Genomic DNA, 57,671 nt, shown 5'->3' with positions numbered 1-57,671 from the left:
TGCTCGATCGGCAGGCCGGCGTTCAGGGTCAGGTGCACCTGGGCCCGATGACTCCCCGCCGGCACATCGCCGGGAGTGACGGTGTAGGGACTGATGGCGTCGGCATCCGGCACCTCGGTGGTGGGCACCGCCCAGCCCTGTTGCCAGGCGACCGGTTTGGGATCATCCACCAGCGGTTCGCCCGGCATGTAACGGGGCGTCAGGGTGGTGGGCAGGCGCAGGCTGAATTCGCCATCCCGGTAGGTCACCCGCTGCTGGTAGCGCAGTTCCACGGTGACCGTTTCGCCCGGCGGGATATTGGCCACGCGCGTGGTGAACAGGTTGGGCCGTTGCTGTTCCACCTGGGCGGCCTGCTTGCCTTCGGACTTGGCCTTTTCGTAGGTCTTGCGGGCGTCCTCCCGGGTCTTGATCTCGCCCACGATGACCCGCTCACCGATATGCAGGCGCATGGCGTACACGCTGGCCTTCTCCGGCAGGGGGAAGACATAGGTACCCTCGCGCCAGTCGTCGCTGGTGTTGCGGAAGGTCTGTTTGAGGCGGGTATCGGCCAGTAATGCGCTGACGTTGACGCGGTAATCGGTGTTCAGCGCCAGCGCCGTTTCGATTTGCCCTGACGGCGTCATCAGGCGCAGTTCGCCGGTACCGGGCGACTCACTCGCCCGCGCAGCCGCCGATTGCAGGACGAAAAACAACGCCACCGCCAGCCACAGACTGATGCCTTCCATCACCCGCAATAAACGGGGCCGGGAGGTCGTTTTCGAGCGCAGGCCACAGGGCCGAGACAGGGTCAGGTTTTGCACAGCATGTCCTCTTTGCCATTCGATTTTTGGCTATTACACCGTCCGGGAAAGGCAAAGCCGTGGGAGAACCTGTCGGGATTGCGGGTCAATCGTGATCAATTGTGGCAAATGGACCGTCAATGCTTGCGAGGGGCCCCCGGCATGTTTAAATAGCCGTCAGTCTTTAGGGAAGCTGTGAGCCGGATGTATGAAACGCCATATCGTGCTAGTCGAGGACGAACCCGCGATCCGGGAAAATTACCGGGACGCCCTGCAACGACGGGGGTACGAGGTGACGGTCTACGCCGGCCGCCCGGAAGCCCTGGAGGGTCTGAAAGGCCCGCTGCCCGACCTGGCCATCATCGACGTGGGCCTGGGTGAAGAAATCGAGGGCGGTTTCGACCTCTGCCAGGCCCTGCGCCAGCGTTCGGCGCTGCTGCCCATCATTTTCCTGACCGCCCGCGACAGCGACGCGGACTCGGTTGCCGGCCTGCGCCTGGGCGCGGACGACTACGTCACCAAGGACATGAGCCTGGACCATCTGTTCGCCCGTATCGCCGCCTTGCTGCGTCGGGCGGACGCCTGGTCCCAGAGCAGCCAGCAGGCCGATGAGAAACTGCAACGGGGCCGCCTGGCGCTGAATGTCGATCGCATGACCGCGGAATGGGACGGCCAGGCCGTGGAGCTGACCGTCACCGAATTCTGGATGCTGCACTCGCTGGTCCAGCACCCGGGCCACGTTCGCAGCCGCACCCAACTGATGGAGGCGGCCAACACCGTCCTCGACGACAACACGGTGACCTCCCACATCAAACGCATCCGGCGCAAATTCCAGCAGACCGATCCGGCGTTCGACGCCGTGCAGACGGCCTACGGCTTCGGCTACCGCTGGAACGCCCATGAATCCTGAGTCTGCATGGTCCGCCTGACCCTCAAACGCCAGCTGCTGATCGCCTGCCTGCTGGTGTTGCTGATTCCCTGGGCGGGCCTGCAGTTCGTGCTGGAGCTCGACTCGGCGCTGCGTGCCCAGGCCACCGAGCAGCTGGCCCGGCAGTCCGCCCGGCTGCAGCACCTGATCGAGAACGACCGCGCCAGCCTCAACGTCCTGCCCGCCCCGGACCAACGGCTGCTGTACGCCCAACCGTTGACCCGGCACCTGTTCATCGACGGTTACGGCGACGACTGGCCCAGTTGGGACGAGGACACGGATTCCGCCTACGCCAGCCCGATCTCGGCAGACGATCCGGTGCAGTGGCGCGCGGCCGTGGACGGCCAGTCCCTGTATCTGCTGATCCGCGTACGCCAGGCGCCGGGCCGCTATTTCGATCCGGGTGATCCCGAGGCGCCACACGCTCACCTGCGCCTCTACCTCAACGACAACGGCCACGCCATCACCCGGGAAATCCGCACGCCGGCGCCCGGCCCGGTGGTGGGCGCCGCACCCGGTGGCGGCCCCGGCGACTACCGGGTCACCGGCGTCTGGCAGGCCACGGCGCAGGGTTATCAGGTGGAGCTGCGAATGCCCCGCCCCGCCCTGAACAGCGAAATCGGCTTCGAAGTCTGGCACCCGGACCCGAGCCTGAGCGGCGGCTACCGCCTCCTTGGGCATATGGGTTACGACGCCGGCCACCACCTGCCCCACCTGCTGTATCCGCTGACCGTTCTGGGCGGCGAGATCCAGCCATTGCTGGGCTCGGGCCAGCGGGTGCTCTTGCTGCACGACAAGGGCTGGGTCCTGGTGGACAGCCACGGACCGCTGCAGGAAGACACTACGGATTTCGACAGCCTGGGGCCGGGGCAGATCGTCGAACAGATCGCCCTCAATGGCCTGCGCGCCCTGCTGCGTCGCTTCCAACCCGATCCGGCACCGCTTCCGGAGGCGTCGCCACGTTACGCGGTGCCCACCATCCCCGAGCAGGGACTGGTGCGTCACGGTGACGAAGAGTCTGCACTGGTGTATCGACGCACCCTGACGACACCGTCCGGCGCGCCGGTCACGCTGGTGCTCGAACAATCGCTGAAGGACATCCTGGCCCTGTCCGGCGATACGCTGGGCCGGGTGATCGTCCGCAGCGTGCTGTTCGTGGGTCTGCTGGTGCTGACGCTGCTTGGCTACGCCAGTTGGCTGTCCTGGCGGATCACGCGGCTGCAACGCAGCGTGGCGGCGACGGTGGACGCCGATGGACGCCTGCTCAAGCGGATTCCGGAGAGCCGTGCCGGCGATGAACTGGGAGAACTGTCCCGCCAGTTCAGCCGGCTGATCGACAACCTGCACGGCTATACGGACTATCTCGAGAGTTTTGCCCGTCGCCTGTCCCACGAGCTGAAAACACCGGTGGCGGTGGTGCGCTCGTCGCTGGAAAACCTGCGCCACGATAACCCGGAGGTGGCCAACTCGCCCTACATCGACCGGGCTAACCAGGCCACCGACCGCCTCAGCCAGATCCTGCAGGGCATGAGCGAGGCCGCGCGGCTGGAAAAGAGTTTCGAGCAGGCCGAGCGGGAATCCTTCGACCTGGCCGACGTGGCCGCCCAGGCCACCGCGGCCTACCAGAGCCTGGATCCGGACCACACGATTCGTTACGAGGGACCGACATCGGGCTGTCCGTTTGAGGGCTCACCGGAACTGCTGGTCCAGTTGCTGGACAAGCTGGTGGACAATGCCCGGGATTTCACCCCGACCGGCGGCCTGATCGAAGTGCGGCTGGAGGATCGGGACGCGGTCTGGCACCTGCAGGTGTTCAATGCGGGAGCGCCGCTGCCCGCTCACCTGACCAGCGAAATCTTCAGCCCGTTTGTCTCCCTGCGCGAAGGCCAACAGGATGGCCACCTGGGCCAGGGGCTGCAGATCGTGCGGCTGATTACCGACTACCACGGCGGGCACATCAGCGCCCGCAACGTCAGCGATCCCGACGGTGTGGTGTTCGACCTGCTCCTGCCGCGTCACCGGCCCCATCCACCCCAGAGCTGACGGGCAGCCATCGGTCCTTTCTGGTAGGCTGATGCGTTAAGAGAACAACCAACGCCCACGGATCGGGCAGGAGAACGCAGGATGCGCACGTCCCTACTGATACTCATGCTCGGCATGGGTGTCTGTCCGGCGGTGTCCGCCGCCATCTATCAATGTCAGGGTCCCAACGGCCAGGTGATCTTTTCCGACTCGGCTTGCTCGAAGCATGCAAAAGAGGTCGAGGTCCATCCGGTGACCACCGGCGGTCGACTGGATACCGGCACCGACGTCGACGTCTGGCAACCCGCCCACCACGCCAGCCGCAAGACATCAACCGATGGCTGCGATCTCGGTTACATCCAGTCAACGCAGCTGCGCACCTGGCGAGCGCGGCGGCAAGTCAAGACGGGCATGAGCGCTCAACAACTCAATTACGTGCTGGGGGATCCAGACCACAAGGAAGGCCAGTGGTGGGTCTACGAGCGCCGCGGCAAGGAAACCGGGCGCTACAGGGTGCGCGGTGGCTGCCTGGTGAGCTGGCGCTGAACCGATCGCTCAGGCCGGCTGGCGGGCCAGGTAGACGGTGTTCGACGATTCGCCGTTCTGGAACGGATTGAAGAAGCTGACGACCTTCGCCTCGACACCCGTGAAGACGGCCCCCAGATCCGCCATGAAGGCGTCTGCCGGCGGCTCATTGGACCAGACCGCGAAAATGCCACCCGGCTTGAGCTGCCGGCTCATCAGGCGCAGGCTGTCCGGCTGGTAGAAGCTGGCGTTGCCCTCGTCCAGGAAATCGCTCGGGGAATGGTCGATGTCCAGCAGGATGGCGTCGAACTGGCGCCCGGGTTGCGACGGATCAAACCCACCCTCGACGGCCAGGTCGAAGAAACTGCCGTTCACGAAGCGGCAGCGATCGTCCCGGTTGAACACGGCGCCCAGCGGGACTTTTTCCTGCTGGTGCCAGCGGATGACCGGTTCCAGCATTTCCACCACCAGCAGCTCACCCACGCGCTTGTCGCGCAGCGCGGCGTCGGCGGTATAACCCAGCCCCAGACCGCCCACAACCACTGCAAAGTCATCGCCGGTCAACGCACCCAGGCCCAGGTCCGCCAGCGCCATTTCGGCGTCCACGAACATGCTGGACATGAGGAATTCCTCGCCCAGTTTCACTTCGTAGATATCGCGGTCGCCCAACGCCGGAATGCGTCGCCGCCGGAGTGTGATCTCGCCGATGTCGGACGGCTGGCTATCAATCTCTTCGAAGAGTACGCCCATCTCGATGTCCCCGTTAAATAGCCGTACAGACTATCATTCGTAGACCAGGAAAGCCCTTCGGCCGGCCTTGCTTGTCGTCGAATCGATGAAAGTTCATGCTGGACGGTTTCGAAGGCAACGCCCGCGCGGGGCCCATCAGGACAAGGAGAGCGTCTTTGATTGACTGGCTCAACCAACACAGTGGCGTATTACAGGTCATCACCAGCGTCTGCACGCTGGCCATCTGGCTGTTCTACGCGCAACTCCTCTACACAACCTACCGGCGGGATACCCGGCCGCGCCTGCTGATCAACAAGGGCGTGGGCAAGGACGACCTGGATTCCCCCTGCCTGATCTGCAACATGAGCAAGGAGCCCATCTTCATCCAGTGCCTGGTGGTGGAGCTGGAAACGTCGGAAGGGGTTTTCTGCACCACCGCCACCGACCCGGACGAAAGCCTGGACGATGACGAGAACCGCAAACCCGTCCGCGAACGCACGCGGCAGGGGCCGCTGCACAGTGGCGCCTGTATCGAGGTGAAGAGTTTCCGGGAGTTGATCGAGCGGGCTGCGGTTGCCGGCGGTGTCCAGGTGGATGACGGCTTACCCCGGGACCGGGAGGTGGACTTCCTGTCACTGCGGCTGACCATCATCTCCATCTACGGACCGGAAGACCACCCGTTCGGTGCGGCACGGACCTTCAGCCTGGACTGCAGCGATGTGCAATGCCCACAGATCCAGCCGATGTCACTGGATACCGAGCGCCTGACCTCGCGCAAGGACAAGCGACAGGTCGAGCAGTGGCTTTGGGAGTATATCTAGGAAGATGCTCTGAGCGAGCTGGCGTTCTGTCACGCCAGCTCGCAGGGACTCAACCGCGACGGGCGCGACGCAGTCCCAGGCCCAGCAGACCCAGCCCCAACAGGGCGACGGAGGACGGCTCGGGGACGGACGCCGCATCGTCCGGGTTGGAAGCGCTGTCGACGCCGTCCAGCCAAAGGCTCCAGTTCGGCCCCATGCCCTCGTGACTGGCGGGCTGATCCCATTCGGCCAGGGGAATCGGATCCAGGCCGTCGTATGCGAACCCGTCGGACAGCATGTTGCCTTGCGCCGCGTTGTTAAAGGTGGCGATGGTAAAGATGTAATTCCCCGCCGCCAGGCTGCTCAGTGAAAACCCTGAGTCATAACGGGTCTGGGTCGACGGGTTGATGCCACTGTTGTCGTCGTTTTCATCAATCAGTGATCCGTCTGCATTCCAGAGGGCCGTGATCGGATCAAAGTTGGTCCCATCCTGATACGAATCCGTCCAGATACGCACGTTGTCCGCGTCGTTATCCAGGGTGAAGTAGGTGTAGACGACATCGTTGTGGTACTCGATGTTACCGGTGAAGTGAATCGTTGCGGCGCCGGCATTCGCCGCCATCAGGCATCCAGCCAACAACACTGCTCCCGTCTTCATAACAACTCCTTATCGTTAGAATCCTGTCCATATCCATGGGCCCATCCGGGCCGACGCCGACAGCAGCAATATGCGATCCACAAACGGAATTCATGCCCTAAATCAGTCGCTTTAGGTGAAAAAATCACTGGTTATTCAGAAGCATGAACAAGGTGTGTGAATTTTTTCGACACATATTCATGATGATCAACCTCCTCCCATCGTCGCCTTCCCGGTAACACCGCTTTGGCCTATGGTCATCACAGGACCGTCATAAAACCCGTTGAGGAACATTGCCTTGCACCCGTCACTTGGCCGTCTCGATTTGCACCCGCTGCGCGATGAGCTCTACAACGAGCTGCATTCACGGCCGTTCCAGGTGTTGTCCTGTCCGGCCCGGGTAACTCATATCGCGCTGTTAACCACACCGGGCCAGCGTCGCGAACAGTTCCGACACCTGCAGCACCTGCACCGCCTGTTGGGGTTCGAGGCGCCCGTCCATGAAGTCAGCTGCTACGAGAAGGACTTCGGCACCCTGCGCATCCGGCGGGAAATGCACCTTGAATTTGCCTCCTACACCTTCACCAGTCGGGCCGATCCCGAGGCCGATCCGTTTACGTCGACCGGCATCACCCATCTGCCCAAAGGCTGGCTGGAACAATTACAGGGAACCGTTGTTGCGGCGTTTCACCTGGACGTGCAGCAGGTGGCCGGCGGCCCGGACGTCGACCTGGCGCGGGTGCGGCCCTGGTTTGAAGAGCTGCGCCTGGTGGGCAGCAGCCCGCAGGAAGGTGCGGCCCGGATCTGGGGGACGTTCCGGCTGCACAGCGATGGCTTCGGCCGTTTCATGATCCTCAACCACCACATGTCCGACAGCCAGTTGGGGCGGCTGACCCAACGGGTCATGGAAATCGAGACTTATCGGCTGATGGCGCTTCTGGCGCTGCCCCTGGCCCGGGACATATCGCCCGGCCTGGCGGATATGGATCAGACCCTGGCGGCCATCACCCAGACACTGGCCGACAACGCGGACGTGGACGAACCGGCGATTCTGGCCCGACTGACCGACATCGCCGCCCGCATCGAGGCCTTCCGCGCCCGCTCCACGTTCCGGTTTACGGCAACACGGGCCTATCACCAGTTGGTGCTGTCCCGACTCGCAGCCCTGCGGGAAGACGAGTTGAGCGGCCACCTGACCCTCACCGAATTCATGACGCGGCGCCTGACCCCGGCGGTGGAAACCTGCCAGTCCGTGGGCGACCGGTTGGAGGATCTGTCTCGTCGTGTCGATCGGGCGTCGGAGATGATGCGGACCCGGGTCGAGCTGGCCATCCAGAGCCAGAACCAGGAACTGCTGAGCTCCATGGACCGGCGTTCGAAAATCCAGTTGATGATGCAGCACACGGTGGAAGGGCTGTCGGTGGTGGCAATCAGCTACTACCTGATCGGCCTGTTGAAGCTGGGCCTGGATGCGGCCCACGACAACGGCTGGACGTTCAACAAATCGCTGGTGCTGGGAATCGCCATACCGGTTGTACTGGGCGGTGTCTTCCTGGGGGTTCGACGGATCCATCACCGTTTCCTGAAGATGGCCCGTCAGCAGTGATCAGTCATCCAGGCAGCGCTCGACCTGCTCCAGGTCCAGATTCGCGCCGGTCAGCACCAGCACGGTATCGCCGTCGACCGACGGCAGACGATGCTCGATCAACGCCGCCAGGCCAACGGCGGCCCCCGGCTCCACCATCAGGTGGCCGCAGGAGAGCAGGTATCGCGTCGCCTGCCGGATCGACGCCTCGCTGACCGTCAGGATGTCATCCACCACTCGCCGGCTCACGGCGTAGGTGTTTTCGCCCACCACCGCCGGCGCCAGGCTGGCCGCCCAGGTGTCGACCTGATCCAGTGCGGCGGCGGCATCCTGGCAATCCCAGGCATGGCGCATGGTCGGCGCACCCGCCGGCTCCACACCGATCAACTCAAGCTCTGGCCGGGCCGCTTTCAACGCCAAACCCAGCCCGGAAATCAGGCCGCCGCCACCAATCGGGCACAGCACACGCCGCATGTCCGGGCACTGACGCAGCAGCTCCAGACCCACGGTGCCCTGCCCGGCCATCACACGCGGATCGTTATAGGGGTGGACCAGCGTCAGCCCGGACTCGTCGCGCAGGCGATGGCAATGAGACACCGCCTCCTGGATCGTGCCCTGGACAATCACCGTCGCCCCCAGCGATTCCGTACCGCGGACTTTCAGCGGGCTGGAGCCTTCGGGCATCACCACCGTCACAGGTACCTCACGCTTCGCCGCGGCCCAGGCCAGTGCGAGAGCGTGGTTGCCGGCGGAGACCGTCACCAGCCCCCGTCGCAACTCTTCCGGTTCGGCCGTTAGAACCCAGTTGAGGGCGCCGCGAGCCTTGAAGCTGCCGGTTCGCTGCAGGGTTTCCAGTTTGAGGTGGAGCGGCACGCCCATCATGGCGTCCAGGTCGGGCACCCGGAGCAGGGGCGTTTCGGACAGGTAAGGCCGGATACGGGCCTCGGCATCGTGGATGGCCTGCGCATCCGGTATCGGGGTCTGAGTCATGTGGGCCCTCCGGAATCGTGCACACCTCCAGAGTGAACGCTCGGCAGGCGGGTATCAAGCCGCCGCTTCCGCCTTCACGCGGTCGGCCGGCGGGACGGTCAGCATCAGCAGGAAACCGATCAGCAGGAAAGCCAGGATCGTCGCCATACCCCAGCGTTGACTGCCCGTTGCAGCGGTCACCGCGCCTACCAGCAGCGGCCCGGCGAACGCCGTCGCCTTGCCGGAGAAGGCAAACAGGCCAAACATTTCCGTCTGCAGATGTTCCGGCGCGATGCGCGCCAGGAACGAGCGGCTGGCGGATTGCAGCGGCCCCACAAAAATCCCCAGAATCATCCCCCAGGTCCAGAAGCCGGCCACGGACTCCACCACCAGGATCGCCAGCGCGCTGGCCCCCAGGCCCACCAGGGACAGCAGCACGGTGTTGCGCCCGCCAATGGCATCGTCGACCCAGGCAAAGCCCACGGCGCCCAGCCCGGCCGTGATGTTCAGGGCGATGGCGAACTGCAGCACCTGGGTCTGCTCCATCCCGAAGGTGCCCGCGGCATAGACGCCGCCAAACGTGAAGACCGTCGCCAGGCCGTCGGTATAGATCATGCGCGCGATCAGAAAGCGCAGGATGTGCCGGTACTGGCGCACGTGCCGGATGGACTCGGCAATCTGGCGCAGCCCCCCGCGCACGGCCTGACCCGCCGGTATTCCGGTCGGCGGACGATCCGGTGTGAGGAAGAAAATGGGCAGTGAAAACACCAGATACCAGATCGCGACCAACACGAACGTAGCCCGGACCGGCTCCGCCTGCGCTGCATCCAGCCCCAGCCAGGCCCCTTCCGGCTCGATGAAGGCGTAAAGGGCCACCACCAGACTGAGCACGCCGCCCACATAACCCAGGCCCCAGCCCCAACCGGACCAGCGCCCGACATGATCCGGCGGCGCCAGTTCGGGCAGCATGGCGTTGTAGAAGATAAAGGCAAACTCGGCGCCGAGGACACCCAGGCCCACCCAGATCGCCGCCGGCCAGAACTGATCGGCACTCGGAGTGATGAACCAGAGCATACCGCTGGCGAACACACACAGCAGGGTAAACGTCACCAGCCAGGGTTTGAGACGGCCGGACTGGTCCGCTATGGCCCCGAGAATCGGCGCCAGGACCGCTATAAACAGGCCGGAAATCCCTATGATGTTGCCCCATGCCTCGGTGCCGGCCACATCGTCCTGAACCACGGACTGACTGAAATAACGGGCAAACACGAAGGTGAGGATAATGGTAAAGAAGGCGCTGTTGGCCCAATCGTAGAAGGCCCAGGACCAGAGGGCGCGCCGACTCCCGGCGGTGGGTACTGCAGTCGGACTGGCTTCGGATGGCATCGCAATTCCCTGGCGGTGCGTCGATTATCAAAAGGTTTTCAGGAGATTAGCACTGGCCGATACCCCCGGCCAGTTACCGTCTGGTTACGGCGTGATCACGGCCTTTCACTTTGGCTGGCGTCGGCTAAATTTAAAATGCGGTATTAGGCCAGATGGGACACTTGGCTTCGCGGTCACTCGGCTGCCTGGTGGACGCCCCGTCGCGGATACCCGCCCGTTGCAGCCGGTTTGCGGACTGTCAGAACAGTCCAGCGACTGCTACGGGAGCAATACCATGAGCAAACTTTCCGAAATCGAGGGCATCGGCGAGACCTACGCCGGCAAGCTGGAACGGGTCGATATCCATTCCCTGGCCGATCTGCTGAAGACCTGCGGCGATCCCAAGGGGCGCCGGGCCACCGCCGAGCAAACCGGCATCAGCGAAAAACTTATCCTGGGCTGGGTGAACCGGGCGGACCTGGCGCGGATCAACGGCATCAGCACCCAGTATGCCGACCTTCTCGAATACGCCGGTGTCGATACCGTCCCGGAACTGGCCCAGCGAAAGGCCGACAACCTGCACGCCAAAATGGCCGAGGTGAACGAAGAACGGAATCTGGTCCGCCAACTGCCCGGAATGAGTCAGGTGGAAGACTGGATTAAACAGGCCAAGGCGCTACCGCGGGCCGTCCACCACTGAACACGTGTCGAGCCGGAGTCTGGAGCTGTTGGACTACCGGGCCCCGGCTTCCTTTTGACTGACCGTTTCCACCGCCTTGCTGCCGTCGTAAGCGAGACAATGCCCGTACTCCTCCCAGGCCGGCTCGTGATTGGGGCTGTCCACAAAGGTATCGCCCCGGGAGACGTTTGGAGGCGATGGGAAATCCAGACAGTTCGCCGCCTTGTCCACCGCCACCTGGTAGCCGAAGCGGTTGTGCTCGAAGCGGTTATCCACAAACGTGTTGTCCCGGCTGAAACTGTTGTCCCAGCACAGCACCGGATCGCGATCGCGAACCGAACAGGTCAGGAACACCCCGGCCCCGGCATTGGTCCGGATCATGTTCTTCTCAAACCGGTTGTGCTCGGCATCCGCCAGATAGAGGCCATGGGAGCCGTTGTTGGCAATCACATTGTTGCGGATCTCACTGCCTTCCATGAATTCCACAGTAATCCCGGCCGCCGTGTTGTTCTCGATGGTGTTGCCGATAATCCGCGTCGGACCGGCCCGGTTGAGGGAGATGCCGTCCCATTCCGCACCACTGACGTGATTGTTTTCCATCAGCACGTCCTTGCTGTGGTATTCCGTCAGCAGGCAGGCGCTGCGGCAGTCATTCAGCTCGAGGTTACGCAGCGTGATCTGCTCACCGCGACGGACAATCAGGCCACTGTTGCTCAGGTATGGCAGGTCCGGCCGGAATTCACTGTCGCTGTGGCCGCCGCCGTGAATGCCCAGGCCTTCGACGATTACCTGACGAATCGGGCGCTGGGGTTCCTGGTGATGGGCATCGCCCAGGACCAGCACTGGACTGGAGACCCCGGAGGCCATCTGCAGGATCGTCTTGTCGGGGCCGGCCCCGCGAAGCGTCAGGTTGTTGCGCTCCAGGACCACCATGTCCTGCAGGTGAAACGTGCCCGCATCGAGACAGACGATTTGGTGACTGCCGTTTTCCGGCAAACCGTCCAGGGCGACCTGGAGATCCTCGCCCGTCGTCACTCTGCGGCTGCACGCATTCCGGCTGTCGGCCCAGGCCATTGAATTCAAGACGAACAGGCCCAGCAGGATCAAAACAAACCGTTGGCCTGTCTTTCTGATTGCGCCAGCATCCGCCATCGCGGCACACTCCTTTGATTGCTGATCGGGATTCCCCGGCTCCGACACGATCGAAACCGGGCAAGAGGCTGATACTCTGTCGGATTTTCGATCAACGCGCCATTAACGAATCGTCAAGGAGTGGTCATGCTGCCGGACCTCAGCGCCGAGTGGGCCGATCTCACGCCCAAGGATGCGATTGCTTTGCAGCGGTCGTTGCGTGCCCGAGTCAACACGGACGACGACCTCCCCGAGGTCCGGACCGTGGCGGGTGTGGATGTGGGGTTCGAGGACCATGGCCAGACGGCACGGGCAGCCATCGTCGTGCTGGATCGGGAAGACCTGACGCCGGTCGATTACGCACTGGCCCGGTTGCCGACGCGGTTTCCCTACGTGCCGGGCCTGCTCTCCTTCCGGGAGTGCCCGGTCATTCTGGACGCGTTAAGGCAGTTGAAGACCATGCCCGATCTGCTGCTCTGCGACGGCCAGGGCATCGCCCATCCCCGACGGCTCGGCATCGCCACCCACATCGGCCTGCTCACCGGATTACCCAGCATCGGCGTCGGCAAGAGCCGCCTGACCGGCACCCACGGCCCCGTGCCCGACACCAAAGGCGAATGGACGCCACTGGTTGATGGCGACGAAACCATCGGCGCGGTCCTGCGCACTCGCTCGGGTGTGAAGCCGCTCTTCATCTCACCCGGCCACCGCATCAGCCTGCCCACCGCCATCGACCACGTCATGGCCTGCATTACCCGATACCGGCTCCCGGAAACCACCCGCTGGGCGGATGGCCTGGCCTCCAACCGCGGCCAGCAATGGCTTAAAACCCTGGAAGGGCTCAAATAAAGCAACACGCAGGATGCCGGTGAACCCAGCGAACCGCATCGGGCCCCGTCTCCTATTCCGCCACCGGCTCCTCATCCCGAACCCGCATAAAACTCGCGAACCGAGGCAACCCGGTCGACGTCAGCCCATAATATTTGTAGGTCACCGTCGCCCCGATCGCCGGAGGATCCGCACGCTGCTCATCACTGAACCCGCTACCCAGCTTGAACCGGCGGCCATCGGAACGCTCCACCACCAGCGCCCCCAGCATGCCCTCGTATTTCCCCTGCCCCGGCGAATAGCCCACCACCGTGGCCTCGGCATCCTGATACCGCTTCACCTTCAGCAAATCGTCCGAGCGACCGGCTTCATACAGGGCGCCGCCCCGATGTAGCATCAGCCCTTCACCGCCCTCATCAACCACCTCGTCCAGACGCGCCATCAACGCCTCCCGCGTGGTTGCCGGCGTCTGTTCGATCATAACGAGGTAGGGTGACGGCGAAGGCTTGAGCATCGACCGCATGCGAGCCACCCGCTCCGAAAACGGGCGATCACGCCCGGGCAGATCAAAAATCTCGTAATGCACCTGCCGCCACTCGCTGTCCACCGGCTCGAGCTTGCGCACCACCCCGGACAGCTCGGAAAACGTCCCGCGTCCCATCCACAATTCGCCATCCAGAGGTACCTCCGGAAAATCCCGGGTAAACCAGGTCGGCGGATGAAACGCATGGCCCTGACGCGAAATCAGGTGCTCACCGTCCCAATAGGCCCGCACACCGTCGAGTTTTTCGCTGACCCAGTAGCCTTTGAGGGCATCGCCCTTTTCGTAGACCTGGGCCAGGGTGAGTTGTGGTTTTTCGGCGTGGAGTTCAGACGCGGGGAATAGCAGGGCGAGGCTGCACAGGAATGGCAGCCAGCGCTGGTACAGCGGGGTGGGCATTTCACAGTCCTTGTGGTGAATTAAGGGTTTGCTTGCATTTCAGCTTCCCTTCCCTGGGAAACCACTCAACGATGAACCGTGTACCGGCTAGTAGCTCGCGTAAACCGTCTTCTCGGCCATAATGTTCGGCCGGCTCAGGATGCGCAGTGCGTGGACTCGATAGTGCATCTCGCGCTCACAGGCCTTGAAGGTGTCGTCGTCCATATCGCGCCAGTAGCGTTCCGGGCGGTTGGTTTGCCGGTCGTGCTCGGCCGTGACCGGGTCCAGGTGGCGGTGGGCTTCCCAGATCGGGATATCGGGCAAGGGCTGGGTCACGTCCATGTAGTTTTGTACGAAGTCCCAAAGGGCATAGCAGGGTTCGGGCATGCTGGTGTTACCACCGATGGCACCAACGCCCGCATCGCACTTGCTGTAACGATGGAACAGATGGAGACGGTTCAGGATCCCGGCCCGGTCACCACGGGTACTGACCCAGGCGTCAAACTCCACAAATGGCACCTTGAAGACCTCTGGCTTGCCGCGCGGAATGAAGGGGAATTTTGGAGGGTAGGTCCATACGGTGACCATGCCGGTGCGGCGGTTCAGCTCCCATAGAGGGCCTTTTCCTGCTTTCAAGAACCAACCTAAAAATAACTTCCCCAAAACCCGGGAAACAACCCAGATTCCGATTGGAATTCCAAACATCATGGCAAAGGATTGCCACTCGTCAATTAAGCTATGCCAGTAATTCTTGTCTGACGAAATAAACGATCCAATAATCAGCGTCAATATCATCAAAGGGCCAAAAATAAGGACCGTTAATCTGGAAAAAATCTCGGACAAATTTAAAACCTGAAAACGCCTAGCCAGCGGTGCATACCGAAAGCACTCATGATCCATCCGCCCCTGATAGCCAGTGCCCTCGAGGGGATCCCCCTGCTCTTCATGCCAACGCAGTAGTTTTGGGGGGGCCTTCGCGAAAACAATAATCGGTACAACCGGTTCCGTATGCCCCCACGGCAAGCGCGCGGTGCCAAAACGCCCCAGCGCGGATTGGTTGTGGTCCTCATGCTGGGGAGGTTGCTCCGGTATGCGATCCGGTCGATAGGCGGTATCGGCATAATAACCAGTTGTCTGCCTCGGCATTTCTACAACACTATCCACGTTGAACCACCTTTTCATCGAACCAGAAAACCCTGTCCGTTTCGGAGAAATCCGGCTTGGTGTGTTCTTCATTGTTTTTATCGTACGTTAATGAAGAGTCCGGCAAGGGCGCAGGGAAAACCATCAGGTCGTCCTTCTTGCCAATGCGGATCTGGACACGGGCGCTCCACGAGTACTTCACGATCTCCCGACTGACCACGTTTCCGAACAGGCCCTTTTGCTCCTAAGCCAACATGCGGCCCTGAGGTTCATCCTTGATCGGTATCCCGCGCCCTTCAATACGAGCGTCCATAATGCAGGGGCGATTCCAGTTCGCATTGTGTAGCCGCGCTCGATATTTTGATTCGTAATGCTCCCGCCAAGATTCCGGCGTGATTTTGCGCCAATGGAATGGATCACGCCCGGTACGGGCGTCCTCTTCGGCGGTCACTGGATCGCGATGACGGAAGGGCTCAAAGACCGGTACGTCCGGCAGAGGGTGACTCACGTCCATGAACTGCTGGACCATGTCCCAGTACGCGTAGACGTCTTGCCGATTCATCACATCGGCCACCATCCCCTTCATCCAGAGCTGTTCGTCGCTGTAGCGATGCTGGAGGACAAGGTTGTAATAACGGCCACCACGACCGGAAGGGGAATGGACACAATACGCATCGAACTCAATAAAGGGTGCGGAAAAAACCTCTTTTCGGGTTTTTATGCGGACCAACCCTTCGCGGCGATAGAGGCCGGTTGGGTTTGCTCTTTGGCGTTTTTCGGTAAGATAAGCCAACATCAAGCGACCGTATTTTCCTCCGAAAAAAAGCCCCCCTATGATTGCATACATAACCCCATAAGCGGATAGAATATTATAAAGGCTGGCGACGCTGAATCCATGTAAAAATAGTGAGAAAAAGCTAATTGTTAGCGGTATCAAAGCAACTAACGAAGCCAACCAAGCACACATATACGTAATGTACAAAAATGCCTGAAACCCGTTCAGAAAACCTTTCCCAATGGCTATCTTTTCTTCACCCCACGGAAACCCATCTTCAGTGTCCTTTTCATCTTTGAAAAGACTGGCATAGGCAAGTTGAGTCTCTACTGTATTGGGAACGACCGGTGTTTGATAATTCCCCCAAGGGAGCCGTTCAAATACCTTATCCAACTTGGGGTGCCCACCGGTGGGCAGAACGGGAATATCATCGGAGCGATAGGCCGTTTCCGAGTATGGAGCCCCGCTATGTTCACTCTTCTCAAGATCAGTCAACCCCCTGCTCCTCCACCATCTTTGAAATTGAATGTTCCCCCAAAGTCCTAGAGAAACAGGCCGCGACTACCGCTGCTCAACATCCAGATCGTCCATCGTGTGTGAAACCTTTTGATCCACATACGCTTCGCGGGAACGGTCCCAAGCCTTTACGTTATGACCTGCCAGCCACTGGCCATCCGCGGAAACAGCATAGTCAGTATTATTGTCACCTTGGAGAAGCCAGCCTTTATAAACCTTCGAGTACAACTTGAAAGAAGCAAAAACTTGAACATGAAAAATCCTAGGTCAAGTTAAGTTTTAAAGGGCCAGAATTGAGCGGATATCAAGGGAATTAAGGTGCAGGTTTGAAAGACTGATGGTTTCTCCTTGAGGTCCCAAACATGCGGGCCACCCTCCTCTTAGGCCGGTGACCTCAGTCGACGGGCTGCAGTTTGATCACATTAGCGCTCTGGATCGACACCAAAAGCGTTGAAATCAAAATGAATGGAATGGCCACAAAGTAAGTCGGGAAACCGGCATCACCAAATAGATTGATCAAGGCCACGACGCAAACGATCAAAGCTCCGGCGGTCAAGGTCAAAACCGACAACATCGCCTTCCGCTCTCCATCCGGGTCAGGCTTGATTTTTACCATTGCGCCGCATTCACCGCAGGCGATCGGTTCGGACTTACCGAGTTGCGCCAGATCTTCCTGGGAAAGCTGATTAGGACCTTGGCACGACATACACATGGCTTTAGTTTCGTCACTCACTATTTCATCCTTGATGGCTTATCTCTTGAACCCAAGCCTCATCAGAGTTGGGGCAGCAAATTCCCGGTTATGATTTCTGGAATCAATCACATTTAATGTCTCGGGCACACGGGACAGCTGATCCTTTTGATGCGCCCTGTCTACACATTGCAGACTATTCCGGAGTGCGCTGCCGTGCTCGGCCGGATTCATCACACCGAGTCACAGCGCGACTGCCAGGTCTGGTTTAGGATCGCTCTCAGTTGATCTCCGTCGAAACAACCCGAGTGGGCAACAATTGCTCACCGTGCTTGCGACGGATGTAATGGAGCAACGGGAGGTTAAGGAGGCCTATTGGCATAACCGCAAACAGGCCCGGGAGCAGCAAGACTACACCCAACTTACTGCGGCCGCGCTCTGGAGCCTTATACAACCGCATCACAAGCAGAATCAGCCCAGCCAAGAGCAAGCACACCGCCACCAGCACGATGCAGGTAATCAAAGGCCCACGTGGGACGATTTGATGAATTAGCGTGTAGTAAAACAAAGCTGCAAAACCGGCCGTCGCCAACAAGCCCACGGCGATTTCGGGCTGAGGCTCCGTGTAGTTGACACGGGCACGCACTATACGGACCGATACGTCAAACACGTCGGGAGAGGCTCTTTCCGGCATGAGCATCGCGGACTTGGTCGTAACGATCATGAAGGGTTTGTTCTGGCCATCCTCCTGGACCTTAAACGCAAAAACCTTTCCAGACGACCAGTCGGCTGGACGCCCTCGAGCGTTTATCGGCGTCACCGTTGCCGTTGGATTTTTACGCACTACATCGTAAGACAGGTCTTCGAGCACTTCGAGGGACATAGCCGCGAAGCAAATTTCGGGGGGTAATAACATCGAATCCTTTCCATGGTTTCCACACCCTGCCTCCTGCAGGATGACTGCGGGACAAATGATACAACACACATTACAAAACTGAAATCGTCTGCAAGTGGCAAAAGCTCAGGCCGCCCTTACGCCAACTGGCTCCCGCATCAAGTACGCGTTTTGCAGCTTTTTCCGATTTCGCTGCCTAAACGATGTAGCGATCGCTCGGCCAACCGATACGGCATCGGTGCCCGACCACGATTGTGGGAACTCTTTTACTCTTACTCACCCAGCGACTGAAAAACGCCCGCTTGGACACCTGATTGCCGCGTAGGTCTCTCCGGTTTCGTTGACGGACATCTGTACCGGGATATAGAGGCCATCACGTTTGATCAGTTGGAATCCCTGACTGGCGCCATCGTAGCGCCCATTTTTCCCGATGGCCGACTCGTTAGCGTCCGCAAATATCGACTCGCAGAAGAGTGATCTCCGCCTAAGGGTACGAACAGATTGAAGAACAGACATTGGAGGCGGACGAAGACGTTTCGGTCCGCAGGACGGTGTCGCTGGACCAGTCGCGGATCTCGCATGCCGACGAAGAGACCAAGAACGCAGAATTCCGCCAGGCGCTGTATGCTTACGCGCTTGCCATAATACCACACGGGCTTTCAGACAGCCGTGACTATACGGAATGGAACCGTGAAATCACAGTGGGCGCAGCTGGCAAGTCAGTCACTGGCTCGCCTACAACAGAGACATCACCTCGCATCGGCTCCAAATTGGGTCTAGCTCGGGGCAAAAGGCCTCTTAACGAGTCGTCCCGGATTCTCGTTATCCGACCCAAGACGATCTTCGCTGGCGGCTCTGAGCCCCACCAAGTACCAACGGTTATCCCGTCGCTTGGCGGTTTCCAGCTGCAAGGCCGACGCCCCAAACACCTCTTTCGATGAGTCGGACGACGACGCTTTTCCCAGCATGGGTGTCATGCTTGCATTCTCTGGAGATCAAGCTGAACTTTAATACCGCGCTTTGATTCGAACCTTCATTCTACGAAGAGCCAGCTTGGTGACGAACAGAACGGAATGGCAAGGTTCGGGTCAGACGCAGAGCCTACCGTTAATCCTTGTCCATCGCGCACAACGGAAACAAAGAAATGCCTATGAGCAGCGATAACAACAGGGTGAGCACGCCACCCGATGAACTCTCATGAATAGTTTGAGATATAATCTCTCGCTAAATATGAAACTTCGAAAATCAGCCCAAAAGCCGCACATCATCCACCGAACGACAGGGGCCAGCGCCGTATCGACTCGCCGACTAGGCGCAACCCCTCACTTTTTATCCTCGTCTTCTTTCGATAAATCTCTGGTGATGACGCCGTCGGCCAGTTCGAATAGCCGTTCCGGAAGCACCGGATAAGTAATCACACACGTTTCACACAGAGAATCCACAACGCGGGGGCTGATATACCATCCCAAAAACATGAGCGGGAAAACGAGTACAACGCATATTGTCGTCATTACGGTCGAAGAACTTGGAACGCCTACCACTATCATGAGCGTCATAAGAATAGTCATAACGATTGGCGCAAAGAGAAAAGACCAAAACATCTCGATCAGTTCAATTTTTATCGTTTCTGGTCCAACATATTTGCATTCCACTTGCTGTGCCAGATCCAATTCCTTCAAACGTCCAAGCAAAGTCTCGATGAACGATACGAACTCCTTTCTTTTGACCTCCGCGACGGCATTTAACCCATTAACGAGGCTGTAATCACAAAGCGTGATATAACCTGTTCCGGAATGCCCCCATATATTACAGCAGACCGAAGCGTCAGAATGGTCGACTCTCAACTCGATGAATTTTATATCTTTAAGTCGAAGTACCGTTATGCCTTTAATGAAAGAGGCCGCAATGACTTTATCATCAACCAGCCGCACGCTTTTCTGGAAAACATGAAAACTCGACCCAGACATTGAGTTTGCATAACACTCTTTCGCATAATAATCATACTGTTGCTCAGCCGGCACGTACTCCAAGTACATTCAGCCACACTCCTTTGGGTTATTTTTCCATTCCATGGTGTTCAAAAGGCACGGGCCTGCTCATCAAAACACTTCCGCTATATCCGGATGCTACGCAGCAACCCTTCAGTCGTCAGCATCGCAACGGCTGAGAGTCACCCAAGAACTGGCATTTTGCAGATAAAAATCCGAAGACGACTGCCATACGTCGTCGCCGCGTTCGTCATCATAGATCCCGTAGAACGGGCAATCCCGCCAGCGGCGATTGAATAGCCAAACGCCATCTTTCTCCCGGCTCTCGAGAAACACTTCCAATGTGCTCACAAACACTCCTTGTTAATTGTCGCCCCTGATCTCTGAGGGACGAATTTACTCCGCACGCGCCTCGATCTGAGCCTGCAGGGCCTCCACAGTGCGCAATACCCGGCTCATCTCCGTCTGGGTTTTGAGATCCAGGCCCAGCTTGCCGTCCATGAGTTGCACAAGCGGCACTACAGTCTGCTCAAAAACGTCGGCGAACGCCTGCAGGGCTTCGCCCAATCCGGCCGGGCTGGCGACATTGACCGTGACTGCGGGCTCGACGTTAACCCCCTTTAGGCCATCCCGAAGCGTCTCTGCAAAACGACCAAAGTCGGCCTGCTGTGCCGACAGGATGTCCCGGATGACATTCGACGCCCCTTCCTGGCCGGGAATCGAGTCACGCAGCTTAGCCAGAGTTTCGACGATCAGCCCAAGTTGCCGCACAACCTTGGCGCCGGTCTCCTCGTCACCACCGGCCATCTGGCGGCGCTGGAATTCCTCGCAGATCGAGAGCCAGCGCCCGCTTTCTTCTTCTGTCAGAGTGCCCCGCAAGTGCTTCAGCTTGAGCAGGTTTTCCTCGGCGCCCTGAGTCAGCAACTGCGCTTCCCCGAGATAGTGATCGTCAATGAGGTCTTCCAGCTCATCGTCACTCATGACCGGGGAGAGCTTCTCAGCCAGTTTGTTCATATTGCGGTAACTGCCCTGAAGCCGGAATGGCGGCTCGGTTCGATAGGCCTCTGCCTGCGCGCTGGACGCGATATACGCCTGGTTCACTTTCAAGACGACTTCACGCACCCGAATCATTTTCTGCAACAGACTGACAATTTCCTCTCGCTCAGCGCCGCTGTAATCATGTTCGAACTCAGAACTGGGCACCTCCCGGCCCCCGGCCAGATCGGCAAATCGGTAGAAGTCGTCCATACCCCGCGTGGCCAGCGGCGCCAGAACCTTATTGGAGCTGAGACTGTTCTCGATATAGGACAGGGCGAATACATCTTCCATACCGCTGAGCACATCACCGAGGTTGTAGATATCCGCCCGGTTGGCAAGCATATCCGGCACCTGGAATACGTCACCGCTCTCGGTGTAGGGATTACCGGCCATGACCACACAGAAGCGTTTTCCACGCATATCGTACGTTCGAGTGCGCCCGCGCCAGACCCCTTCAATTCGTCGACTGCCATCGCAGAGAGAGATGAATTTTTGCAGGAACTCAGGATGCGTGTGCTGGATATCGTCCAGGTACAGCATGACGTTGTTGCCCATCTCCAGCGCCAAATTTAGCTTGATCAGCTCGGCTTCCGCGGTGGAATGCGGAGCCTTTTCCGGGTCCAGAGAGATAACGTCATGGCCCAGGCTCGGGCAGTTGATCTTCATGAAGATCAGGCCCAGCCGGCTGGCGACGTATTCCATCAGAGTGGTCTTACCGTAGCCCGGCGGGGAGATCATCATCAGCAGGCCCATCAGGTCGGTGCGGCGATCCTCGCCCACCGTGCCCATCTGCTTGGCCAGGTTGTCACCAATCAAGGGCAAATAACTCTCGCTGATCAGCTTGTTGCGCACGAACGAGGACAGTGGACGCGGCTTGAATTCCTCCAGTCGGAGGCGATCCCGCCAGCGGGCCAACACATCCTGACGAACTTCCTGCAATCGATTCCATCCAGGAATGACCACATCGCGGTGATGGCGGAGGCGCTGATCGACTTCATCAAGCTGCAGGGATAGCGTGCGGTCCTGAATGCGCGGGTGCTGACCCAGCAACCCCTCAATCGTAAACGCCAACTCTACGTTGCGGGCGTGAAATGACAGACGAGCGCCCACATTGAGCATAGCGATTGCTTCTGGCAGATAATGCAATGTGGCGGCATCACCAAACTGTTTTGCCCAGGCCGTCAGCCAGTGCGATGTAATACGCCAGCGTGGGCCCGGCTGATCGGCCACCACGGCCAGCGCTTCCTCGAACTGACTGTACTGACCCTTCTGTTTCATGCCCTCCGCGAACCCGTTGGCCAGACTGCTGGCGTACTGGGTCACCTCGAAGTCACCGGTCTCATCAGCCAATTGAACGACCAGGTATTCCGCCGCACTGTCCAGAATCACATCGTCAGCCGGCAGGTCATGCTGCGCGGCGAACGCCGCGAGGTCTGGGCGAACTTCCTCGACCAGTGTGGTCATCAGTTCGGTCGCGTTCATCAGGCGATTGAGGATGCCCGCCGACAGGCAACGCGAACGCAACACCCGGGCAGCACCCTGATCCGGTTCAATCCGAGCCCAATAAAGCATCGCCAGCGCCCGCGGCAACGGCCCAAAGCGAAGTAGGCCTGCGCTCTGCATCGCCGGCCACAGGGTGCTGACGATCAGTGCCGCGTCGTGATCGTGGATGCCTTTCTCATAGCCTTCTCGGTACCTCGGCGACGCGAACCGCCGGATATAGTCGGCAAGTTCGTCGCGGTTGGCGACGTTGACGGATTCCTCGGTCTCTTCCTGCAAGGCGCCCATCACCAGAAAGGCCAGGTACTCCGCCCGGTATACGGCTTCCGACTCCGACGGCTGGCTCATGTCCCAGTATGACTTCAGGGATTCCAACTCGGCGTCCTCGATGGGCTCGTAATACTGCGTACCGGTCATATGGAGCAAGACCCGATCGTCCCGGGGGACCAGCGTCAGGTCCACCTCCTGGCGATTGACGGAAAACCGGTGACGCGGCCCCAGGCGTATGACCTGCCCGCCATCCTCGTAGATGTCGGCACGATCACGAACGCTGCGTAACGCCGAATCCCGTTCCGACGCCAACCGCCCCTCGCAGTCATCGGCCTCCATGCTGGCGCCCATATCGCGCAGCTCCTGGGCCATGCTGCGGACCTTGGCCACCATGGCGTCGGAGGCAAAGAAGGCGTGCAGTTCTTCCTGACTTTCGAAACGCTCAGTGCGGCGCGCGATGTTGCGAAGTATGCGATCCGCCGCATCGTTCAGCGTGTTAATGCGACGTTGGCGCTGGTCCTGCAACTGCTGGCGGCGCGCCTCGATGCTCTCGTGGGCAGCCTCCCGCTGTTCCAGGATGGCGGCCAGGAACTCATCATACTCACCGAACTGGCTTTCCAGTTCCTGAAGCTGATCCAGCATCCGGGTCATCAGGCCATCGCAGGCGTCCGGTTCTGTCAGCGCCCCGACACCGTTGGACAGACTCTGCTCAAACAGCCGCATACGGGCCGCAAACTGCGCCTTGGCCTCCTGGCTGCCTTGCTCCTTAAGGCGAATCTCGGCCTCGGACCGCTGCTGGTTGATCCGGGCGTAGATGCCCGAGATGTTCTCGGTAATCTGGGTTTCCAGGCTCGCATTGTCGCCGGACAGGGAAGCCAGCATGCCCTGGATCATATCCAACCCGGCGGTAAGTTCGCGGTACTGTTCGACGCACTTGGCCAGTTCGTCCCTTGACGAGGCGTCGTTCACGGACTGGGCGAGATCCGCCAGGGTCTTGCGGTACCCATCCAGCGCCGCCGGCGTCGCCAGGAAGTTAAACGTACGGTCCGTCAGTCGCTGCTCGGCCTGGTCCAGTTCCTGCTCCAGTGCCTCGATGGCCGATTCGTCGATGTAACGACGATCCCGCAAGGTCCGTACGACCCCGCGATGATCACGCACCTGCTTGAGGTGCGCCACGAACTGGTCGGGGGTTTTCCAGCTGTCAGGCTTGAGGCTCCGCAACAGCTTTCCCTGGACTTCACCCGCTTCGCTGACGGCCATAGCGGTCTGGCTGCGAATGCTCTGGACTTTTTCGTACTCGTCCAGCATCAGCTCGGCGGTCTTTCGTACCTGGGCCAACTGACCGGCAAGGTCATTGCCCTGCACCTCGTCACCAAGCTCTCCGATCCAGTAGAACTGATTGAGTACCCGGTCGGACGTCCGGATCAGTGTGGTGTAGTGCTGTTCGGAAGCCGTCGACTTTTCCACCAGAGTGACGATGGAATTAATCTCGGCGATGCCTCTGACCAGTTCCGGGTTCCCAATACGACCCATGAGGGTGTCATTACCCACGGCGTCCTGGGCGTGATAGCTCTCGGACATGAACGGCGTCGTCCAGAGCTGAAGCGGATGAACGAGGGTTGGTTCGCTGTCCGCGTTGAAAATGGCGAGATGGCCATTTTCGAACAGGGCAAAACCATGCCCGATCATCGGCGCATCAGCTTCCTTTCGGATGAGGTTGTAGCGATAGAGCACCACCTCGCCCGCATCTTCCCCGTAGAACACGTAGAGAACGTCTTCGCCGTTCGGCGAACGGATCGCACGTTCGAAACGGAGATCCACATCGGGGACGGCAAACGTCTTTAGCTCGCCGCTGGACAGGTAATAGCCGGTCGGGAAAATAAGGCCATGGTTCTCCGGCAGGGTCACGACGGATCCTCCCATGGCATCGTTACGCTCCACCAGTTTCGTGACGCGGTTGAACAGATAGTAGCGCCAATGATCTTCGCCGAATGGCAGGATGCGAACCAGAATGACCTCCCCGAGGTCCGCATACTCGAAAGTCGCATCGTCGAGTGACTGGGAGTCAGAGTCGACCGGATCAGAGAAGATGCCTTCGCCGGTTTTGGTGTTGTTTTCAACCTTGAAGGTAATGTCGCCGCGCAGGTTATCGATGAAAAGGGTATCCGCGATGTTGAGGTGCGGGGCCCGGCCCTGGACCTGATTGTCGCGCCCCGCGGTCACCCACGGGAAGCTGAACCGGCCGGGAAACACCAGATCACGCTCGCCGCGATTGTCCACATAGCGGCTGACTTCCCCATTCGCCGCCAATTCCCAACGAAAGACCCGACGATCGCTCAGTTTCTCTCCAATACGGAAGGACATCAGCAGCATGCCGCTCATGATCGCCAACTGGGACAGCGTGGCGTAGCTGTAATACTGCTGTAGTTCCCGGAAATCCGTCTGGAAGCGACGGTCTTCCAGGAAGCTGCCCTCAATGGGCGCTTCGGTCACCTCGAAACCGTCCTCGGAGTCCTTCAGACCATAGAGGCGGAAGACGTCCCCAATCGCGAGGGCTTTGCGAAGCCCAAGCTGAACATTGAACCCGAACAGCAGACGATCCCCGATGCGCACAACATCCCGCGCCACCGAGTTGTTCTCTGTCCGGATACGCCCACGCCCTAGCACCTGCATACCGGCGCTGCCAAAAAGCTCCGACCGTGTGGTGTTCAAGGATTCGACCGATGAGCGGAGCTGGCGGCCCTGTTCTTTCAGTCGCTTCTGAATGGTTTCAAAGGCGGTTCCTTCCCTGACTATGGATTCAAGCTCGCTGCGGTCCGTCGACATGGATCATCCTGGATACGAAATCGAAGAAGGGAGTGGGCCCGGTGCCGGCCGGTCAGACAGGCCGGCACACGGGTCCGAGGCGTGGATCAGGCGTTTTCGGTGGAATTCGACTTGCCGTTCAGGGCACGGTCGGAAATTCCCGCCAGAGCGGCCTGTAGTGCCGGTGACTTGTCCAGAACCCCTTGTACGGTCTTGCCATAGCCCAGGCCCTTGGCGAATTTCTCGAAGATGTCGCCATCGCCACCGATCATCTCGAACTTGGCGTCCTTCAGGGCCGCCGACATCACCTTGCCATTCTCCAGCATGCCGATGCGCTGCGCTTCGATCGTGGCCATGGTTTCTTTTTCGTGGACCTCGAGGTTCATGCGGAACTGCTCGAAGTGGCGAGCCTCTTCGGACATGTTGTCGTAGGCCTTGAGCTTCTCAACCAGACCATTGGCCTCGGCGCGGGCCATGGCTTCGCGCGCCTGGGCCTTGGCCAGCCCCATCTTCTCTTCGCCTTGGGCTTCAGTATCCAGGCGATGATCCAGTACGCGGACCTCGGCCATGCCAGCCTCTTCGTCAGCCTTGGCGGTCGCGGTTTTGACTTCCGCCTGGGCCAAGCCTTCAGCCCGCTGAGCTGTCGCACGGGCCTCCATGACCTGAGCCTGGGCAAGACCGTCGGCGGCTGCCAGTGCCTGCCGACCACGGGCCGACTTCTCGTCCGCAGCGGCTTTCTTCTCCGCCGAATCCAGATCCGACTGAGCGCGTATCACGACTTCGTCAGCTTCCAGCTTAGCCCGCTCATAGGCGGCTTCTGCAGCTTTGACCTCTTTGAGCTTGTTCTCTTCGGCATCCGCTTCCGCCGCAATCACGCTCTGCACTTTCAGGCGCTCAGCCTCGGAACGGTTACGAACATCCTTGATGTTCTCTTCTTCCTCAGCCACACCGCGCTCAACCGCAATGCGTTCGCTGGTAATGACCGCAATCTCCTTACGCTCTTCCTCCAGCGATTTCTCCATACCGATGCGCTCGATTTCCACCGCGCGTTCGCGGTTCACGTCCTCCAGTTCACGCGCCTGCTGGATACGGACCTCTTCAATCTGCACCGCACGCTCACGCGCCTTGACGGCCATTTCGGTCTGGCGACGCTTGTTCTCTTCGGCAATCTCGACTTCTTCGTCGGTTTTGATCCGTGCGGCCTCAGCTTTAGCACGCTCCTGTTGACGCACCTGCTCCGTCTCGGAAGCCTCACGGGCTTTCAGGGTTTCAATCTCGCGCTGCTGGCGAGCCTCGGCATCCGCCTGGGTACGCTCCAGTTCCAGCGACGCTTCCCGGGCCGATACATTCTTCCGCTGGATCTCAAGCTGCTGATCCCGCTCCAAGCGATTGGTTTCCACATTATGCATCGCCGTAATTTCGGTGATCCGGCGAATGCCTTCGGAATCCAGGATATTGTTCGGATCCAGCGCGCTCTTCGGCGTTTGCTCCAGGTAGTCGATGGCCACGTCTTCCAGGATATAGCCGTTAAGATCCTCGCCAATGGTCTCGACGATGGCATCCCGAAACCGCTGCCGCTCCTCAAAGAGCTGCATGAATTCCATCTTCTTACCGACGGTTTTTAATGCTTCGCTGAACTTCGCGTTGAACAGCTCATTGACTGCCGTACGGTCCGAGGCGCGCCCCACTCCCACCGATTTGGCAACCCGGAGGACATCTTCCGCTGTCTCATTCACCCGCAGGTAGAAGGCAACGGTGATGTCCGCTCGCAGGTTGTCCTTACAAATCAGGCCTTCATTGCCGGTCCGGTTCAGCTCCAACGTAATCACGGAAATTTTCATGGTTTCCGAGCGGTGGATGACTGGCAGCACCATCGCGCCGGTAAAGTACACCTTCGGTGTGGCGGACAGGTCGTTGACGATTAGCGCCTCTCCCTGATCCACCTTTCGATAGAACGCCTTGAACAGCGTCAAAATCGCCAGTAGCACGACCACCAGTATCCCGGCAGATACCAGCACCGGCATGATCCAAGACAAGTCCATATCCACGATTCTCTCCTGAGTTGCTGGGCAAGTTAACCGGCGTCGCCGGTTTGAAAATCAACCTCTGGGACCACCCAGTAGGCTTGCTGGTCAGGCAGGTATTCCACCAGAACCGCACGTTCGCGACGACCGAATCGAGCATCGCTTCGAATCTGAAGAATGAGGTGGGCGCCATCACGAACGACTTCAGCACGCCCTCGCCCCTTTTTCGAATTGAAGGCCAGGACCACGCAGGGTGCTCCAACCAGCTGCTTTTGCTGTGGGCGGCGATAAGCCCGTCGAAACAGAGGTCGCAGGGGGCGGACGAGCACGGCCGTAATCAGGAGGCTGATCACCAGGGCAATAGAAATGACGATCACACCGAACAGGATGTGCGGCCAACCATCACCAACGACCGGCCCGAGGAACAGGTCACAGAAATAGGTAAACAACCAGCAGACGAGAAACAACACGGTCAGAACAAGTGGCAGGGGGACGCCCTGAAGTCCCAGAGTAACCATCAGCCCCCCCAGGTCGACCGAACCATCAACATCCGCGTCGACCGTATCGATATCGAGCAACCCCACCATCGAAATAAGCCAGTAGGCGACCGCCACAATCAGAAGAACAGTAAAAATCGCAGTCGGGAAGGAAAAAGTGATTGAAAGAAAGGCTTCCATGTTTTCTTGGCGTCCCTGGCTCTGGCGACGACAGCTTCGCTCCTTCCTGAAGCGGTCGCGACACACAAACACGACATAATCTGTCACGGTGGAGACGTTATACCGCAACAAAATATTTTATTGCAAGAAATTAATTTTAAGGTATAGACTCAGCTTTGTGACATTTTATGTCATTCAGTTACAACCGCGATTTGGCATGCTTCAGCCGGAGCCGCAGTTGTACGAGCCACGGAAAAAGGAGCTTAATGTGGACACCCAATCCCTCATTCTTGCCCTGGGCGAAGCCTCCCATGCGGGGCGGACTTTCAACGTCATGCTCGTTGCCGGGGAAGAGCCCGTGCTGCAAATTGTCGTTTCCGGTGCTGAAGAGACACCTGTCTACCTCACAATCACCGACACCCAGATACTGTGCCTTGTCTACCTCTTCGAAGAGCGTGAAATTCGCAGTGGCCAGCTGGCCGACCTGCACGAGAACATGCTGCGACTGAGCGTGCCCATGCCCCTCAGCTCTCTCGGCAAGGTCGACCAGCACTACGTCGTTTACGGCGCGCTGACACCAACCTCGAGTGAAGCCGAGGTGATGCAGGAGTTGGTCACCCTCGCCGACAATGCAATTGACCTGTTACAGACATTTGAAGACTTTCTGGACTGATCAGGGGACGATGACATGAAAGCCGTACTCAAGAAATTGCTGACCGCCGTTCGCGGAAGCGTCAACGAAGTGGGCGAGGCTGTTGTGGACAGCCAGGGTAGCCGCATCCTGGAGCAGGAACTGCGAGACGGTGAGCACGAGCTCAAGCAGGCAAAACAGGAACTCGCCGCCCTGATGGCTGAAGCCGCCTCCCTGTCACGTCAGATCGATACGGAACAGACCAACTCCGAAAGACGGGAAGAAGACGCCCGCAAGGCCCTCTCAGCCGGCCAGGAGGCACTTGCACGGGAAGTGGCCGAACGTATCGTCGGCCACGAGCAGCGCAAGCAAGAACTCACTAAAGCCCACAGCCTGCTTAGAGAGCGCATCAACGGTTTGAAAGAACGCGTTAAGCGAGCTGAAAAGCAATTGGGCGAATATCGGCGAGAGCTGCAGGTCGTTAAGACCAATGAGCGGGTGCTTCGGACAACGGCCCAAATCGATACCAACATCAACAGCAACCAATCCTCCCTCAGCACCGCCAAGGAAACGCTTGAACGCATTCGTGAGAGGCAGGCCCGCGAGGAAGACCGGCAATCCGCCCGGAGTCAGCTGGAAAAAGAAATGACTGGCGAAGATCTGGACGAAAAACTGCAGGCCGCCGGGATCGATGGCGGCAACGAAGCTGTCGACAACGTGCTGGCACGTCTGAAGCAATCTCAATAACCTGTTATCGCTCTACTTCTATCCGGCTGCCTCTGCAGCCGGTGCTTTCCCTTCGGAGTCAAGATGAAGAAGCAATCCGACTGGTCGCGTGAATATAAAGCCGTCAGGGCTGTCCAAATGGCCTTTGACCTTTCCAGCGATATCCAGCGGGCCTTCAGGGTTGCTGCCGTCATGCAGGACCTCAACCCGTCGGACATGGTTCGCAAGGTGCTTGGCCTGTCCTACCGCAAAAAACGCGCCAGACCCCGCCTGACCGTTACGCTGCATGAAGACGATTTCGTCGCTTTGGCAGAAAGGTACGACCTGTCTCCGGAAGACCGCGCGGCGATTCGCGAGAGAGTTTCCAAAGAATTGGGCACGTTTGCCAAAACCTTCCTTCCGGATCATGGGGATTAACCCGTCTTCCCGGGCTCAGGATCTTCGGGTAAATTCCCCAACACCTGATCGCGATCCGAGGTTGCTGTCCCTGACAGCACGGCCATGGTTTTGAACGGACGACGCCATCACGAATGGACAGCCAGGTCGGCATCACGCCCGCGCAATGGGGACACATTCCCGGTAACCGAAAAGACGGCTCAATTTGACAAGGATAGTCTGTTTCTATGGGACCAAGTAACTGCCCCTCTTTTTCTTCGATCGGACAGAAACTCGCCGCCAAGAGCAACGCCCTGTTACGACAGGCTCTGCTGCTATCCCTGCTTCTGCAGGGTGCGCCCGCCTCGGCGGAAACGGCCTTATTCACGCTCGCACGCAATGGTGACGTCGAGGGCCTGAAGGCTTTGGTTCATGAGGGACTGCCTCTACCCAAAGTCGGCGCCGATGCCAGTCGGCTGGTCTCCGCAGCCGTCGACTCAGGTCACATTGACGTCCTTGAGTTGTTATCCGAAGAAGGGGTCGCCCTGAACGAGTTCGATGGAACAGGCTGGTCGCCTCTTTTCCATGCCGTCGCCTCGAACAGGACCGATGCCATCCGGTGGTTCCAGGCACAGGGAATGAACCTCAATGCCAGGCCGCCATCGGCTACCCACAGCGTCTTGCAGATTGCAATCAATTATGCCGAACCGGCCACCACCGAGTTACTGCTGACACTCGGCGCCAACCCCCTTGATCATGGAACTGAGGGCACAGCATTTCTGTCAGCCAAAGACAAGCTGCTACACCAGATCAAACTGGTCGAGTACTGGAAGGCCCAAGGCAACTGGACGCCCCCGCCCGTGCTCGGCTTGACAAACTGGCTCGCCTATACGGGGAACCTGTCCCCGCTGACGAATGAGGCGTTGCGCACCAATTTGCAGACGAAGAACTGTAATGCGCTGCACTGGGCGCTCATTGGTAAACAGACCCAAGCCGTCATAAAGCTGCTCTCGCTCAACGTAGACGAAGCCGCGACTCGTTCCTGCCAGGAGTGGTGGACACCACTAAGGCTGGCCGCTCGAGGTAACGACGCTCAGACTGTAAAAGCCCTGCTGGATGCCGGCGCCGAAATAGATGGCACAGTCCTGGCCAACGGCTTTCACCACGGTCAACACGATGCAAATGCCCTTCTGTTGGCTCGCGCCAACCCGCAACAGTCATGGCAGTTCAGAACCTACGATAAAGCCGTCTGGCTGCTTGATGCAGGACAGCCCGACATCGTCAGGGCAGCCATTCAGCGCGGCTACTTCGATCCGTCCGAGGTTGCTCGTGCGGCCGTCAACAGCCATCACCTAAAGTTATTGGATTGGCTTCACGCCCAAGGTGTTCCCTTATCCAAATTTTTTAAGTACGCCGCGGATGCCGGCAACCAAGAGGCTGGCGAGTGGGCCATCCAGCAGGGTCTATCCGTTTCCGAAACCGGCGAATACGGAACCACTCCCTTTGAAGAGGCCGCGCAGGAAGGCAACGTTGAACTGGCCAAGCAGGTTTGGCCCGGCAAGGAAATCGCATCACGACATGCCGCTGTTCTGAAGGCCGCTGCGGAAATGCCAGCCTGGAACCAGACAACGCTGGACTTGGCGAAATCCTACGGAGCAAAGAAAGATCCGCTACTGTGTGCAGCCCTTTTTGCAGGTAATACGTCTCTGGCTGTGGATCTTCTTGAATTGGGAGCCAACGTGAACACCCCCCTCTGCTCGGCTCCCGCCCTAGCGATCACTCATTCTAATCCAGATCTTCTGAAAACAATGATCGAGGCCGGCGCCCCCCTGGCCCCGGGCGGTTACAGCCTGCTTGCCAAGGCTGTCGAAAAGGGGGATTCCGAGGTTGCCAGGATCCTACTTGAGAACGGAGCCCTCCCGGAAGGCGGTCCCCGGGATTATGAGAGCCCCCTGTCGACTGCGGTGGAACATGCCGATATTCGCACGGTCCGGCTGCTGTTAAAGCATGGAGCGTCGCCCTCCAGAATCGGCCATTCGGCGGACCGCTCACCTCTACTCATCTCGGAAAGAGAGGATTTCCAGTTTATACACGATGTTCTTGCCTCGGCATCGGGGACATCGGCTGATAACAACGGAACGCAACCGTCCCTTAAAAGGGACAGTGAGACCAAGTCAGGCGCTATGCGATTTCGAGCGGCAGCCGCCCAAGGCGACCTCAATCAAGTTCAGTCATTCATCGGTGATCCTGTTTCGCTGGATTCCACCGATGAGCTTGGCAATACCGCGTTGATGCTCGCTGCCAAGCATCAGAAAGACCCGGTTGTTGGTGCGCTGCTCAAGGCCGGTGCAGATCCGACCCTGACAAACAACAATGGCGAGACGGCGGCTCATATTGCGCTTCGTGCGGGTGATGCCGAGATCGCCTCTAAACTCGTGGTACCTGCGATCATAAAAAAGGCGGACAGTCGGGGACGGCAGATCATTCATCTCGCCGCAGCCTATGGAACACCGCAGCTGCTCGACAAAGTGATCGACATGGGCGCAAACACAGACGCAAAAGATGCGTCAGGAAAAACCGCTCTCGACATTGCGCTTCACACCAATGACAACAATGCACTGGCTTTGATTCAGCGGGGCATACACCCCCCGATACGGGCGGGCCTGCTAAGCGAGCTGTACAGGCTGGACGGCGTGAAAGCCTATCTTTCAGAGCATCGCCAGGCGGTTAGCCAGAGAAACCTGAATCAGGACCCCGTCATGGGTATGCTCGTTGCTGCCCTCGCCACCCACGACCAATCCCGTTTAGAGACCCTGATCGGGCAGAACCTGGACCTCAACAAGGGCTATATGAATCAGGGACTCCTATCCATCGCCGATCAGTACAACAACCTGAAAGCCATGCGCACGCTGCTCGAGGCCGATGTGGAGGTCAAGGTAGACGATGATCTATTCAATGGCGTGGAACCCGTTTCTGTGGCCCTACGCAATGGCGACACGGCCCTGGCCGATCGGTTGATTGACTCGATCGGCTGGTGGGATCGTGATGACTACCTGGAGGAGCACATCGAGGGCATTGCAGCTGACGCACCGGCCCTCTGGCTGGCAGGGGTGATCGACGACCTGGACATCAACGATCGTGGGCTTTTGGGAGACACCCTCCTGCACAGAGCCATCAAAGCCAACACGGATGGCACGCTGATCCAACTACTGCTCGATGCAGGCACAGACCTGGATACGACCAACAACGATGGCAAGACACCGGCAGATCTCGCTCTCGAAAACGACGCAGCGTCGACGCCGTTTGCCGTCAGAAAAGCATTGGCGCAGCTGCTCCTGAAGAGTGGCAAGATCGTCAACCCCGTCGTTGCTGGGGTCCTGGAGGGAAGCCTGCCAACGGATACCACGCCTGAAAAGATCAATGCCACCGATGAAAACACTCAAATGAGCGCGGTGGAGGCTGCGATCCTATCCGATAACGATCCAGCACTGCGGTTCCTGCTCGACCATGATGCCCGGGTCAGCAACCGAGCATTGTTTATTGCGGTGTCATCAGGCAATACAGACCGCTTCAAATCACTCCAGGGACATCTGCTCGATATTAATCCCAGAAACGCCAAAGGCCGCACTCCCCTGATGGTGGCTGTCATGAGTGGCGACGCCACCATGGCACGTGCGTTGTTGGCACAAGGCGCCTGGGTAGATGTTTATGATGAGGATCATTCAAGTCCTCTGTACATGGCAGTCAAAAACAACGACGAGGATATGGTGGATGTACTACTCAATGCCGGTGCTGACCCGAGTGGCGTCAGTGCACACATGAAAGCCCATACCATCCTGACTGCGGCAACTTATGCCGGAGTCCGCGTTTTAGAACGACTTCTGGATGCGGGCGCCTCGTTGGACTATACATGGGTGGACAGGAACTTGATCAAGTCGGCCTATGTGGGTGAAAACCGGGCCATCACCCATTACCTCGAGAACCATAAAGAATGGCCCGGATTTTCCCGATCGCCTTACCTTGATCGCGCCTTGTCTCAAAATAATGAGCGAGTCGTTCGCTGGCTGCTGGACAAAGGAGTCACCTTCTAGAAGCGAGAAGCGCGCAGAATCGCTGAGCATCTAGCTCGGGAGAGACTGGCCCACGGCGACCGGCCTTTCCTGTTCCATTGAACACCCGTCGCCGGTCCGTGTGCCCTCCCAACAACCGGCGCCCACAGATCAGCTCAACCAACGAACACGGTTTTGAAGTATTCGATTCGCTCAAGGATCATCTCGAGCTTACATTGCTCGATCTGCACGGTTTGCCAGGGGGACGAGGTCGTTATACCCCCGCGAAATTCGCATTCGGCGTCCTTGAATTTAAGCCAGGCTCGCTGGGCCGCACGAAATGGCTCTTCGTATTCCACGCCGGAAACGTGTGCCTGCTCGAACGCCTCTTCGGCCCTTATTCGCTTCAACGCCGCCTGGTAAGTTCGATTGAGCTCCCTGTCCGCCACTTCGATTTTCTTGCTCACACACATAGCGCCGGCCATGGCGCCTCCATTGGTGACCTTGCAGGGGTCCTGCTCTTGGGCAGACAGGCCCGTTGGAATGAGAATGGCAAGGAATGCCGCGGCAAACGGATTAACAGCGAGACTCATAGGTCGCTGGATGAAGAATGACATACCACCTCACCTGAACTGAACGGGCCGGGCACCGGAGCCCGACGAGCATTGATTTCCAAACATCTGGATTCAAACATCATAGGACAGGCGAACAACTGGGTATGGAAAAACCGGAAGACGGGTAAGCCAGAGCGGCATAGGTGATTCCGAGCGTATGCCCAGAGCCGCCTGCTGTCGTTCATCATGCATCCTCTCCCTGAAGAAGCCTGGAACCCTGCCATTGAAGGCGGATAGTCTATCGAGACGCGTCCATTTTATACAGTCCGTGTCGTCCGTATTTCAGTTCAGCCGCAGAACCGGTAAAGTTTTGCAATCGTCCGGCATTACCGGATCGGACAACCTCGTTGAAGCCCTCCAGGAAAGGAACATCGTGCAACGCAACAGGATGCAACCTCGCCATAATTGGTGTTCACGGGCCAAGGAGCTCGGATTCCATTTCCATACGATAGACGGCGAACCCTATTGGGACGAATCCGCCTGCTACCGCTTCACCCTGCAGCAGATTGAACGGGATATCGAAGACCCAACCGCCGAGATTCATGGCATGTGCCTGGAACTGGTCGATGAGGTCGTCAAAAGCGATAGGCTCATGAGAAAGCTTGCCCTGCCGGAAGCCCACTGGGATCTGATCCGAACCAGCTGGCGCGATGGCGAACCCAGTCTCTACGGCCGGATCGACCTGGCCTATGACGGCGTTAATCCAGCCAAGCTCTACGAATACAACGCCGACACGCCAACATCGCTTTATGAAACCGGCTTTTTCCAGTGGATCTGGCTGGAAGAGTGTAAATCCCTGGGGCAGTTGCCACCTGAAGCGGATCAATTCAACAGCCTGCAGGAAGCCCTGATTGAGCGGTTAGCTTATCTTGGAGTCGCGGGAAAGCCCTTGCACATTGCCTGCACACGCGGACATGACGAAGACCGGGGAACCATTTCGTACCTGGCCGATTTGGCGACCCAGGCCGGGCTTTCGCCGGTGGAGCTCTATATGGACGATATCGGCCTGTCCGGTGCCGGACGCTTCGTTGACTTGGAGGACAAACCGATCGATCAGCTGTTCAAGCTGTACCCTTGGGAATGGATCTGGGAAGAGGCATTCGCGACATCGATCGCCACGGCGGGCACCCAGTTCATAGAGCCGCCCTGGAAAGCGATTCTCTCCAATAAAGGCATCCTTCCCTTGTTATGGGAGCGCCATCGCGGGCATCCGAATCTCCTGCCCGCCTGGTTCACCACAGACGAGATGGGCACCCGCCAGCAAGCAACACGATGGGTGAGAAAGCCCTTCTTTTCCCGGGAAGGTGCCAACATACAGGTGGAAACACCCCAGGGCGTGGAGACTTCCGTCGAGGGCCCCTACGATTCGGGACCGCACATTTTTCAAGCGTGGCACCCACCCACACAGTTTGCCGGCCATTTTACGCTGATTGGAAGCTGGCTCGTTGGCAGGGACGCCGTTGGTATGAGCATCCGCGAGGACGATACAGCCATTACCCGCGACAGTTCACGCTTTGTGCCACACTGTATTATCGGGTGACCCCTTCGGTTTCCGGAAGCCGGGAAAGCGCCGACGCCAACCCGGTTTCCAACCAGTAAGCCACCAGGCGTGAGAGGCCCCAACCCACCAGCAGGGACAGGTTGGCGAGCAAATACCCCACGAATTGACCCGTTGCGAACAGGCCCGGCAAAAGAAAAAGCTGAAGGAAGCCAATAGCCCACCAACCGCCGCCGTCGCCAAAAAGATCTGTAAACTGCTGCTTTAACGTTCTTGGTTTCCACCGCGAAGCCTTCGCAGCCAGATCCTCTTCCGTCATGACGGACAGCACCGCCGTGCCAATCGATGAATGATGATCAAGGGAGTTGGCGGTCACGTCGTCGTTGATTTCGGTTCCCGTCATGGCTCCCACCTCTTCCTGGCTAGGCAAGGCAGAATACGTACTGGAGTTGAGGTGCCAGAGTGTTCGCTCCCTGACATTAAACCTATAGACATGGGCGTAGATACCTGTCCATCGGGTCCATAGAACGAGCCCGAACCAGATGACGGCCATGACGGCGAGGGACAACAACAGGTTACCGACAGGCAGTATGGAGGCCCACAACAGGTAATTGAACGCGATGATCATCGAGGCAATGATGGGACAGGCCAGCAGTATCCAATAGTAGCTTGCGAAGCACTTTCCCAGGTACCAATATTCGCCAGTTTCCGGCGCATGGGCAAAGTACGCCATCTTTTTCGCTTGCTCTTTCGCAATATCCCGGACGTTTGCCCGTTGATCTTCCGCCTTTATCTCGACCGGACGCTGATCGACGATGATCAAATTGTCGGGCGGAACCTGGCGTGCCGACCGCGCCTTCGACCCCGAACCGGATGCCTTCCCATCCATGAGGCTGCCTCCTTCATTTGAGTCTGACAAAGCGAACCTCCATGGACGCGTCCTTCAGGAGTGTTTCATCGAGATATTGCCGTTCCGGCGCCCCAGCGGGCAGTGCAACGATAGCGTGGTGGCCACTGGGGTTCGAGAAATGTTCCAGCAAAAGCGTTGTGATCGGTGCTCGCTCTTTATCTTCGTAGCGCTGCCAGCGAAGCTTGGCAATACCTTGAGCGACAGGGGGCAACGGAAGTTCAGAGAAGGCCTTGCGAAACGCATACATACCCGCCATACCGCCGCTTTCAACCAACATGTCGCCGGATGACATCAACGCGGTCAATCGATCAAAGAGACACCCCATTATCCCGTGGCCCTGGCCATGTAGGTTCGCGCTGTTGCCCCAAAGCCGCCCCGCTGCGCCGACAACCCGGAAAGAGGCGTTGTGCGCCCGGCGACCATTGACGTGGACCGGCGCAAGGCCCCCTTAACATTCGACCGCCCCACATAGCCGCCGCCTGCCGTAAAGAAGTGCCAGCCGTATGAGGAATAATAATGACCATTACCGGAATCCGACGACGACTCCAGTGCCTCGTCGGACATCCCGTACACCGGCTGCAAGTCATCCTCACTCACTTGGGCCAGGGTCAGTGTTTCCCCATCAGCCAAACGCTTCAGAACCGCGGTATCGACCAGCAGGCCAGCCATTTCTGGGTGCGCCACGCCCTCTCCGTCCCACTCACATCCGGAAAAGCTGTCTGCAGGGCACCAACTCCCGTCGCAACTCTTCCGATCGACAAAGTGTCCAAAGTCGGACTCGCATGCTTCCATCTTCTTGTATTGAGGAGATACGGCCTTATGCCGGCTTCGTGCCTCTGCCCACAAAGCCTGGCACACGTCAGGCTTCAGATCCGTTTGTTCACTGCAATCAGCTACACTGCGTAATACACGGAACTCTGAATAAAGCGGATCCCAATTGAAAATGACAAAAGGCGTCGCCCCCATCAAAACCAGAGCGAGTTGGCTGGCTCTTTTTTGCCGACGCGACGTCGAAACAAGCGTTGAATGCTCATTCTTGGAAGGTGTCATGAACGTCCCTGTTCAATCTGGAAATCAGGTGGCAATTTATTGATCGACCCGCCATAAGTCAATGCGGCATTAAACTGACTTCCATGACGATACATCAAGCGCTAAACTGTCGCGCTCTAGATGCGCCCAGGAAGGGCCGCCAAGATTTCTCTGCCAAGGATTGCGTATGTCTTACTCCTCCAAACAGCTGACACCGTCAGACTGCCCCTACGAAATAGACCGGGTCGACGTCGTCAAGACGTATCAAAGTCAGAAGAGCGCCTCAGCGGTCATCGCGGCCATCGGCTACATTGTTCTCGCCATCGGCGGCCTGACGCTACTCCTCGGTCCTGATTCGGTACGGGTCAGCTATTCCGGACCGACCTTTTCCCAGTTCATTCTTCTGTATCCAGGCCCGATCACCTCCGTCGGCTTCCTGATTGTCTTCATAAGCTCTCACATCGGTGCCGACGGCCCATCAAAAGTGGAAAACCACATCAAAGAGCACTATGTGCTCTGCGATGAAGACGGGAATACGGCAACGGATGCCATCCTCGCCGGCGAGATGCGCCCCGATGGCGGCCTCATCCTACATCGTATCCCCCTGACTGATACAGCGCCTCAAACCGAAGATCCCTCCGGGGCGGAAGCAGAAACCACGAAACCGTCGTAGCCGTCTCGAACCTGGGTGCAAGAAAGACCTTTGCAGTGGCTATAACGTTTCGCACTCTGGTTTTCAAATCAGGAAATCGCTTCAATTTTCAGTTAAAACAGCCTCATAGCTCGTGTATACAAGCTTGCCAGCGAAGGTAAGGAATGATGCCAGAATCAGCTCAGAACGATGACTCACCAGACCACACAAACGGTGCAGACGCGCCCAGCGGCTACCGAATGGTTTCCCACGGCGCCCCTGGTGGACGCATTGATCGCTCTGTATCTTACTCTTGGAGTATTCCAATACCGTTCCTGAAGCAGCGACTTGATCCAGACGAGAACGGCAACAGCCTCTATCAGGGGGAAGGAGAGCTCAGCTCCCAGACAAGGTCTTCCGATTTCAACTACGTCGTTTCGCTGCTACTGCTGTTATTGCCCGGGATCGTCTATGTCTTCTCGATGGGCGAATATACAAACCCCAACCTTTGGTTCGGCACCTTTATCGGCTCTATTTTCCTTGTGAAATCGCTCAGAAACAGCCTGGGCTTGCACCGGTTCGGCGCTACCCGACTTAGACTGGAAGCCGCCCCCGTCATTGGAAAGAAACTTTCTGGTCGCATTGCATTCGTGAGGGATCTCCCAAAGAACCAGCCGATCAAACTCAAGCTCATCTGTTACGAGGGCGTCAAACGCAACACCACCTCTGGCTCAAGAACGGATTATGTCGAGTACTGGCGTGCCGATTACAGCACCCGCCTCCAGAACGACCAGAGCAAGCAGGCATTCTTCTTCAGCTTTGACGTCCCTGCCGACCTCCCTCCCAACGACATGTTTGAATTTCGCTGGTCGCTTGAACTTGAGGGACAGGTTGGAAGGCACAGGCTGGCCCGAACGTGGAGCGTCCCGATGGAGCTTCCACTGGAGGCCAGCGATCATGCCCCAATCGCAGAGGATCGGCAGCGAACTTAGACTACGCAATGGGGAAACCACCTCTCAATCCCTGTGGTTGTTTGTTCCATTTCCTTGATGAACGTTCCGACTATACAACGACGACTCCCCAGCTAGTAGCTCGCGTAAACCGTCTTCTCAGCCATGATGTTCGGCCGGCTCAGGGTGCGCAGTGCGTGGACTCGATAGTGCATCTCGCGCTCGCAGGCCTTGAACGTGTCGTCGTCCATATCGCGCCAATAGCGTTCCGGGCGGTTGGTTTGCCGGTCGTGCTCGGCCGTGACCGGGTCCAGGTGGCGGCAGGCTTCCCAGATCGGGATATCGGGCAAGGGCTGGGTCACGTCCATGTAGTTCTGGACGAAGTCCCAAAGGGCGTAGCAGGGCTCAGGCATACTGGTCGCTCCACCGACAGCCCCCACACCTGCTTCACACTTGCTGTAACGATGGAACAAATGGAGACGGTTCAGAATCCCGGCCCGGTCACCACGGGTACTGACCCAGGCGTCAAATTCCACAAAGGGGGCTTTAAAAACCTCAGGCTTGCCACGGGGAATAAATGGAAATTTTGGAGGGTAGGACCACACGGTGACCATGCCGGTGCGGCGTTTCAGCTCCCATAGAGGGCCTTTTCCTGCCTTCAAAAACCAGCCTAAACACAGCTTACCTAAAACCCAAGAACTAACCCAAACTCCAATTGGAACTCCAAACATTAAAGCATTTGAGCGCCAGTCATCGTATATTAGACTATGCCAGTAATCACTTTTGGATGTAAGAAATGATCCTATAATAAAACCCAAAATCATTAGAGGACCAAAAATAATAATAATAAATCTGGAAATGATTTCAGTTAAATTTAATATCTGAAATCGCTTGGCCAAAGGCGCATATCGAAAGCATTCATGATCCATTTTTCCCTGGTAACCAGTCCCTTCTAACGGATCTCCATGTTTTTCATGTCGACGAAGTAAACCCGGTGAAGCTTGAGAAAAAATGGTCAAAGGGATAACTGTTTCGGTGTATCCCCATGGCAAACGTGCAGTGCCGACGCGCCCCAAAGCTGATTGGTTATAATCCTCCCGCTGTGAAGGTTGCTCTGGTATGCACTCTGGCCGGTATGCTGTTTCCGCGTAATGAACAGCGGCTTGGTTCTGCTTCTCGAAAACACTACCCACGTTGAACCACCTTTTCATCGAACCAGAAATCTTTACCCGTTTCCGAAAAATCCGGCGTTGTATGCTCTGGATCCGCCTTATCATATGTCAACGGATCGTCTGGTGGCGGTGCCGGGAACACCACATCACGCCCCTCGTCCTGAACATGAATCTGAGCCCTTACGCTCCACGCATAGGTATACAAGTTTGTTCGCGTGCCTCCGAACCGGCTTTTCTTTTCAGCTCTGGGTCTGCCTGAGACCTAAGGGGTCTACCTTTCTGCGGTGATGTCAGTGTTTGAACCATGGCCGCTTCGCGCAGGTTTGGCACACTCTGCTCCATCTTGTCTTCGAGACTGTCCCACGGGAATTCAGCGATCTTTGTCATGTGCTCGGCGCTGTCCACCGGGTCCAGCTTGCGCACTACGCCAGACAGCTCGGAAAAGGTCCCGCGTCCCATCCACGGCTCGCCATCCAGAGGTACCTCCGGAAAATCCCGGGTAAACCAGGTCGGCGGATGAAACGCATGGCCCTGACGCGAAATCAGGTGCTCACCGTCCCAGTAGGCCCGCACACCGTCGAGCTTTTTGCTGACCCAGTAGCCTTTGAGGGCATCGCCCTTTTCGTAGACCTGGGCCAGGGTAAGTTGTGGTTTTTCGGCGTGGAGTTCAGACGCGGGGAACAGCAGGGCAAGGCCAAACAGAATTGGCAGCCAGCGCTGGTACAGCGGGGTGGGCATTTCACGGTCCTTGTGGTGAATTAAGGGTTTGCTTGTGTGTCGGATTCCCGTCCTTGGGAGGATGTCGGAAGATTTGATTACAACGGTTAGATACTCAAGCACCGAAATCAGGAGCAGATAGCCGGTCTATCGCGCAAAATATTTCTCATTCTGTTGCTAACAAACTTAGTAATAATTATTTTTCCCAAATACGGCTTCAATTTTTTCGGGCCATTTAAATTTAAACGGTGAAAATTTACCCCAAATAATAGTGGGGACCAAGAAAAGCACACTCACATAATCAACAACAAACATAAACAATGATTTATTGCGCATACTTTTAACATAAGAATCGTAGTTGGCAGCAACCAGATTTTCTCGGTCCTCTCTCACCAAACCTTCATCAAAATATCTGACTATAAAATTCCACTTTCTATATAGATGGTCTTCTTTAAAGTATGAAGAAAACCTCAATCTTTGCAGTTTTCTCTTTGGTTTCTTACCGCAAAAATAAAAATCACTTCTTAGATACAAATGAGAATAATATTGCCGATCCCACATAACACAAGAACCAAAGTACTGAAGACTATATGAAAAAGTAACCTCTAACTTTTCCCACGGAATACGATAAAAAGTTCCCCGATATCCTACGTATACGAACGCCTCTTTTCGATCAATACGGATGGGTAATGTCAGTGGAAAAAAAATCTCGTATACAAAAAACGCAACCCATAGAGGCACCACCAAAGCTACAGTGGCCATGAAGACTCCGTAATAAAATTGACCGACCATCCACATCACAAAAAGAACAAAAATCATGAATAAGTTAATCAGTGGGAGCAGCCCCCTCCTCAGAGTTAAGAAAGCGGGCCGGACATCCATGAATCGTTCATCCGCATAGGCAACAGCATGGTCCATATCTTCCGAGGAATCAGATATGCCATCCACTTTTCGAGCTGGCGGACTCGCAAGCCTGGCACCGAAAGTGCGAAACCGACGGATATCGAGTTGCTGTTCCAATTCAGTTTTTGGAAAATCACAACTCAAAGGTAAATCGCTCATCGACACTCGGTTCCTCTACATCGTTTCAATCCAGAATAATTCGGAGCCCGTTTTCAAACGTGACTTTCCGGTTATCCTTCTCACTCGGCCGTCAGTTCACTAGGGCAGAGCGCAATGTTAAGAAAACTTCGATTACTAAATCAGTAATAATCAAACTCTCCAAATATATTTTCAATTTCCTTCGGCCATCTATATTTAAACGGACTATATTTAGACCATACGATACTCGGCATAAATAATAAGAAGAGTACATTACCGAAAACACGTCGTCCCGTTTGGCCCTTCACATGCTGATTGTAAGAGTCGAAATTTGCTCCATAGAGATTCTCTTCATCCTCTTCAACAACTCCTTCGTTGTAATATCTGACAATAAAATTCCATTTTCGATACATATCTCCTTCCTTAAACCCGGAAGAAATTTTCTTGCGTTGCAAGGGCATCTTGGGAGGCTTCCCGCAGAAGTAATGCTTTTCCCGCATGAATAGGTGGGAGTAATATTGCCGCTCCCACACAACACCTGAGCCCAGATACTGCCAATTATAAGAAAAAGTCACTTCCAGCTCGTCCCAAGGAATCCGGTAGAAGGTACCCCGGTGCCCCACGTAAACAAATCCCTCCTGCCGGTCGATCCGGACCGGCAGAGTGTACGGAAACAGAAACTCAAACAGATAGGCGGCTACCCAGACTGGGCTGAAGGCGAGCAGCACCCCAAGCAGTGCCTTTGAATAGAGCAGACTAACAACCCAGCCTACCGCCAAGGCAATAATCATGAACATACTCACAATCACTGGAATGGATCTTCTAAAAGACAAGAAGGTGGTACGGATATCCATAAACCTCTCGCTGATGCAGGCGACTCCATAGTCCATCTCTTTCGAGGAATCGGACACCCCCGCCACTTTCCGAGCCGGCGGACTGGCAAGCCGCGCACCATGGGTGAGGTACCGCTTCTTTACCAGCTGTTGCTCCAGGTCCGTTTCCGGAAAATCACACCTCAAAGGCGAGTCTTTCATCGACACCCAGTTCCTCCACATCGTTGCCGTCCAGAATAATTCGGAGCCTGTCTTCACCCGTGACTTTCCGGCCATGCTTCTCATACTCGATCCGCAGTCCAATGGGGTAGAGCGCGGTGACAGGAAATTTTCAACCCGGAATCAGTAATTGTTAGCCTTCCCAAAAACCTCCTCAACCTCTTTCGGCCACTTGTACTTGAAAGGGGTAAATTTCCACCAAATCATGGTTGGCATAAATACAAGAAACAACAAGTAACTAAAAATACGCCTCCCCAATGATTTTTGGGTTATGTATTTACGGTATGTATCGTAATTAGCCATAACAAGATTGTCAGCGTCCTCCTCAACCATTCCTTCGTTATAATACCTGACAATAAAATTCCATTTCCGATACATATCCTTTTCCTTAAACCCGGAAGAGATTTTTTTACGCTGCAAGGGCATCTTGGGGGACTTCCCGCAAAAGTAATGCTTCTCCCGCATAAACAGATGGGCATAGTACTGCCGCTCCCATACAACCCCGGAGCCGAGATACTGCCAGTTGTAGGAAAAGGTCACTTCCAGTTCGTCCCAGGGAATCCGGTAAAAAGTCCCCCGGTGCCCTACGTACACAACCCCTTCCTGGCGGTCGATCCGCACGGGCAGCGTGAGCGGGAAGAAAATTTCGAACAGGTAGATGGCCGCCCAGACAGGCCCAAAAGTAACCAAGACTGCCAACGGTGCCTTTGAAAAAAACAGGCTAAGCCCCCCGCCCAATGTCAAGACAATCATCATGAACAGATTTACAATAGCCAATTGGAATCGCCTAAAGATCAAGAAAGCCGTGCGGATGTCCATGAACCGTTGGTTGATGTAGGCGACACCATACTCCATTCCTTCCGAGGAAGCCGACACCCCTGCCACTTTCCTGGCTGGCGGGCTGGCGAGTCGCGCATCATGAGTGCGGTACAGCTTCTTTTCCAACTGTTGTTCCAGATCTGTTTCCGGAAAATCACACTTCAAAGGCGAGTCTTTCATCGACACCCAGTTCCTCCACATCGTTACCGACCAGGATGATACGGAGCCCGTCTTCACCCGTGACTTTCCGGCCATCCTTCTAACTCAGTCGTCAGTTCAATAGGGCAGAACGCAGTGTCAGGAAAACCTCGATTACTGGATCAGTAATAGTTAATCTTCCCAAAAATCTCTTCAATCTCTTTCGGCCACTTGTATTTTAAGGGTGTATACTTCGACCATATTATGGTCGGAATAAGCAGAATGAGAAGAGAATACTCGACTATGCGTTTTCCTATTGAACTGGAAGCTAGATCCTTACGAAGCGAGTCAAAATTCATCCCGGCGAGATGATCGATGTCTTTTTCAACAACCCCGTCGTTGTAATACCTGACAATAAAGTTCCATTTCCGATACATATCCTCCTCCTTAAACCCGGAAAAAACCTTCTTGCGCTGCAGAGGCATCTTAGGGCGCTTCCCACAAAAGTAATGCTTTTCCCGCATGAATATGTGGGCGTAGTACTGCCGCTCCCACACTACGCCAGAGCCCAGATACTGCCAGTTGTAGGAAAAGGTCACTTCCAGCTCGTCCCAGGGAATCCTGTAGAAGGTGCCGCGGTGCCCTATGTAGACGACCCCCTCCTTAAGGTCGATCCGGACCGGCAGCGTGTACGGAAAGAAGATCTCGAACAGGTAGACGGCCACCCAGACAGGACCAAAAGCAATCAATACTCCGAGTAAAGCCTTTGAAAAGAACAAGCTAACGACCCAGCCCAACAGCAGGACAATGATCATGAACAGATTTATGATGGCTGGTATGGCCCTTCGAAGAGACAAGAAGGCAGTCCTAATGTCCATGAACCCTTCACTAATGAAAGCAACGCCTTGGTCCATATCTTCCGAAGAATCGGACACTCCCGCCACCTTTCTGGCTGGGGGGCTGGCGAGCCGTGCACCATGAGTACGGTACCGCTTCTTTTCCAGCTGTTGCTCCAGGTCCGTTTCCGGAAAATCACACCTCAAAGGCGAGTCTTTCATCGACACCCAGTTCCTCCACGTCGTTACCGTCCAGAATAATTCTGAGCCCGTTTTCACCGGTAACCTTCCGGCCATCCTTCTCGTATTCAATCAGCATTTCCAGTTGTTCCCACTTGTTGTGATTGTAGTGAGTAAACCGGTAAAGCAGACCATGGGAAGCGGACTCTTGTCTCTTTCGGTCATCGAACAAGTGGCTAATTTCATTTGAATCGTCATCTGAGAACCAGTGGGTATTCGCCTCGAACAGTTTTATAGAAACGACACATGTCCCTTCACTGTATCCCGGAAAGTACACTGCAAAGCTCGTGAACTCCGACAGGACCTTAAGCTCCCCCTGCCGGGTCGTATCCCAATACCTGGGCATGTGTTCGGTTATTCGCACTATGGGCGAAAACAGCATGTAATAGAATGCATCCAGCTCCGCTTCAAAATATTTACGAACTTTCCCGCCATCGTCCGGGGATGCGATGGTTCTGCTGTCCTCCAGCAGCTCCGTGTTCGATGGCCTGGACTGTTCATCCCAGTAGTGTCAACAACAGCGAAGTTTGACCGCTTTTTATCAGTCTAGATTGTCCGGTTTTCATCAGTTTTCAGTGTCCGGTTTTTGAGGCTCAGCGTCGTCAGAGACCTCCTGTTGTTGGCTCGTACCGGGAACAAGGCCGGCCTTCCGTTTGTCCTTTAGCCGGTAGCTCTCGCCCTTGATGTTCAGAGTCGTTGAGTGGTGCAACAGCCGATCCAGAATGGCGGTGGCAATGACCTGGTCCCAACACCTCACCCCAGTCCATAAAGCTCTTGTTCGAGGTCAGGATGGTGCTGGCTCGCTCATAGCGCCGGTTGATCAGACGGAAGAACAGGCTGACCTCCTCCCGGGTCATGGGCAGGTAACCGATCTCGTCAAGCACCAGCACCTTTGGGTAGATCAGTTGTTGAAGCTGTCGGTCCAGCCGGTTTTCCTGCCGGGCTTTGACCAGTGTGCTCACCAGGCGATCCAGGGTCATGAACAGGACGCGATGGCCCGCTTCAGCAGCCTTTACGCCTAGGGCGACGGCCAGGTGGGTTTTGCCCACACCCGGTGGCCCCAGCAGGATCACACTCTCGTTGCGCTCCACGAACCCCAGGCCGGAGAGTTCCCGCACCAGCTTGCGGTCAATGCTCGGCTGGAAGCTGAAGTCAAACTGCTCCAGGGTTTTGATCCAGGGCAGCCGGGCCTGCTTGAGGCGCGTGTCCAGGCCTTTCTGGTGGCGGCCACCCCATTCCTGGGCCAGGGCCTGTTCCAGGAACTCCCGGTAGTTCAGGTCCTTCTTGCTGGCGTGTTCGCACAGGGTATCCAGGGAGGCTTGCGGATGGTCCATTTTGAGCCGGCCTAGGAGTTGGTCCAGGTTCATTGCAGCACCTCCTCATACACCGCCAGGCTTCGGCGCTGCACGGGCATCACCTCTTGCCACAGCGGCTCGTGGTGTTCAGCGACGGTTTGCCAGCCTTGCCTGCGATCGGTCATCCGGTGACGGGCGACTTCCTGGCCCCGGAGGTCGTAGACGGTGAGTTCACCGTCCAGGCTCATGAGGATGTTGACCCGTTGACCACAACACTCGGCCGGTACGCTGTAACGTTTGCCCCGCACATCGATGTAGGCATCCCAGCCCACATGGCGGATGTCGTAATAGCGGGTATCGACGTCCGTTGCCGGACGAGGGCTGAGTTGGTGGAGCTCTTCCTCGAAGCGCTGAGCCGCAGATTGCTGGAACTGGCGTAATCTCCGCTGACGGGCATAGCTGCTCAACCACTGTTCCAGTAACTGGTTCAGGTGCGCGTAGCTGTCGAAGCTGCGATAGCGCTGGAAGAAGTGGTGCTTCACGTAGCTCACCATGCGCTCGGTCTTGCCCTTGGTCCTGGGCCGGCAGGCCCGGGCGGCGAAGCCTTAATGGTTGGCCAGTTCCAGGAAGCCGGCGTTGAAGACGATCTTGCCATCCCGGTCGTGTCGAACCACCGCGGCATTCTGGTTATCGACCAGGACGCTGGCCGGAACACCGCCAAAATCCCGGGTAAACCAGGTCGGCGGATGAAACGCATGGCCCTGGCGGGAAATCAGGTGTTCGCCGTCCCAATAGGCCCGCACACCGTCCAGCTTTTCGCTAACCCAGTAGCCTTTGAGGGCATCGCCCTTTTCGTAGACCTGGGCCAGGGTGAGTTGCGTTTTTTCGGCGTGGAGTTCAGACGCGGGGAACAGCAGGGCGAGGCCAAACAGAATTGGCAGCCAGCGCTGGTACAGCGGGGTTGGCATTTCACGGTCCTTGTGGTGAATTAAGGGTTTGCTTGCGACTTAGCGTCCCGTCCATGGGACGTCATTGAGTAACGCTATTTGCGGTGATGTCAGTGTTTAAACCATGGCCGCTTCGCGCAGGTTTGGCACACTCTGTTCCATCTTGTCTTCGAGACTGTCCCACGGGAATTCAGCGATCTTTGTCATGTGCTCGGGATACCCTTCCCGTTTCCACCAGTCCAGGTCCAGTGTGACCCAATAATCCGCAGGTCGACCCCGCTTACCGGCGGCATCATAGGCCGCGGTTGTGGGGTCGAGGGACCGGTAGGCTTCCAGGGCCGGGATATCCGGCAGGGGCTGGCTCACGTCCATGTAGCGCTGCAACTGGTCCCAGACGGCATAGAGCTCGGTCTTTCGTCCCTGCGGAACGGTAGCCACCTCCGTCTGACGCCCCCGATAACGGTGTCGAAGAACCAGCTTATAGCTCACCGGGCCATTCGGTTGGACGTGATAGGCGATATAAGGATCGAACTCGATGAAGGGGGCCTCGAAGGTTTCCTTACCCCAGTAGGTGCGGAATTTGATTTTTCCCGTCGTACGGAAAAAACCGCAACCGAGATCGCGAACCATGATCTCTGGATAGCGCTCCAAGAGCCACATGAAGGGATAACGAAAAGTAATATGAAGAATTACCAAACCAAAAAACAATATTGAAATAAGTTTCAATGTAATAAAAAAATCAGCAACGCATATGCCTATAAGAAAACTGCCTAAACAAGCGAACGAAAAAAAACCGAAAACGAACCTATCTCCAAGAGTACCGGCAAACATTAGTATAATTTCCCAGCGCGTCTTAATGAGATTGGCCGGCTTCCCTTTATGATCCCAGGGAGGGCCAGCCAAGTTCATTTCACCTTGTGCCCGATCCTGAAAATGCTTCACAACGTCTGGGCTAACGTCCCCGTCTAAACCAGCGTAACTGCCAGTAGGCAGCCGCTCGACAAAATTCAGCCCTTCCAGGGTGCGAGCAAAACCACCCGGATCACTCAGCGGGGCCTGGCGCGGCAAGGCATCGGAGCGATAGGCCGTTTCCGAGTATGAAGCCCCGCTATGTTCACTCTTCTCAGGATCAGTCAACCCCCTGATCCTCCATCATCTTTGAAATTGAATGCTCCCCCCAAAGTCGTAGAGAAACAGGCCGCAACTGCCGCTGTTCAACATCCAGATCGTCCATCATTGATCAGGCCAGGATACTACCGCGGGGCGGTTCATTGGCGGGTATCCCCCTGCCTTCAATACGAGCATCCATAATGCAGGGGCGATTCCAATTTGCGTTGAGTAGTCGCGCTCGATATTTTGATTCGTAATGCTCCCGCCAGGATTCCGGCGTGATTTTGCGCCAATGGAATGGATCACGCCCGGTACGGGCGTCCTCTTCGGCGGTTACTGGATCGCGATGACGGAAGGGCTCAAAAACCGGCACGTCCGGCAGAGGGTGACTCACGTCCATGAACTGCTGGACCATGTCCCAGTAGGCGTAGACATCTTGCGGATTCATCGCATTGGTTAGCAGTCCTTTCATCCAAAGCTGTTCCTCGCTGTAGCGATGCTGGAGGACAAGATTGTAATAGCGACTACCACGGCCGGAAGGGGAATGGACACAATAGGCATCGAACTCGATAAAGGGTGCGGTAAAAACCTCTTTCCGGTTTTTTATGCGGACCAACCCTTCGCGACGATAGAGACCTGTTGGATTTGCTCTTTGCGCTTTTTCGGAAACTTGAGCCAACAATAGCCTTCCATACTTCCCTAGGACGTATAGCGCCGCTATAACCACCTACATAATAGTGAAACTTTGAGCAATAGTATACAGCGCGGACAACCTCAATTCATCAACAAAATAAAAAATAATGCTAAAAAAAAGGGGAAATAAAGCGAGATAAAACAAAAGAACAGCGCATATATGAATCATATACAACAAAGACTGAAAACCATTTAAAAACCCTTTACCTATAGAAAAACTTTCTTCATTCCAAGGAAATCCATCCTCAGCGTCATTTTCGTTACTGAAAAGACTTGCATAGGCAAGTTGCACTTCCACCGCATTAGGTACGACTGGCGTTTGATAATGCCCCCAAGAGAGCCGCTCAAATACCTTATCCAACTTTGGATGCCCGCCGCTGGGTAAAATCGGAATATCATCGAACCGATAAGCCGTTGGCTGGTATGCCTCCATCATAAAACTCCTTTACCACTCAGGACCAGACACATGAATTGCGATGTATTGCTCTCATCGAGCAGCATCATGTGGCGACTTTGTCGAACAGAATGCCGCGCAGAGTCTGCCCCCATTTCCGACCGGCTCTTCATTCCGGACCCGCATAAAACTCGCGAACCGCGGTAATCCGGTCGACGTCAGCCCATAATATTTGTAAGTCACCGTCGCCCCGATCGCCGGAGGATCCGCACGCTGCTCATCACTGAACCCGCTACCCAGCTTGAACCGGCGGCCATCGGAACGCTCCACCACCAGTGCGCCCAGCATGCCCTCGTATTTCCCCTGCCCCGGCGAATAGCCCACCACCGTGGCCTCGGCATCCTGATACCGCTTCACCTTCAGCAAATCGTCCGAGCGACCGGCTTCATACAGGGCACCGCCACGATGTAGCATCAGCCCTTCACCGCCCTCATCAACCACCTCGTCCAGACGCGCCATCAACGCCGCCCGCGTGGTTGCCGGCGTCTGTTCGATCATAACGAGGTAGGGTGATGGCGAAGGCTTGAGCAGCGACCGCATGCGCGCCACCCGCTCCGAAAACGGGCGATCACTCCCGGGCAGATCAAAAATCTCGTAATGCACCTGCCGCCACTCGCTGTCCACCGGCTCCAGCTTGCGCACCACCCCGGACAGCTCGGAAAAGGTCCCGCGTCCCATCCACAGCTCGCCATCCAGAGGTACCTCCGGAAAATCCCGGGTAAACCAGGTCGGCGGATGAAACGCATGGCCCTGACGCGAAATCAGGTGCTCACCGTCCCAGTAGGCCCGCACACCGTCGAGTTTTTCGCTGACCCAGTAGCCTTTGAGGGCATCGCCCTTTTCGTAGACCTGGGCCAGGGTGAGTTGTGGTTTTTCGGCGTGGAGTTCGGAAGCGGGGAATAGCAGGGCGAGGCCAAACAGAATTGGCAGCCAGCGCTGGTACAGCGGGGTGGGCATTTCACGGTCCTTGTGGTGAATTAAGGGTTTGCTTGCATTTCAGTTTCCCTTCCCTGGGAAACCACTCAACGATTAACCGTGTAACGGCTAGTAGCTCGCGTAAACCGTCTTCTCGGCCATGATGTTCGGTCGGCTCAGGGTGCGCAGTGCGTGGACTCGATAGTGCATCTCGCGCTCACAGGCCTTGAAGGTGTCGTCGTCCATATCGCGCCAGTAGCGTTCCGGGCGATTGGTTTGCCGGTCGTTCTCTGCTGTGACCGGGTCCAGGTGGCCGTAGGCTTCCCAGATCGGGATATCGGGCAAGGGCTGGGTCAAATCCATGTAGTTTTGTACGAAGTCCCAAAGGGCGTAGCAGGGTTCTGCTAACCTGCCCTTTACCCTTTGCAGTAAAAGCTCATGACCTAACTGCTCGTGTAAACCACCTTTCCGGCCATGATATTGTCCCGGCTCTGCATGCTCATCATTCGCACATTGAGGCTCATTTCGTTTTCGCACGCCTTGAATGTCTCATCGTCCATATCACGCCAATAACGTTCAGGGCGATTGGTTCGACGGTCGTATTCGACAGTCACCGGGTCCTTGTGGCGATGGGGTTCCAACACGGGGATATCGGGCAGTGGCCGAGTGACGTCCATATAGTTCTGGATAAAATCCCACATCGCATAACAGGACTCTGGCATGCTGTGATCGCCGGTAGCCGCTCCGATGTCGACCTCGCATGGGCTATACCGATGAAAGAGCCGCAGTCGATTCAAAGCGCCGTAGCGGTCGGCTCGGGCACTGACCCAGGCATCGAACTCTATAAACGGGAACTGCTTGGTCTCTGGTTTGCCGCGAGGAATAAACGGGATTTTAAATGGATATTTCCAGACGGTTACCATGCCCGTGCGTCGATTGAACTCCCATATCGGGCCTTTTCCGGATTTCAGAATCCAGCCGAGACAGTACTTGATCAGCAAGTCCGATACCAACCAGATTCCTCCAGGAATCCCAAGCAGACACGCGAAAAAAAACCAGTGATTGATGATATCTTGCCAGTAAGCATCGTTCGAAGTTGCAGACCAAGCTAATAGCAACGTAACGATCGTAAGTGGAACCAAAATTTTAACAGCAAGCTTAGATAGACCCTCCATCAAATCCAGTATCTGAACCCTTTTCGCTAACGGCGCAAAGCGAAAGCACTCATGATCCATTTCCCCTTGATCATCAATATTGTCCAACAGACTGCCATGTCGCTCAATTTCACGCAGAGCCTTTGGGGTAGCGACTGAGAAGACTCGGTCAGGGACGACGTTGTCGGCATGTCCCCACGGCAACCGGGCTGACGCCATGCGCTTTAAAGCCGACTGATTGGGATCCAAGAGTTGCGGTCGCTGCTTTGGTAGCTTTTCCGGATGGTAGGCTGCATTCCCATAATAAAGACCATCCCCACCTGTCATTGCCGGCGCATCATCCATCTTGATTAACCTGTTCATCGAACCAAAAGTCTTTATCTGTTTCTGAAAAATCTGGCGTTGTATGCTCCGGATCAGCCTTATCATATGTCAACGGATCGTCCGGTGGCGGTGCCGGGAACACCACATCACGCCCATCGTCCTGAACATGAATCTGAGCCCTTACGCTCCACGCATAGGTATACAAGTTTGTTCGCGTGCCTCCGAACCAGCTTTTCTTTTCAACTCTATGAGGCTTGGGAGTCTTTAAATAAACCAACCATCCGTTATCTATCTTCTCCCTGAACAAGGCGTACTTTTTCAATTCTTCGCCCTCAATAAGGCGTTGTCCTGGCGGCAACTCAAACCGACCTCTCCCAGTTTTTTCAGAAGGGCTGGATTCAACGTGCGCATCAACTTTTTCTACAAGACGCAAGTAAGCATCCAATCTTTTCTTCTCTGAATCCTCGAACAAACCGGGAATGGGACTCTCAATCCGTAGGCAGGAATCGGCTTCAAGTTGCGCTTCCAGCAGCTTGCCTTCGCTCTCAATGGTGCCCTTAAGCACCTCGGCTCGTTTCTGGTTGGACTCCCAAGAGATTCGCACGCCCATTAACAGGCTAATCAACCGGTAGTACGACTCGTCAGGGTCTTTAAGAAAAGACAGCTCCGTTGAATCGCCAAACGGCCCCTGACTCATCCAGGTCTCTATGGGGTCTTCGCTGAACCACCAAACGCCAAGTGCTCCAGCAATGGATAGAGCAATGCCGATCGCCATCCACCCTAAGGGGCCGATAAACAGAAGAGTGGCCCCAACACTACTGATGGCCATCGCAAAACTGCCTGCTGCAAGCAAACTGTAACCAATGCCAACCCCTGTGTTCCCCATATCAAAAGCATGGAAGGCGTCGGACAGAAATATAAAACCGGTAGCCAAAGCACCTGCTGCACCAAGCGCCGCTCTCATCACAACCGGTCCGCCTGCCAACCTCGCTAGTAATAAGCCTATTCGACCGCTAACCTCCTTATCCAGCTTCGCAGACATCGCAGTAACTAATCGACTCGTTCGGCCAAGCTGTTTGGGTATCGCATTCTGAAATCGCTCTGCGAGTATACTTGCGGTAAGAGTTAAATCGTATGCAGCACTTCCTAGCCCCCCGAAAGCTCTTATTACGCCTCGCTTCCTTTCTAGGGCGTCGTAACTGCTATAGTTGGCAGAAAAATTATAAACTTCTACCAACATCACAAACGCAGGTAAAACAGGCGTGTTCAAAGAGCGATATGCCACCCCACCCTTCGTCTCGGCAATGACCTTTTGAGGGGCATCTACATCCTCCCGCAGCGACCCCATGCGTGATGTAAGCTCCTTGAACTTTTTATTTGCCTCATCAAGTTGTTCAGTTGCAGTTTGAAGACGCTGCCGAGCGTTGGTACCAGCGTGCCCCCCTTCAACGAAAGCCTTCTTGGCCGCCTCTGCTTGCTTCTCTGCCGCGATGACCGCACTTTCCTTGCTGCTGAGTTCGAGCAGAGCCTTTGCCGCCTTGGCGCTCTTCGGTAAAACCAGAAGCCGCGCTTCTTCTGGCGCTTCCGAGTCAATGCCTTGGGCGTTTGCCCGTCTTCTATTTGTCGATGCGACGGACGTTCGTTCTTCGGTGCTTTCATCAAAGATGTCACCAAAAACCCGAACACCTTGATTGGTGTTCGATTCATCGCCCAAATCATCCAGCCAGCCGATCACGTAGTAATCACTTTGTAGAGCTTTGGACAGACGCTCAAAAGTCATTTCACCCCAAAAATTGGGGAGTGAAGCTCGAATTTGTTGGAGAGACGCCGCGTACAAACGCATCTTTGCGGTTACAGCCTTGCTATTGATCTCATTCAGTTGTCTTGCCTTTACTTGCCTGGCTTGCTGCAAGTTCCTTTTTTTTTCGCCAAGCTCTTCATACAGTTCATCCACTCTTGCGACGGTATTCCGGGCGGCCGCTCTTTGTTTTCTGAGGTTCCCTCGCTCGTCATTGACTTCGTTCAGCTGCTTGTCGAGATCGACCAACTCCTGGCGCTTCTTCTTGAACTCAGGGTCATCGGTCAGCTTTTTCTCAGCGTCATGAATGGCTGACCAAAGCTCGCCGTGGATATTCATCAGAATCCCACTACCGGCCCGCACGTAAAATGCCAGCATCGACGTAAAAACGCCCTCATGTGCGGCCGCAACGAGTTCGAGACCGTGAAATGTTTGGACGTCTTCAACTTTGGGCAAGTCCGCATTCTCCAGCTTCGCCAGTTCGGTCCCGCGAAACAGACCGCTGCCATCGTTTTCTTCCGGCTCATCTGGCACAACGTAAGGGGATTCGAGCGTTTCGGGAGTTGCCTTGGGGAAAAGAATGCTAAAGAGCGAAGCACTGTTCTCGCCCCGACAAAAGCCTCGAAACCATTGCTTTGCATCGTTTTCTGAGGTGTCGCCTTTGTGCAGGTTCAGTGCATCGGCTTCGCGAGAGTCTTTTACCAGATCCTTCATGATACCGCTGACGAACTGAAACGCTCCGGCGTAGTCGAAACCATCGCACGTAAACATATCGGTCAACGCGCTTTGTATTCCAATATTGTTAACGGCGACCAGTAAGTCACGCTGGAGATGCTCAAAATACCGTTGCGCCATCGTCCGTTCAGAGTTCGCAACCGAACGATCAATTTCATTGCGGCCCGTCGAAGATAGCTCTGAAATAAACTTGTGGAGAGGGTTTGGCTTACCATCGAAGTCGGAAGGCACGATGGTGGAATGGACAAGAAATGCCGAATCGAAATAGGGCCGACATTTGGCCCTTCTTACCGCCGCACTGTTGAACCAGTCAGCTATCAACTTTCGCTGGGTAAGATAGCGTAGACGATAAATGCCATCGTCTACCGAGATGCATCCAATGCCTCGATCCCGTGCATCCTGCAAAGCGTCAGGAACACACTGACCGCCTGATTCCCAGAGTGAGGGCTCCGAAGACCCGGCGTTATCGCTCTGATCCTCTTGCCTTGCTTCCTCTGCGTTGTCGTTGCTGCTTTCCAGTTCTTCCAAGGTTCTTTCAAGGCAAAGCGATAAAGCGCCCATTTCCGGACGCTCGTCCTCGTATATCTCGTCCTCGAGCTCTTGGGACTCTTGCCGTTGATGAATCGTTTTGGCGTCATTCCAACTTGCTTTGGGATATTCACCATTAACGTCACACAGGTAGCGACCAGGACGGTCACATTGCCACTCTACTGCCGGTTTGCGAGGGCGCTGGGGTTTGAGATTCTCGGCGAGGAAAGCATGATCAGGTCCGGTGCCAAACAGACGCGTTTCACCTTCCTCGGTATCTGGCCTTTCAAGCTCAAGATGAATGAAGTTGAACCGGTCTTCGCGATTTCGGCCCGATTTTTCGAAGTACCTCAAACGGGCGGAAGGCAGTTGAAACTCACTGTAGGCCACCTGTATATCCAGCCAAGCACCATTTATGCGAGCAGGCAACCAAATCTCAGTCAGACCGGTGCCCGTCGCTTTCCGGGAACCATACTCAAACCCGCCTTCTGCTCGATACTGCGATACCGGTACATCGTGGTAAGTCGTCACACCTTTTTCAGAGATTCGGACTTCAATTTCTCTCCAGAGCTTTCCTTCATGAAATATGTAAAGAAATCCTGCACGCAGCATGACGTGATGGGCCGGGTTACTTTCCTTCAGGGTTACCCCCTGGATCAACGTCGCCGGCACTACCGGGAGAATGACATGCTTCTGGCGCTCAGACTGTCGTTCGACAGCCCCCTCCTCCTTCAGGAACGGTACCCGGATTGGATCGCCTTCATCCGCGGCCATTTCCAACCAGACGTTTTTGTCATCTTCGCCTTTCATAGGCCAGACATGGAGAATACTGTCGTCCAACTCTTCCGTTTTGACCTGATTCTCTAACCACTCCTGCTGAACCATATTCGTGGTGTCGAAAAGACGAAATGACTGACCCTCAGGATGGTTCTTACCAATGACTTCAATGATCAGGTTCTCGCCTTCACAGGCTGGGCCAGTGCTGGCTGAAGCTTGGTTCGTTTGGTTTTCTGACATCCTTGTCTTCCTTTAACTGCGAGGCTGGCCGTTGTTGCGGCGACTTGCTAGAACTGTAATCGCCTGAAGCTGCGACGAACTCAGGCTGGGTCTGGTAGGGTCGGCTACCGGCTCCGGATATTCCAACGAGTGCCATGCCCCTGATTCCACGTCTTCCACCCAGTAGTGCCCGTGCTGGATGGTCTCCCCTATCCTTTCTCCGGTTGTACAGAGAGCGTGCCAAATCAGTGGGTCGTAGTAGCGCAGCAGTCCGGTTCGAGGTGGGTCGAAGACGACGGTCAGTCGTTGCCGGGCCCAGGACAATACGGTATCGAAATCGTCCTGCGACTCCAGGATCAGACCACGCCAGCCTTCCGGGCTTTGCATATCATCTATAACGCTTCGCAAAAACGGTGAGCCGGCATCGATCTTTATCACTAAAGGGCTTTCCGATTGGTAGGAGGCCCACTCCGTATCCGCAAACAGGTACTGCCAATGGGGCTGCGGCTCAAGGTCATACAGTCCTGGCAGAACAGGCCGCTTCGGATGACCCTCGATAATGACGAATACAGTCTTGCTGTTCAGCTTTGGTTTCATGATCGCCCTCGCCTATACGACTGAAGACTTGCCGCAAGGGCAGTCACTCAGAGGGCAGGTACCATCGGGCTGCTCCTGGCATTGCTCCACCAAAGCTGAGCGTTGAATTCGCGCCTGTTTAAGGCGGTGTATGACCACGGGCTTGGCCACAGGGCGTTGACCGACTTCAGCCAGAACCTCGGGCTCGACCTTCTCGCCCTTATGCGCTTCCAGGGTCTGGGGCGCGTCCGGCACCTTAACGCCCTGCCCCGATCCACTCCCCGCCGAACCACCCGCATTGAGGTTAATCGCCGGACCACTCAGGGCCACGCCGCTGGGGTCGATCTTGACGAAGCTGCCGCCGCCTTTGAGGGTGATTTCGGCGCCGGCTTCGATGACGGCTTTCTGGCCCGCCTTGATGTGCAGTTCCTGTCCGGATTCGCTGAGCCAGGCGCTGCCGGCTTTGAGGTGGATCGTTCCGGTGACGTCGAAGCTGTGGTCCTGGCACACCTTCTCCCGCT

At 56.6% G+C, this 57,671-nt stretch carries 51 protein-coding genes and 2 pseudogenes (2 of these 53 only partly in view); 14 read left to right on the top strand and 39 right to left on the bottom strand.

All coding sequences use genetic code 11. The features are described 5' to 3' along the window. Positions 1-800 carry the start of a marine proteobacterial sortase target protein gene (locus tag JL474_RS11995; RefSeq protein ID WP_328797817.1) on the bottom strand. It extends 1,312 nt beyond the left edge of the window, so only the first 800 of its 2,112 coding nucleotides appear in the window; the start codon lies at positions 798-800; its stop codon lies off the left edge, out of view. 187 nt (positions 801-987) lie between these two features. On the opposite strand from JL474_RS11995, the gene pdsR reads away from it, so the two are divergent. The 3 genes from pdsR (at position 988) to JL474_RS11980 (ending at position 4,275) form a co-directional block, all read left to right on the top strand. Further along, complete coding sequence (gene pdsR, locus JL474_RS11990; RefSeq protein WP_123634621.1) at positions 988-1,689, top strand: proteobacterial dedicated sortase system response regulator; 702 nt, start codon at positions 988-990, stop codon at positions 1,687-1,689. Positions 1,690-1,695: 6 nt separating this feature from the next. Next, positions 1,696-3,750 carry an ATP-binding protein gene (locus tag JL474_RS11985; protein WP_236012204.1) on the top strand — a complete coding sequence of 685 codons (2,055 nt, stop codon included), beginning with the start codon at positions 1,696-1,698 and terminating at the stop codon, positions 3,748-3,750. An 81-nt stretch (positions 3,751-3,831) separates the two neighbouring features. After that, positions 3,832-4,275 (top strand): DUF4124 domain-containing protein, encoded by a 444-nt coding sequence (locus tag JL474_RS11980; RefSeq protein WP_203142240.1) that lies wholly within the window; start codon positions 3,832-3,834, stop codon positions 4,273-4,275. 9 nt (positions 4,276-4,284) lie between these two features. Here the strand turns inward: JL474_RS11980 and JL474_RS11975 are convergent, their stop codons facing one another. Beyond that, positions 4,285-5,004, bottom strand: a complete 720-nt coding sequence (locus JL474_RS11975; protein WP_203142239.1) for a spermidine synthase family protein — start codon at positions 5,002-5,004, stop codon at positions 4,285-4,287. Between the two features lie 155 nt (positions 5,005-5,159). Between JL474_RS11975 and JL474_RS11970 the strand changes: the two genes are divergently transcribed. Then, positions 5,160-5,804: a hypothetical protein gene (locus tag JL474_RS11970; protein ID WP_203142238.1), complete on the top strand. Its 645-nt coding sequence runs from the start codon at positions 5,160-5,162 to the stop codon at positions 5,802-5,804. A gap of 49 nt (positions 5,805-5,853) precedes the next feature. Here JL474_RS11970 and JL474_RS11965 read toward each other — a convergent pair. Next, positions 5,854-6,381: pseudogene (locus JL474_RS11965) on the bottom strand (DVUA0089 family protein); the annotation flags it as partial. Positions 6,382-6,718: 337 nt separating this feature from the next. Here JL474_RS11965 and JL474_RS11960 point away from each other — a divergent pair. After that, positions 6,719-8,026 carry a DUF3422 family protein gene (locus JL474_RS11960; protein ID WP_203142236.1) on the top strand — a complete coding sequence of 436 codons (1,308 nt, stop codon included), beginning with the start codon at positions 6,719-6,721 and terminating at the stop codon, positions 8,024-8,026. Here JL474_RS11960 and JL474_RS11955 read toward each other — a convergent pair whose 3' ends face one another. Beyond that, on the bottom strand, positions 8,027-8,995 hold the full coding sequence (locus JL474_RS11955) for a threonine ammonia-lyase (RefSeq protein WP_203142235.1): 969 nt from the start codon (positions 8,993-8,995) through the stop codon (positions 8,027-8,029). 54 nt (positions 8,996-9,049) lie between these two features. Next, positions 9,050-10,360, bottom strand: a complete 1,311-nt coding sequence (locus tag JL474_RS11950) for an MFS transporter (protein ID WP_203142234.1) — start codon at positions 10,358-10,360, stop codon at positions 9,050-9,052. Positions 10,361-10,634: 274 nt separating this feature from the next. On the opposite strand from JL474_RS11950, the gene JL474_RS11945 reads away from it, so the two are divergent. After that, entirely contained in the window at positions 10,635-11,039 is a 405-nt protein-coding gene (locus JL474_RS11945) for a DUF4332 domain-containing protein (protein WP_203142233.1), read from the top strand. A 33-nt stretch (positions 11,040-11,072) separates the two neighbouring features. Here JL474_RS11945 and JL474_RS11940 read toward each other — a convergent pair whose 3' ends face one another. Continuing rightward, positions 11,073-12,053 carry a right-handed parallel beta-helix repeat-containing protein gene (locus JL474_RS11940; RefSeq protein ID WP_203142232.1) on the bottom strand — a complete coding sequence of 327 codons (981 nt, stop codon included), beginning with the start codon at positions 12,051-12,053 and terminating at the stop codon, positions 11,073-11,075. 246 nt (positions 12,054-12,299) lie between these two features. On the opposite strand from JL474_RS11940, the gene nfi reads away from it, so the two are divergent. Beyond that, complete coding sequence (gene nfi, locus JL474_RS11935) at positions 12,300-12,998, top strand: deoxyribonuclease V (protein ID WP_407944061.1); 699 nt, start codon at positions 12,300-12,302, stop codon at positions 12,996-12,998. Positions 12,999-13,050: 52 nt separating this feature from the next. On the opposite strand, the gene JL474_RS11930 is transcribed toward nfi, so the two are convergent. From JL474_RS11930 to JL474_RS11885, 10 genes are all read right to left on the bottom strand, one after another. Beyond that, positions 13,051-13,917, bottom strand: coding sequence for a DNA ligase (locus tag JL474_RS11930; protein ID WP_203142230.1), 867 nt, complete (start codon positions 13,915-13,917; stop codon positions 13,051-13,053). Between the two features lie 87 nt (positions 13,918-14,004). After that, entirely contained in the window at positions 14,005-15,132 is a 1,128-nt protein-coding gene (locus JL474_RS11925) for a hypothetical protein (RefSeq protein WP_203142229.1), read from the bottom strand. Positions 15,133-15,283: 151 nt separating this feature from the next. Then, a complete protein-coding gene (locus tag JL474_RS11920; protein ID WP_203142228.1) occupies positions 15,284-16,309 on the bottom strand; it encodes a hypothetical protein in 1,026 nt (341 codons plus the stop codon). Between the two features lie 415 nt (positions 16,310-16,724). Next, positions 16,725-17,063, bottom strand: a complete 339-nt coding sequence (locus JL474_RS11915) for a hypothetical protein (protein ID WP_203142227.1) — start codon at positions 17,061-17,063, stop codon at positions 16,725-16,727. A gap of 238 nt (positions 17,064-17,301) precedes the next feature. Further along, positions 17,302-17,937 (bottom strand): hypothetical protein, encoded by a 636-nt coding sequence (locus tag JL474_RS11910; protein ID WP_203142226.1) that lies wholly within the window; start codon positions 17,935-17,937, stop codon positions 17,302-17,304. A 1,301-nt stretch (positions 17,938-19,238) separates the two neighbouring features. Then, on the bottom strand, positions 19,239-19,952 hold the full coding sequence (locus JL474_RS11905; protein WP_203142225.1) for a hypothetical protein: 714 nt from the start codon (positions 19,950-19,952) through the stop codon (positions 19,239-19,241). A 105-nt stretch (positions 19,953-20,057) separates the two neighbouring features. Next, positions 20,058-20,255, bottom strand: a complete 198-nt coding sequence (locus JL474_RS11900) for a hypothetical protein (protein WP_203142224.1) — start codon at positions 20,253-20,255, stop codon at positions 20,058-20,060. A 45-nt stretch (positions 20,256-20,300) separates the two neighbouring features. Further along, the gene (locus JL474_RS11895; RefSeq protein WP_203142223.1) at positions 20,301-25,538 is read right to left on the bottom strand and encodes a DNA repair ATPase; all 5,238 of its coding nucleotides are present in this window, start codon (positions 25,536-25,538) and stop codon (positions 20,301-20,303) included. Positions 25,539-25,624: 86 nt separating this feature from the next. Further along, complete coding sequence (locus tag JL474_RS11890) at positions 25,625-27,559, bottom strand: flotillin family protein (protein ID WP_203142222.1); 1,935 nt, start codon at positions 27,557-27,559, stop codon at positions 25,625-25,627. A gap of 32 nt (positions 27,560-27,591) precedes the next feature. Further along, on the bottom strand, positions 27,592-28,218 hold the full coding sequence (locus JL474_RS11885) for a hypothetical protein (protein ID WP_203142221.1): 627 nt from the start codon (positions 28,216-28,218) through the stop codon (positions 27,592-27,594). Positions 28,219-28,465: 247 nt separating this feature from the next. Between JL474_RS11885 and JL474_RS11880 the strand changes: the two genes are divergently transcribed. The 4 genes from JL474_RS11880 (at position 28,466) to JL474_RS11865 (ending at position 34,020) form a co-directional block, all read left to right on the top strand. Further along, on the top strand, positions 28,466-28,870 hold the full coding sequence (locus JL474_RS11880; RefSeq protein WP_203142220.1) for a YjfI family protein: 405 nt from the start codon (positions 28,466-28,468) through the stop codon (positions 28,868-28,870). Positions 28,871-28,885: 15 nt separating this feature from the next. Further along, positions 28,886-29,575: a PspA/IM30 family protein gene (locus tag JL474_RS11875; RefSeq protein WP_203142219.1), complete on the top strand. Its 690-nt coding sequence runs from the start codon at positions 28,886-28,888 to the stop codon at positions 29,573-29,575. Between the two features lie 63 nt (positions 29,576-29,638). Further along, positions 29,639-29,971: a protein kinase family protein gene (locus tag JL474_RS11870; protein WP_203142218.1), complete on the top strand. Its 333-nt coding sequence runs from the start codon at positions 29,639-29,641 to the stop codon at positions 29,969-29,971. A gap of 206 nt (positions 29,972-30,177) precedes the next feature. Continuing rightward, positions 30,178-34,020 (top strand): ankyrin repeat domain-containing protein, encoded by a 3,843-nt coding sequence (locus JL474_RS11865; RefSeq protein WP_203142216.1) that lies wholly within the window; start codon positions 30,178-30,180, stop codon positions 34,018-34,020. A gap of 134 nt (positions 34,021-34,154) precedes the next feature. Here JL474_RS11865 and JL474_RS11860 read toward each other — a convergent pair whose 3' ends face one another. After that, positions 34,155-34,595, bottom strand: coding sequence for a lysozyme inhibitor LprI family protein (locus JL474_RS11860; RefSeq protein ID WP_203142215.1), 441 nt, complete (start codon positions 34,593-34,595; stop codon positions 34,155-34,157). A 370-nt stretch (positions 34,596-34,965) separates the two neighbouring features. On the opposite strand from JL474_RS11860, the gene JL474_RS11855 reads away from it, so the two are divergent. After that, positions 34,966-36,132 carry a glutathionylspermidine synthase family protein gene (locus JL474_RS11855; RefSeq protein WP_203142214.1) on the top strand — a complete coding sequence of 389 codons (1,167 nt, stop codon included), beginning with the start codon at positions 34,966-34,968 and terminating at the stop codon, positions 36,130-36,132. Here the strand turns inward: JL474_RS11855 and JL474_RS11850 are convergent. The 3 genes from JL474_RS11850 to JL474_RS11840 are packed head-to-tail and all read right to left on the bottom strand — an operon-like array spanning position 36,122 to position 38,050. Further along, positions 36,122-36,979, bottom strand: a complete 858-nt coding sequence (locus JL474_RS11850) for a hypothetical protein (protein WP_203142213.1) — start codon at positions 36,977-36,979, stop codon at positions 36,122-36,124. The two genes, JL474_RS11855 and JL474_RS11850, sit on opposite strands and share 11 nt — an antisense overlap. Positions 36,980-36,992: 13 nt before the next feature. After that, the gene (locus tag JL474_RS11845; protein WP_203142212.1) at positions 36,993-37,304 is read right to left on the bottom strand and encodes a hypothetical protein; all 312 of its coding nucleotides are present in this window, start codon (positions 37,302-37,304) and stop codon (positions 36,993-36,995) included. A 20-nt stretch (positions 37,305-37,324) separates the two neighbouring features. Next, the gene (locus JL474_RS11840) at positions 37,325-38,050 is read right to left on the bottom strand and encodes a DUF1190 domain-containing protein (RefSeq protein WP_203142211.1); all 726 of its coding nucleotides are present in this window, start codon (positions 38,048-38,050) and stop codon (positions 37,325-37,327) included. Between the two features lie 166 nt (positions 38,051-38,216). Here JL474_RS11840 and JL474_RS11835 point away from each other — a divergent pair, with 166 nt between their 5' ends. Both JL474_RS11835 and JL474_RS11830 read left to right on the top strand, forming a co-directional pair. After that, complete coding sequence (locus JL474_RS11835; RefSeq protein ID WP_203142210.1) at positions 38,217-38,702, top strand: hypothetical protein; 486 nt, start codon at positions 38,217-38,219, stop codon at positions 38,700-38,702. A gap of 146 nt (positions 38,703-38,848) precedes the next feature. Further along, positions 38,849-39,652 carry a hypothetical protein gene (locus JL474_RS11830; RefSeq protein ID WP_203142209.1) on the top strand — a complete coding sequence of 268 codons (804 nt, stop codon included), beginning with the start codon at positions 38,849-38,851 and terminating at the stop codon, positions 39,650-39,652. 92 nt (positions 39,653-39,744) lie between these two features. Here JL474_RS11830 and JL474_RS11825 read toward each other — a convergent pair whose 3' ends face one another. The 19 genes and pseudogenes from JL474_RS11825 to JL474_RS11740 form a co-directional block, all read right to left on the bottom strand. Continuing rightward, on the bottom strand, positions 39,745-40,023 hold the full coding sequence (locus JL474_RS11825; protein WP_203142208.1) for a hypothetical protein: 279 nt from the start codon (positions 40,021-40,023) through the stop codon (positions 39,745-39,747). Between the two features lie 939 nt (positions 40,024-40,962). Continuing rightward, positions 40,963-41,520, bottom strand: coding sequence for a hypothetical protein (locus JL474_RS21720; protein ID WP_203142207.1), 558 nt, complete (start codon positions 41,518-41,520; stop codon positions 40,963-40,965). Between the two features lie 165 nt (positions 41,521-41,685). Beyond that, a complete protein-coding gene (locus JL474_RS11815; RefSeq protein WP_203142206.1) occupies positions 41,686-42,561 on the bottom strand; it encodes a hypothetical protein in 876 nt (291 codons plus the stop codon). Between the two features lie 140 nt (positions 42,562-42,701). Further along, positions 42,702-43,649 (bottom strand): hypothetical protein, encoded by a 948-nt coding sequence (locus JL474_RS11810; RefSeq protein ID WP_236012203.1) that lies wholly within the window; start codon positions 43,647-43,649, stop codon positions 42,702-42,704. A 66-nt stretch (positions 43,650-43,715) separates the two neighbouring features. Next, positions 43,716-44,591, bottom strand: a complete 876-nt coding sequence (locus JL474_RS11805; protein ID WP_203142205.1) for a hypothetical protein — start codon at positions 44,589-44,591, stop codon at positions 43,716-43,718. A 140-nt stretch (positions 44,592-44,731) separates the two neighbouring features. After that, positions 44,732-45,607, bottom strand: coding sequence for a hypothetical protein (locus tag JL474_RS11800; protein WP_203142204.1), 876 nt, complete (start codon positions 45,605-45,607; stop codon positions 44,732-44,734). Next, the gene (locus JL474_RS11795) at positions 45,582-46,007 is read right to left on the bottom strand and encodes a hypothetical protein (RefSeq protein ID WP_236012202.1); all 426 of its coding nucleotides are present in this window, start codon (positions 46,005-46,007) and stop codon (positions 45,582-45,584) included. Before JL474_RS11795 ends, JL474_RS11800 begins: the two co-directional genes overlap by 26 nt. Positions 46,008-46,190: 183 nt before the next feature. Next, a pseudogene (gene istB / locus JL474_RS11790) lies at positions 46,191-46,992 on the bottom strand (IS21-like element helper ATPase IstB). Beyond that, positions 46,989-47,474: a Mu transposase domain-containing protein gene (locus JL474_RS11785; protein ID WP_203142203.1), complete on the bottom strand. Its 486-nt coding sequence runs from the start codon at positions 47,472-47,474 to the stop codon at positions 46,989-46,991. The pseudogene istB and the gene JL474_RS11785 overlap by 4 nt, the downstream one beginning before the upstream one ends. A gap of 51 nt (positions 47,475-47,525) precedes the next feature. After that, positions 47,526-47,888 carry a hypothetical protein gene (locus JL474_RS11780; protein ID WP_203142202.1) on the bottom strand — a complete coding sequence of 121 codons (363 nt, stop codon included), beginning with the start codon at positions 47,886-47,888 and terminating at the stop codon, positions 47,526-47,528. Between the two features lie 96 nt (positions 47,889-47,984). After that, complete coding sequence (locus JL474_RS11775) at positions 47,985-49,004, bottom strand: hypothetical protein (protein WP_203142201.1); 1,020 nt, start codon at positions 49,002-49,004, stop codon at positions 47,985-47,987. Between the two features lie 103 nt (positions 49,005-49,107). Further along, complete coding sequence (locus JL474_RS21540) at positions 49,108-49,656, bottom strand: hypothetical protein (RefSeq protein WP_236012201.1); 549 nt, start codon at positions 49,654-49,656, stop codon at positions 49,108-49,110. A gap of 48 nt (positions 49,657-49,704) precedes the next feature. Beyond that, positions 49,705-50,106, bottom strand: a complete 402-nt coding sequence (locus JL474_RS21535) for a hypothetical protein (RefSeq protein ID WP_236012200.1) — start codon at positions 50,104-50,106, stop codon at positions 49,705-49,707. A 51-nt stretch (positions 50,107-50,157) separates the two neighbouring features. Next, positions 50,158-51,081, bottom strand: a complete 924-nt coding sequence (locus JL474_RS11765) for a DNA ligase (protein ID WP_203142200.1) — start codon at positions 51,079-51,081, stop codon at positions 50,158-50,160. Between the two features lie 87 nt (positions 51,082-51,168). Next, positions 51,169-51,402, bottom strand: a complete 234-nt coding sequence (locus tag JL474_RS11760) for a hypothetical protein (RefSeq protein ID WP_203142199.1) — start codon at positions 51,400-51,402, stop codon at positions 51,169-51,171. 80 nt (positions 51,403-51,482) lie between these two features. Further along, positions 51,483-52,538 carry a hypothetical protein gene (locus tag JL474_RS11755; protein ID WP_203142198.1) on the bottom strand — a complete coding sequence of 352 codons (1,056 nt, stop codon included), beginning with the start codon at positions 52,536-52,538 and terminating at the stop codon, positions 51,483-51,485. After that, on the bottom strand, positions 52,531-56,595 hold the full coding sequence (locus JL474_RS11750) for a hypothetical protein (protein WP_203142197.1): 4,065 nt from the start codon (positions 56,593-56,595) through the stop codon (positions 52,531-52,533). The genes JL474_RS11755 and JL474_RS11750 overlap by 8 nt, the downstream gene beginning before the upstream one ends. Before the next feature lie 12 nt (positions 56,596-56,607). Further along, positions 56,608-57,171: a DUF4123 domain-containing protein gene (locus tag JL474_RS11745; protein WP_203142196.1), complete on the bottom strand. Its 564-nt coding sequence runs from the start codon at positions 57,169-57,171 to the stop codon at positions 56,608-56,610. A 12-nt stretch (positions 57,172-57,183) separates the two neighbouring features. Next, a protein-coding gene (locus JL474_RS11740) for a type VI secretion system Vgr family protein (protein ID WP_203142195.1) crosses the window boundary here: on the bottom strand, positions 57,184-57,671 show its 3' end. 1,624 nt of this gene lie beyond the right edge of the window; only the last 488 of its 2,112 coding nucleotides appear in the window; its start codon lies beyond the right edge, outside the window; its stop codon occupies positions 57,184-57,186.

Origin of the sequence: Marinobacter mangrovi, from assembly GCF_016798325.1 — a bacterium.
Classification (GTDB): Bacteria; Pseudomonadota; Gammaproteobacteria; order Pseudomonadales; family Oleiphilaceae; genus Marinobacter_A; species Marinobacter_A mangrovi.
Note: the sequence above shows the minus strand (reverse complement) of the source record. Positions and strands in the feature narration are given on the sequence as shown.

Excerpts from the sequence above, each read along its gene's own strand:
- JL474_RS11910 (WP_203142226.1), bottom strand. The coding sequence starts at position 17,937 with ATGTTATTACCCCCCGAAATTTGCTTCGCGGCTATGTCCCTCGAAGTG.
- JL474_RS21720 (WP_203142207.1), bottom strand. The coding sequence starts at position 41,520 with ATGCCCACCCCGCTGTACCAGCGCTGGCTGCCAATTCTGTTTGGCCTT.
- JL474_RS11850 (WP_203142213.1), bottom strand. The coding sequence starts at position 36,979 with ATGGATGGGAAGGCATCCGGTTCGGGGTCGAAGGCGCGGTCGGCACGC.
- JL474_RS11985 (WP_236012204.1), top strand. The coding sequence starts at position 1,696 with ATGGTCCGCCTGACCCTCAAACGCCAGCTGCTGATCGCCTGCCTGCTG.
- JL474_RS11975 (WP_203142239.1), bottom strand. The coding sequence starts at position 5,004 with ATGGGCGTACTCTTCGAAGAGATTGATAGCCAGCCGTCCGACATCGGC.
- JL474_RS11875 (WP_203142219.1), top strand. The coding sequence starts at position 28,886 with ATGAAAGCCGTACTCAAGAAATTGCTGACCGCCGTTCGCGGAAGCGTC.
- JL474_RS11905 (WP_203142225.1), bottom strand. The coding sequence starts at position 19,952 with ATGTACTTGGAGTACGTGCCGGCTGAGCAACAGTATGATTATTATGCG.
- JL474_RS11825 (WP_203142208.1), bottom strand. The coding sequence starts at position 40,023 with ATGCCTGAGCCCTGCTACGCCCTTTGGGACTTCGTCCAGAACTACATG.
- JL474_RS11885 (WP_203142221.1), bottom strand. The coding sequence starts at position 28,218 with ATGGAAGCCTTTCTTTCAATCACTTTTTCCTTCCCGACTGCGATTTTT.
- JL474_RS11895 (WP_203142223.1), bottom strand. The coding sequence starts at position 25,538 with ATGTCGACGGACCGCAGCGAGCTTGAATCCATAGTCAGGGAAGGAACC.
- JL474_RS11795 (WP_236012202.1), bottom strand. The coding sequence starts at position 46,007 with ATGCTGTTTTCGCCCATAGTGCGAATAACCGAACACATGCCCAGGTAT.
- JL474_RS11800 (WP_203142204.1), bottom strand. The coding sequence starts at position 45,607 with ATGAAAGACTCGCCTTTGAGGTGTGATTTTCCGGAAACGGACCTGGAG.
- JL474_RS11955 (WP_203142235.1), bottom strand. The coding sequence starts at position 8,995 with ATGACTCAGACCCCGATACCGGATGCGCAGGCCATCCACGATGCCGAG.
- JL474_RS11890 (WP_203142222.1), bottom strand. The coding sequence starts at position 27,559 with ATGGACTTGTCTTGGATCATGCCGGTGCTGGTATCTGCCGGGATACTG.
- JL474_RS11805 (WP_203142205.1), bottom strand. The coding sequence starts at position 44,591 with ATGAAAGACTCGCCTTTGAAGTGTGATTTTCCGGAAACAGATCTGGAA.
- JL474_RS11865 (WP_203142216.1), top strand. The coding sequence starts at position 30,178 with ATGGGACCAAGTAACTGCCCCTCTTTTTCTTCGATCGGACAGAAACTC.
- JL474_RS11930 (WP_203142230.1), bottom strand. The coding sequence starts at position 13,917 with ATGCCCACCCCGCTGTACCAGCGCTGGCTGCCATTCCTGTGCAGCCTC.
- JL474_RS11755 (WP_203142198.1), bottom strand. The coding sequence starts at position 52,538 with ATGGATGATGCGCCGGCAATGACAGGTGGGGATGGTCTTTATTATGGG.
- JL474_RS11980 (WP_203142240.1), top strand. The coding sequence starts at position 3,832 with ATGCGCACGTCCCTACTGATACTCATGCTCGGCATGGGTGTCTGTCCG.
- JL474_RS11765 (WP_203142200.1), bottom strand. The coding sequence starts at position 51,081 with ATGCCCACCCCGCTGTACCAGCGCTGGCTGCCAATTCTGTTTGGCCTC.
- JL474_RS11950 (WP_203142234.1), bottom strand. The coding sequence starts at position 10,360 with ATGCCATCCGAAGCCAGTCCGACTGCAGTACCCACCGCCGGGAGTCGG.
- JL474_RS11830 (WP_203142209.1), top strand. The coding sequence starts at position 38,849 with ATGCCAGAATCAGCTCAGAACGATGACTCACCAGACCACACAAACGGT.
- JL474_RS11785 (WP_203142203.1), bottom strand. The coding sequence starts at position 47,474 with ATGGTGAGCTACGTGAAGCACCACTTCTTCCAGCGCTATCGCAGCTTC.
- JL474_RS11870 (WP_203142218.1), top strand. The coding sequence starts at position 29,639 with ATGAAGAAGCAATCCGACTGGTCGCGTGAATATAAAGCCGTCAGGGCT.
- JL474_RS11925 (WP_203142229.1), bottom strand. The coding sequence starts at position 15,132 with ATGAAGAACACACCAAGCCGGATTTCTCCGAAACGGACAGGGTTTTCT.
- JL474_RS11840 (WP_203142211.1), bottom strand. The coding sequence starts at position 38,050 with ATGACACCTTCCAAGAATGAGCATTCAACGCTTGTTTCGACGTCGCGT.
- JL474_RS11750 (WP_203142197.1), bottom strand. The coding sequence starts at position 56,595 with ATGTCAGAAAACCAAACGAACCAAGCTTCAGCCAGCACTGGCCCAGCC.
- JL474_RS11810 (WP_236012203.1), bottom strand. The coding sequence starts at position 43,649 with ATGGCCGGAAAGTCACGGGTGAAGACAGGCTCCGAATTATTCTGGACG.
- JL474_RS11780 (WP_203142202.1), bottom strand. The coding sequence starts at position 47,888 with ATGCCAACCCCGCTGTACCAGCGCTGGCTGCCAATTCTGTTTGGCCTC.
- JL474_RS11745 (WP_203142196.1), bottom strand. The coding sequence starts at position 57,171 with ATGAAACCAAAGCTGAACAGCAAGACTGTATTCGTCATTATCGAGGGT.
- JL474_RS11835 (WP_203142210.1), top strand. The coding sequence starts at position 38,217 with ATGTCTTACTCCTCCAAACAGCTGACACCGTCAGACTGCCCCTACGAA.
- JL474_RS21535 (WP_236012200.1), bottom strand. The coding sequence starts at position 50,106 with ATGATGGAGGCATACCAGCCAACGGCTTATCGGTTCGATGATATTCCG.
- pdsR (WP_123634621.1), top strand. The coding sequence starts at position 988 with ATGAAACGCCATATCGTGCTAGTCGAGGACGAACCCGCGATCCGGGAA.
- JL474_RS11815 (WP_203142206.1), bottom strand. The coding sequence starts at position 42,561 with ATGAGCGATTTACCTTTGAGTTGTGATTTTCCAAAAACTGAATTGGAA.
- JL474_RS11760 (WP_203142199.1), bottom strand. The coding sequence starts at position 51,402 with ATGGATTTGACCCAGCCCTTGCCCGATATCCCGATCTGGGAAGCCTAC.
- JL474_RS11945 (WP_203142233.1), top strand. The coding sequence starts at position 10,635 with ATGAGCAAACTTTCCGAAATCGAGGGCATCGGCGAGACCTACGCCGGC.
- JL474_RS11860 (WP_203142215.1), bottom strand. The coding sequence starts at position 34,595 with ATGTCATTCTTCATCCAGCGACCTATGAGTCTCGCTGTTAATCCGTTT.